This window comes from Rhodococcus sp. Leaf278, from assembly GCF_001426085.1.
Lineage (GTDB): Bacteria > Actinomycetota > Actinomycetes > Mycobacteriales > Mycobacteriaceae > Rhodococcoides.
The window spans coordinates 114798-172091 of the sequence record NZ_LMRR01000009.1 but is presented as its reverse complement, the minus strand read 5'-3'; the positions used below and the strand labels follow the sequence as shown (position 1 = coordinate 172091).

The 57294-nt window shown below is 63.3% G+C and carries 56 protein-coding genes (1 of these 56 cut by a window edge); 32 read left to right on the top strand and 24 right to left on the bottom strand.

The window, feature by feature from the left end; all coding sequences use genetic code 11:
• Positions 1-43: 43 nt before the first annotated feature.
• Positions 44-682, bottom strand: a complete 639-nt coding sequence (locus ASG84_RS10990; protein ID WP_057477058.1) for a hypothetical protein — start codon at positions 680-682, stop codon at positions 44-46.
• A complete protein-coding gene (locus ASG84_RS10985) occupies positions 676-1338 on the bottom strand; it encodes a hypothetical protein (protein ID WP_057477057.1) in 663 nt (220 codons plus the stop codon). The genes ASG84_RS10990 and ASG84_RS10985 overlap by 7 nt, the downstream gene beginning before the upstream one ends.
• 399 nt (positions 1339-1737) lie before the next feature.
• Between ASG84_RS10985 and ASG84_RS10980 the strand changes: the two genes are divergently transcribed.
• The gene (locus ASG84_RS10980) at positions 1738-2418 is read left to right on the top strand and encodes a hypothetical protein (protein ID WP_156399467.1); all 681 of its coding nucleotides are present in this window, start codon (positions 1738-1740) and stop codon (positions 2416-2418) included.
• A gap of 130 nt (positions 2419-2548) precedes the next feature.
• Here the strand turns inward: ASG84_RS10980 and ASG84_RS10975 are convergent, their stop codons facing one another.
• Together ASG84_RS10975 and ASG84_RS27405 are read right to left on the bottom strand one after the other, a co-directional pair.
• Complete coding sequence (locus ASG84_RS10975) at positions 2549-4108, bottom strand: hypothetical protein (protein ID WP_235581617.1); 1560 nt, start codon at positions 4106-4108, stop codon at positions 2549-2551.
• Positions 4109-4341: 233 nt separating this feature from the next.
• On the bottom strand, positions 4342-4518 hold the full coding sequence (locus tag ASG84_RS27405) for a hypothetical protein (RefSeq protein WP_156399466.1): 177 nt from the start codon (positions 4516-4518) through the stop codon (positions 4342-4344).
• A 77-nt stretch (positions 4519-4595) separates the two neighbouring features.
• On the opposite strand from ASG84_RS27405, the gene ASG84_RS10970 reads away from it, so the two are divergent.
• From ASG84_RS10970 to ASG84_RS27400, 3 genes are all read left to right on the top strand, one after another.
• On the top strand, positions 4596-6050 hold the full coding sequence (locus ASG84_RS10970) for a hypothetical protein (protein WP_156399465.1): 1455 nt from the start codon (positions 4596-4598) through the stop codon (positions 6048-6050).
• Between the two features lie 846 nt (positions 6051-6896).
• The gene (locus tag ASG84_RS10965; protein WP_057477054.1) at positions 6897-7784 is read left to right on the top strand and encodes a helix-turn-helix transcriptional regulator; all 888 of its coding nucleotides are present in this window, start codon (positions 6897-6899) and stop codon (positions 7782-7784) included.
• Positions 7781-7966, top strand: coding sequence for a hypothetical protein (locus tag ASG84_RS27400; RefSeq protein WP_073513598.1), 186 nt, complete (start codon positions 7781-7783; stop codon positions 7964-7966). The genes ASG84_RS10965 and ASG84_RS27400 overlap by 4 nt, the downstream gene beginning before the upstream one ends.
• 94 nt (positions 7967-8060) lie before the next feature.
• Here the strand turns inward: ASG84_RS27400 and ASG84_RS10960 are convergent, their stop codons facing one another.
• From ASG84_RS10960 to ASG84_RS10945, 4 genes are all read right to left on the bottom strand, one after another.
• Complete coding sequence (locus ASG84_RS10960; RefSeq protein ID WP_082520920.1) at positions 8061-9152, bottom strand: DUF4238 domain-containing protein; 1092 nt, start codon at positions 9150-9152, stop codon at positions 8061-8063.
• Between the two features lie 92 nt (positions 9153-9244).
• Positions 9245-9850 (bottom strand): hypothetical protein, encoded by a 606-nt coding sequence (locus ASG84_RS10955; protein WP_057477052.1) that lies wholly within the window; start codon positions 9848-9850, stop codon positions 9245-9247.
• Positions 9851-9901: 51 nt separating this feature from the next.
• Entirely contained in the window at positions 9902-11017 is a 1116-nt protein-coding gene (locus ASG84_RS10950) for a hypothetical protein (protein WP_057477051.1), read from the bottom strand.
• Positions 11018-11238: 221 nt separating this feature from the next.
• Positions 11239-11910: a hypothetical protein gene (locus tag ASG84_RS10945; protein WP_057477050.1), complete on the bottom strand. Its 672-nt coding sequence runs from the start codon at positions 11908-11910 to the stop codon at positions 11239-11241.
• Positions 11911-12208: 298 nt separating this feature from the next.
• On the opposite strand from ASG84_RS10945, the gene ASG84_RS28735 reads away from it, so the two are divergent.
• From ASG84_RS28735 to ASG84_RS10930, 3 genes are all read left to right on the top strand, one after another.
• The gene (locus ASG84_RS28735) at positions 12209-12862 is read left to right on the top strand and encodes a DUF6226 family protein (RefSeq protein WP_442970917.1); all 654 of its coding nucleotides are present in this window, start codon (positions 12209-12211) and stop codon (positions 12860-12862) included.
• A gap of 142 nt (positions 12863-13004) precedes the next feature.
• Complete coding sequence (locus ASG84_RS10935) at positions 13005-13541, top strand: hypothetical protein (RefSeq protein WP_156399464.1); 537 nt, start codon at positions 13005-13007, stop codon at positions 13539-13541.
• Positions 13542-13881: 340 nt separating this feature from the next.
• Entirely contained in the window at positions 13882-14454 is a 573-nt protein-coding gene (locus tag ASG84_RS10930) for a hypothetical protein (protein ID WP_057477047.1), read from the top strand.
• 424 nt (positions 14455-14878) lie between these two features.
• Here ASG84_RS10930 and ASG84_RS10925 read toward each other — a convergent pair whose 3' ends face one another.
• Positions 14879-15214, bottom strand: coding sequence for a hypothetical protein (locus tag ASG84_RS10925; protein WP_200936546.1), 336 nt, complete (start codon positions 15212-15214; stop codon positions 14879-14881).
• Between the two features lie 223 nt (positions 15215-15437).
• Between ASG84_RS10925 and ASG84_RS10920 the strand changes: the two genes are divergently transcribed.
• The 3 genes from ASG84_RS10920 (at position 15438) to ASG84_RS28535 (ending at position 16873) form a co-directional block, all read left to right on the top strand.
• Positions 15438-15797, top strand: coding sequence for a histone-like nucleoid-structuring protein Lsr2 (locus ASG84_RS10920; RefSeq protein ID WP_057477046.1), 360 nt, complete (start codon positions 15438-15440; stop codon positions 15795-15797).
• A gap of 408 nt (positions 15798-16205) precedes the next feature.
• Complete coding sequence (locus tag ASG84_RS10910; RefSeq protein ID WP_235581616.1) at positions 16206-16709, top strand: hypothetical protein; 504 nt, start codon at positions 16206-16208, stop codon at positions 16707-16709.
• 26 nt (positions 16710-16735) lie between these two features.
• Complete coding sequence (locus ASG84_RS28535; RefSeq protein WP_442970916.1) at positions 16736-16873, top strand: Lsr2 family DNA-binding protein; 138 nt, start codon at positions 16736-16738, stop codon at positions 16871-16873.
• Positions 16874-16922: 49 nt separating this feature from the next.
• Here ASG84_RS28535 and ASG84_RS10905 read toward each other — a convergent pair whose 3' ends face one another.
• Positions 16923-17483: a hypothetical protein gene (locus tag ASG84_RS10905; RefSeq protein ID WP_057477043.1), complete on the bottom strand. Its 561-nt coding sequence runs from the start codon at positions 17481-17483 to the stop codon at positions 16923-16925.
• Positions 17484-17937: 454 nt separating this feature from the next.
• Positions 17938-18369, bottom strand: a complete 432-nt coding sequence (locus ASG84_RS10900) for a hypothetical protein (RefSeq protein WP_156399463.1) — start codon at positions 18367-18369, stop codon at positions 17938-17940.
• Between the two features lie 135 nt (positions 18370-18504).
• On the opposite strand from ASG84_RS10900, the gene ASG84_RS10895 reads away from it, so the two are divergent.
• Complete coding sequence (locus ASG84_RS10895) at positions 18505-18978, top strand: hypothetical protein (RefSeq protein WP_057477041.1); 474 nt, start codon at positions 18505-18507, stop codon at positions 18976-18978.
• A gap of 572 nt (positions 18979-19550) precedes the next feature.
• On the opposite strand, the gene ASG84_RS10890 is transcribed toward ASG84_RS10895, so the two are convergent.
• Both ASG84_RS10890 and ASG84_RS10885 read right to left on the bottom strand, forming a co-directional pair.
• Positions 19551-20141 carry a tetratricopeptide repeat protein gene (locus tag ASG84_RS10890; RefSeq protein ID WP_057477040.1) on the bottom strand — a complete coding sequence of 197 codons (591 nt, stop codon included), beginning with the start codon at positions 20139-20141 and terminating at the stop codon, positions 19551-19553.
• A gap of 209 nt (positions 20142-20350) precedes the next feature.
• Complete coding sequence (locus tag ASG84_RS10885) at positions 20351-22396, bottom strand: tetratricopeptide repeat protein (RefSeq protein WP_156399462.1); 2046 nt, start codon at positions 22394-22396, stop codon at positions 20351-20353.
• 230 nt (positions 22397-22626) lie between these two features.
• Here ASG84_RS10885 and ASG84_RS10880 point away from each other — a divergent pair, with 230 nt between their 5' ends.
• Both ASG84_RS10880 and ASG84_RS10875 read left to right on the top strand, forming a co-directional pair.
• Positions 22627-23991: a hypothetical protein gene (locus tag ASG84_RS10880; protein WP_057477038.1), complete on the top strand. Its 1365-nt coding sequence runs from the start codon at positions 22627-22629 to the stop codon at positions 23989-23991.
• Positions 23992-23996: 5 nt separating this feature from the next.
• Complete coding sequence (locus ASG84_RS10875; protein WP_057477037.1) at positions 23997-24257, top strand: hypothetical protein; 261 nt, start codon at positions 23997-23999, stop codon at positions 24255-24257.
• A gap of 99 nt (positions 24258-24356) precedes the next feature.
• Here the strand turns inward: ASG84_RS10875 and ASG84_RS10870 are convergent, their stop codons facing one another.
• Positions 24357-27107, bottom strand: a complete 2751-nt coding sequence (locus ASG84_RS10870; RefSeq protein ID WP_057477036.1) for a tetratricopeptide repeat protein — start codon at positions 27105-27107, stop codon at positions 24357-24359.
• A gap of 226 nt (positions 27108-27333) precedes the next feature.
• Here ASG84_RS10870 and ASG84_RS10865 point away from each other — a divergent pair, with 226 nt between their 5' ends.
• Positions 27334-27528: a hypothetical protein gene (locus tag ASG84_RS10865; RefSeq protein ID WP_057477035.1), complete on the top strand. Its 195-nt coding sequence runs from the start codon at positions 27334-27336 to the stop codon at positions 27526-27528.
• Positions 27529-27563: 35 nt separating this feature from the next.
• Positions 27564-28730 (top strand): hypothetical protein, encoded by a 1167-nt coding sequence (locus tag ASG84_RS10860; RefSeq protein WP_057477034.1) that lies wholly within the window; start codon positions 27564-27566, stop codon positions 28728-28730.
• A gap of 413 nt (positions 28731-29143) precedes the next feature.
• Here ASG84_RS10860 and ASG84_RS10855 read toward each other — a convergent pair whose 3' ends face one another.
• Positions 29144-30445 (bottom strand): MFS transporter, encoded by a 1302-nt coding sequence (locus tag ASG84_RS10855; protein WP_057477033.1) that lies wholly within the window; start codon positions 30443-30445, stop codon positions 29144-29146.
• Between the two features lie 282 nt (positions 30446-30727).
• Between ASG84_RS10855 and ASG84_RS10850 the strand changes: the two genes are divergently transcribed.
• A complete protein-coding gene (locus ASG84_RS10850; protein WP_057477108.1) occupies positions 30728-32137 on the top strand; it encodes an FAD-binding oxidoreductase in 1410 nt (469 codons plus the stop codon).
• Here ASG84_RS10850 and ASG84_RS10845 read toward each other — a convergent pair.
• The 5 genes from ASG84_RS10845 to ASG84_RS10825 all read right to left on the bottom strand — a co-directional run bounded on the left by ASG84_RS10845 (position 32121) and on the right by ASG84_RS10825 (position 36681).
• Positions 32121-33230 (bottom strand): PucR family transcriptional regulator, encoded by a 1110-nt coding sequence (locus ASG84_RS10845; protein ID WP_057477032.1) that lies wholly within the window; start codon positions 33228-33230, stop codon positions 32121-32123. The two genes, ASG84_RS10850 and ASG84_RS10845, sit on opposite strands and share 17 nt — an antisense overlap.
• A 29-nt stretch (positions 33231-33259) precedes the next feature.
• Positions 33260-33628 carry a hydroxyphenylacetyl-CoA thioesterase PaaI gene (gene paaI, locus ASG84_RS10840; RefSeq protein ID WP_057477107.1) on the bottom strand — a complete coding sequence of 123 codons (369 nt, stop codon included), beginning with the start codon at positions 33626-33628 and terminating at the stop codon, positions 33260-33262.
• 23 nt (positions 33629-33651) lie between these two features.
• A complete protein-coding gene (locus tag ASG84_RS10835; protein ID WP_057477031.1) occupies positions 33652-33969 on the bottom strand; it encodes an EthD family reductase in 318 nt (105 codons plus the stop codon).
• Complete coding sequence (paaZ, locus tag ASG84_RS10830; RefSeq protein WP_057477030.1) at positions 33966-35993, bottom strand: phenylacetic acid degradation bifunctional protein PaaZ; 2028 nt, start codon at positions 35991-35993, stop codon at positions 33966-33968. Before paaZ ends, ASG84_RS10835 begins: the two co-directional genes overlap by 4 nt.
• Before the next feature lie 76 nt (positions 35994-36069).
• Entirely contained in the window at positions 36070-36681 is a 612-nt protein-coding gene (locus ASG84_RS10825) for a TetR/AcrR family transcriptional regulator (protein ID WP_032380646.1), read from the bottom strand.
• Positions 36682-36791: 110 nt separating this feature from the next.
• Here ASG84_RS10825 and ASG84_RS10820 point away from each other — a divergent pair, with 110 nt between their 5' ends.
• From ASG84_RS10820 to ASG84_RS10770, 11 genes are all read left to right on the top strand, one after another.
• Entirely contained in the window at positions 36792-37991 is a 1200-nt protein-coding gene (locus ASG84_RS10820) for a thiolase family protein (RefSeq protein ID WP_057477029.1), read from the top strand.
• Entirely contained in the window at positions 37988-38710 is a 723-nt protein-coding gene (locus tag ASG84_RS10815; protein ID WP_057477028.1) for an enoyl-CoA hydratase/isomerase family protein, read from the top strand. The genes ASG84_RS10820 and ASG84_RS10815 overlap by 4 nt, the downstream gene beginning before the upstream one ends.
• Positions 38707-39558, top strand: a complete 852-nt coding sequence (locus ASG84_RS10810; protein ID WP_057477027.1) for a 3-hydroxyacyl-CoA dehydrogenase family protein — start codon at positions 38707-38709, stop codon at positions 39556-39558. The genes ASG84_RS10815 and ASG84_RS10810 overlap by 4 nt, the downstream gene beginning before the upstream one ends.
• Entirely contained in the window at positions 39555-40325 is a 771-nt protein-coding gene (locus ASG84_RS10805; RefSeq protein WP_057477026.1) for an enoyl-CoA hydratase-related protein, read from the top strand. The genes ASG84_RS10810 and ASG84_RS10805 overlap by 4 nt, the downstream gene beginning before the upstream one ends.
• Positions 40326-40445: 120 nt before the next feature.
• Positions 40446-41393 (top strand): 1,2-phenylacetyl-CoA epoxidase subunit PaaA, encoded by a 948-nt coding sequence (gene paaA, locus ASG84_RS10800; RefSeq protein ID WP_057477025.1) that lies wholly within the window; start codon positions 40446-40448, stop codon positions 41391-41393.
• Positions 41390-41752, top strand: coding sequence for a 1,2-phenylacetyl-CoA epoxidase subunit PaaB (gene paaB, locus ASG84_RS10795; RefSeq protein WP_032379886.1), 363 nt, complete (start codon positions 41390-41392; stop codon positions 41750-41752). The genes paaA and paaB overlap by 4 nt, the downstream gene beginning before the upstream one ends.
• Before the next feature lie 28 nt (positions 41753-41780).
• Positions 41781-42698: a 1,2-phenylacetyl-CoA epoxidase subunit PaaC gene (gene paaC / locus ASG84_RS10790; RefSeq protein ID WP_057477024.1), complete on the top strand. Its 918-nt coding sequence runs from the start codon at positions 41781-41783 to the stop codon at positions 42696-42698.
• Positions 42699-42739: 41 nt separating this feature from the next.
• On the top strand, positions 42740-43201 hold the full coding sequence (gene paaD, locus ASG84_RS10785; RefSeq protein ID WP_423228199.1) for a 1,2-phenylacetyl-CoA epoxidase subunit PaaD: 462 nt from the start codon (positions 42740-42742) through the stop codon (positions 43199-43201).
• The gene (gene paaE / locus ASG84_RS10780; protein ID WP_057477022.1) at positions 43201-44295 is read left to right on the top strand and encodes a 1,2-phenylacetyl-CoA epoxidase subunit PaaE; all 1095 of its coding nucleotides are present in this window, start codon (positions 43201-43203) and stop codon (positions 44293-44295) included. Before paaD ends, paaE begins: the two co-directional genes overlap by 1 nt.
• A 15-nt stretch (positions 44296-44310) precedes the next feature.
• Positions 44311-45618, top strand: a complete 1308-nt coding sequence (gene paaK, locus ASG84_RS10775) for a phenylacetate--CoA ligase PaaK (RefSeq protein ID WP_057477021.1) — start codon at positions 44311-44313, stop codon at positions 45616-45618.
• Between the two features lies 1 nt (position 45619).
• The gene (locus ASG84_RS10770; protein WP_057477020.1) at positions 45620-46525 is read left to right on the top strand and encodes a helix-turn-helix domain-containing protein; all 906 of its coding nucleotides are present in this window, start codon (positions 45620-45622) and stop codon (positions 46523-46525) included.
• A gap of 29 nt (positions 46526-46554) precedes the next feature.
• On the opposite strand, the gene ASG84_RS10765 is transcribed toward ASG84_RS10770, so the two are convergent.
• Both ASG84_RS10765 and styD read right to left on the bottom strand, forming a co-directional pair.
• Positions 46555-48084 carry a GMC family oxidoreductase gene (locus tag ASG84_RS10765; protein WP_057477019.1) on the bottom strand — a complete coding sequence of 510 codons (1530 nt, stop codon included), beginning with the start codon at positions 48082-48084 and terminating at the stop codon, positions 46555-46557.
• 56 nt (positions 48085-48140) lie between these two features.
• Positions 48141-49625, bottom strand: a complete 1485-nt coding sequence (gene styD / locus ASG84_RS10760) for a phenylacetaldehyde dehydrogenase StyD (RefSeq protein WP_057477018.1) — start codon at positions 49623-49625, stop codon at positions 48141-48143.
• A 292-nt stretch (positions 49626-49917) separates the two neighbouring features.
• On the opposite strand from styD, the gene ASG84_RS10755 reads away from it, so the two are divergent.
• From ASG84_RS10755 to ASG84_RS10745, 3 genes are read left to right on the top strand one after another with little or no spacing between them, the layout of a single operon-like run.
• Complete coding sequence (locus tag ASG84_RS10755) at positions 49918-50976, top strand: carbon-nitrogen hydrolase family protein (RefSeq protein ID WP_057477017.1); 1059 nt, start codon at positions 49918-49920, stop codon at positions 50974-50976.
• Positions 50969-51970: a phenylacetaldoxime dehydratase family protein gene (locus ASG84_RS10750; protein ID WP_082520928.1), complete on the top strand. Its 1002-nt coding sequence runs from the start codon at positions 50969-50971 to the stop codon at positions 51968-51970. Before ASG84_RS10755 ends, ASG84_RS10750 begins: the two co-directional genes overlap by 8 nt.
• Positions 51971-51990: 20 nt before the next feature.
• Positions 51991-52941, top strand: coding sequence for a helix-turn-helix domain-containing protein (locus ASG84_RS10745; RefSeq protein ID WP_057477015.1), 951 nt, complete (start codon positions 51991-51993; stop codon positions 52939-52941).
• A 10-nt stretch (positions 52942-52951) separates the two neighbouring features.
• Here ASG84_RS10745 and ASG84_RS10740 read toward each other — a convergent pair whose 3' ends face one another.
• Complete coding sequence (locus tag ASG84_RS10740; protein WP_057477106.1) at positions 52952-53929, bottom strand: alpha/beta hydrolase; 978 nt, start codon at positions 53927-53929, stop codon at positions 52952-52954.
• 245 nt (positions 53930-54174) lie between these two features.
• Here ASG84_RS10740 and ASG84_RS10735 point away from each other — a divergent pair, with 245 nt between their 5' ends.
• Together ASG84_RS10735 and ASG84_RS10730 are read left to right on the top strand one after the other, a co-directional pair.
• Positions 54175-54627: a MarR family winged helix-turn-helix transcriptional regulator gene (locus ASG84_RS10735; protein WP_156399461.1), complete on the top strand. Its 453-nt coding sequence runs from the start codon at positions 54175-54177 to the stop codon at positions 54625-54627.
• Complete coding sequence (locus ASG84_RS10730; protein WP_057477013.1) at positions 54624-55004, top strand: DUF5313 family protein; 381 nt, start codon at positions 54624-54626, stop codon at positions 55002-55004. Before ASG84_RS10735 ends, ASG84_RS10730 begins: the two co-directional genes overlap by 4 nt.
• Here the strand turns inward: ASG84_RS10730 and ASG84_RS10725 are convergent.
• On the bottom strand, positions 54998-57294 hold the 3' portion of the coding sequence (locus tag ASG84_RS10725) for an ATP-binding protein (RefSeq protein ID WP_057477012.1). It continues 85 nt past the right edge of the window; only the last 2297 of its 2382 coding nucleotides appear in the window; its start codon lies beyond the right edge, outside the window — the gene reads right to left on this strand; its stop codon occupies positions 54998-55000. The two genes, ASG84_RS10730 and ASG84_RS10725, sit on opposite strands and share 7 nt — an antisense overlap.

Genomic DNA, 57294 nt, shown 5'->3' with positions numbered 1-57294 from the left:
TCCGCCGAGCAAGCCACGATCCAACCTCGCAGTCGGCGGCAATCTAATCAGCGATAACAAGTTTCGCCACCTGCGGTAATTGTCGGCCAATCACGCTGATCTCTTCAGGTCTGGAGTGTCCTCGGGCGTCGGTCGCCAGCGCCGCGGTCTTACCCATGCGAGGCTCGGCGAGCGAAAAGAGCATGTCCTCCCAGGACATGTACACCTTCTGGCTGCCTTGGACGGCGCGGCCGACGATGACCCCGATGTCGGCGTCGGTCAGGGTGTCCGCGCCTGCGAGATCCGGGCGCAGCATTCTCGCGCGGTCACGGGCCTGTTTGCCGGTCACTTCGCTCAGTTTCGAGGTCGACCTCATCAGACGGGCCTTGGCATCGACGTCGTTCTTGCCGCCGCGTGGTGCCGTGGCGGCCGCGCCGACGCCGGCGAGACCGGAGCCGATGATCACCGCGATCACGAAGATCACCGTCGAGACGGTCAGCCACGTCAGCGTGCCGCCGGCCACGGAGAACAATGCCTCGAACGGGTTTCCGGGGATCGACTCACCGGTGTCGCTGGACGCGTGCCCGAGCCACAATGACCCGTATCCGAGGGCAATCAACACGATCACCAGCAAGACCGCGATCAGTGGCACCATCGACGACGAGGACCCTGCACCCTTCGAGGTCGCCTTCTTCGTCACCATGCGTCCACACCACCCTCGACCGCCGCGTCGACGCCGCGGTCGAGCTCGATGACGCGGGCGACCCGGTCGGTGATGTCGACGACCGAGTCCGACGAGCGATCCTGGCGCGGTGTGTCGAGCATGAGATCGGCCAGACGGAGCGGTTCGACGTCGGCAGAGGTGGAGGACACGTCGAGGGTGTGCTCGGCGATGTCGTCGAAGTCGAGGCCGTCGAGCTCGGCAGGCAACTCCAGGACGTCCAGTGACAGACCCGGCCGGAGCACCGCATCGTCGATACCGTTGTCGACCAACCGTTCCCGCCACGCATCCTCATGCACAGCCGTGCGATCGACGGTGGCATCGGCCCACTCCTGCTGAACGGGATCGGTGAAGGTCTGCGCGGCGATCAGCTCATGCGCGACACCGGCTGTGGCGAGATATGCAGCCGCCCGCACCAACGACACGTCGGAATCGAACAGCCCGAATGCTCGACTGTCACTGCGCGGCTCGTAGGAGTGCGACCGAGTGCGGATCTCCTCGCGGCGGACGTGCGCGCGATCGGCCAGGCCGCGGCGGCGTGCGGCCGCCAGGGTGGCGCGGCGACCGCGTTCGTAGGCGGCGGCTGCGATCTGTGAGGGGCGCTGCAGCTCAGCGGTCGAGACGGTGTTTGTGGTCATCGACGGTCACCACCGTCGATGGTGAACGAGATGTGATGAGTGCTCGGCGAGAGCGAGAGAGGAATCGACATGGAGGGCCTTCACAGGGAGCGTCGGCCAGCCCACAGCACAATCGCACCGACACCCGAATAATGGTGTGGCGCAGCGCTGTTGCTGGATGGACGCTCGACCGTGACCCTCATCGACGGTCGAACGCCATCAGATTACCTCATAGTCGCGTGCTCTCGCATCCATCCGGTGAGCGAGAGCAGATGCCGCGAGCTGATAGCCACGGGGCAAGCACGGCAAGAATTGTGAGCCGCTGCTGAAACTTCACCACCCGCTGCGCCTGGCATCATCCACTCGATATCGAGGCAAGTCCATCTACCTCAATGGATGTCCGGTGCTAGCATCCGGCACGTGACCAGCCGCGAGCCGTACAGAACCTCCGTCGTTTCCGACAATGCAGCGACATCGGACTTGTTTGCGGATAAATCTGATCTGGGGAACGCGGTCCAGGTCACGGTGGACCTAGGAGCTAATCCAAGCCTTTGGTTGCTCAGTCGAACTCAAAATGATGTGAGACGAGTGTTTCTCTCGTCGGTCTACTACGAATTGGCGAAGCTTCCGGAAGGAGACCTAGGCTTGCAGAGCCCACTTGAATGGTCTCGGCGCGTGGTCTTCGTGACAACCAGTGTGACCTTCAATCCCTGGATGGAGATATACCAGGGCGTCGCGGCCACAGGAGGGTTGGCGGCTCTCGCTCGCGCGGGATGGGTTGGTATAAAGAACGCAAATGCTGTACTCGATTTTCTCATTCGGTTACCAAACATACCGCGCGAAATCCATGTTCGCAGAAAAGCTTTGGACCTTGAGGCAACAAGGTTGGGCAACGAAATCGTTCGCGAGATAATCGACAGCGCGAACGGAATGGCTACGTCAAGCCACCAGGCGGTCGCCTCCCGCCAGCTTGTCTACAACATGAGCACAATGGACCCCGAAATCCCCCTACGTCTACGAGTAGAGGAGCTCGACGTCGAGCGCGCTGCGAATGCACGGCAACGCATCGCTGACGCGGCTGCCGACCTCCGTACTGACTGAATCTTGTTGCCCCGTTTAACGCTAACGCCGCAGCTCCCCAGGGTCAGTCCTCAGATCTCGTCGTTGATTTGACCACGCAGTGTGTCCTCGATAAATCGTTCGTTTTCGACTCGGCGTCGGATCGATCAACTCAGACATCAGGCCAGGCGAACAGAGATCGGTAGAACAGCTCACGTGCATGAGGCTGCGGTTCGACGTCCTCGGGCTGGCCCTGCACGCAGCCGAGGATCGAATGCGGTGCGGATGCGGCCGCTGGCTTGTTCTGCAGGATCAGCTTAGTGAACGCTTCGATCAACCCGGTGCCCGCGCCCATCAGCGTGACTGCCGTTGTCGCTAGATCGGCAACTGTGGTGCGGTCGCCGAACACCTCGACTGGGTCCGAGCGCCACACGCCGAGACTGTCGTAGTGATCCTGCGCCAGCTTCGGGTTGACATCGGGGAGGAGCTCGGGCATTGCGTCGATGTTCAGCGCGATGTTTTTGGTGCTGCCGTAGCCGCGCCCCGGATGCTGGTCGACGGGAAGGATGCCGTCGTGGATGTGGTTGCGGAGCACCTTGCATACCCCGGCGTAGGCATGGAGCCGTTCCACCTCTACGAGCGCGGCGGCGGGGTACTCACGCGTCAAGTGATTGGCGATGTAACCGCCGGCATCGAGGGAGAGCCGGAACTTCTTCGGATCTCGAGTGGAGTCGATCAGGAGTAGATAGCGGCGGCCGTATATGTCGAACGCCGCGGCCAGGTACAACAGTTGTCGGTCGAATGCTTCTGCTGCCGCCTCCACGACGTCGGCGCTCTGTTTGCCACTGATCGGGTTCGATAGGACGGCGAGTAGTTGGTCGAGTGCTCGCGTGGCGCGGCAGAGTCGGACGCGGATCGAGTTGACCGCGGCGACAAGGTCGGGATCACCGCTCCGTGGAGCGATGATCAGATGCAGGCAGTCGAAGTACGGCATCCGTGCGCCGACGCCCCAGTCGTAGAAGTTTTCGATCGTCGCCGTGGACTCCGTCTGCTTCCACGACCCACCACCGACGAGTCCGCCGCGACGCACCTGCACGACGGGGTTGTTCGACGTCCGCAGGTGATGTCCGATCAGTGCGACCGCGTCATCAGGCGTCACACTCACGACGCTGTCGTTGTCCGCGACGTCGCAGCGTCCGACGGTCGGCATCGTGCTCACGATCGCATCGATGCCAACTGCGGCTGAGCCTGCGGCGTACGCCGCAGCCCGGTTCCGCTCCGTCAGAGTGAGGGGGACCGCGTCAGGAGACGCAAGCTGTTCGTCGAGCTGTTGATAGATCGGGAAGAAGTGGGCCGAATACCGGGAGCGCTCCCTCTTGCAGTCGGTCGTAACCCCGAACTGGACGGTGTCGAGCTCGCGGGAGGCCTCCTCGACAGTGGTGAACCCGATCTGTCGCACAAGTGGGTCTTTGAGAACCTGTGCCCAAGCTTGGGGGACCTCTGCTCCGCGGGGCACCAGCAATTGGATGTCCAGCTCTTCGCGGCCGAGGAAGGCAGAGAAGGTCCCAGTGGGTGGAGTGGGGATGGTGACGACGTCGATCCCGAGTCTCAGTGGTCGTGTGGCTGGCCGCAATGGGTAGAGCGGGCGATTACCGTCGTCATCCTTGATGGGAGGTCTGACGTACCGCATGAAGCGGCGGCTGGGCTGTCCCTCTGGGACGCTAATCGTCACGCTCGCAATCCTTCCACCACCCGACGCCGACGCCCAGACAAGCTGCTGGAGAACTAGCTGGGTTTCGGCCAGAATGACCTGCTGAGCGGACAATCGGTGTGTCCCATACCGGGGTTTATGGGTGGTTTCGAGCTGAAGCCGAAACTGGGGCGTTCGCGCTCGGGTGAGCACAGTCGCACCCCCAGGTGTATCCCGCCAGCCTCGCGTCACAGCCCGCGAGCACCGGCAAGGTTCTATCTGTCGACGACTTTGTCCAGCCACAACACGGCGGCGCCGAATGCGGCACCTCCCGCCAGCACAGCTGCGGCCGGGTGTTGACCTGAAAAAACGGTCAACGCCCCAGCGGCAAAGCCGACAATCAACGCGATGAAGAGCAACATTGCGGTACGAAGTTTGATCACCGTGATCACCTCCTCCTAATATGGAACCAGAGTTCAAATTGGCTGCATAGGCCAAAGTGGACTTTTGAACCAAGTTGGAGGATGCCGTGGACGCAGAAGAACGACGCAGACTCGCTCGCAAGCGATCGGGCGTCACGCGCCGAATGGCGTCTCGAGAGGCCATCCTTCGAGCAGCCGACGACATGGTCCGCGAGCTGCGCGCTACTGGCGGCAGTTCGACGTTCATGACGGTGAAGCAAATTTCAAGACGAGCAGGCGTTGCAGTGTCGACCGTATACAACCAGTTCCCCGGCGGAGTTGGATCTATTGCGTTGCAGCTGGTCGAACGCCGTCAAGCCGCCGGTGAACCTGCTGACCACGAGCTGACAACCCTGGCTCGAATGGAACAAGCTCGGGCCATGGCAGGAAGCGATGCCGAGGCCAAGATTCGCGCAGAACTTGCGTTCTTATACTTGCGGCGGCATGCGGACAGAGCACGCGAACTGATGCACGCAGCAGAGAGTGAGGGACTCAGCCCCGACATCCGGTTTCTCACTCGTTATGCGGTGGCCGAAACCATCGACGACATGCTGCCCGAGAGCCGAGAGGAGTTGCTTGCTCTGACCAAGGGTGCGGAGGACCTGGCGGAGGCCCACGGCGCACCCCATGTGGAGCGCCTGATCATGCGAGATCACCGCGTCAACGCACTGATGGCACCTGTCAACGGGATTATCATCGACGGAGATGATGATGTCGAAGCAATTCGATTGTTACGCAACAGTTCTGAGTATATCCGTCGCCACGAGATCCTATTGACGGCCTACGGATGGCGCTACGATGCCGCATGTAGAGATCTGATCGCCGGGGGCATCGAGATGCGCTCAGTCGACGACGAGCGCGAACTCCAACTGTTCTTCGCTGATCAGCTCGGCGGACTAGTCCAGGTCCTGCGTCAACCTCGAGAAGGCCATACTGGGCCCGACGGGATGGCGGTCTCAAAGGTTATGGAGGCCGTCCTCATACTCGAGGCTCTGAACCTCATCGAGCAGCCTCGTGGTTCCGAATTGTTTTCTCAACTTGATGAGCTTCACACCCAACGGGAAGCCGATGATGTTTATTCCGGCTACGGTTACGAATGTGTGACTGTGGCGGCCGCCGTATTGCGGGGTCATAAATCTGATCTGGACGATCTAACCGTCGACGACCTCAGCTCACTTACCCTAAGGAATACGACGACAATGCTCGCACGGTTGCGAGTTGCCGCAATGCCGCACGATTCTCGCTGGCCGGAGACAGCCCACCGCCATCCCCGCGCTGAGAATCGTGTCCGCTTCGAATACTTCGAGCCTGAGTTTGCGATATACGAGAACGCAGAGGCCCGTCGACGGATCGCTGCCATCATCGACATGCACCCAAGAGCGCCAGAAGGCTGTACAGAGATCCGGCCGGAGGTTCTGCACGAGTTAGAGGCGACTGCTCGGCGGGCAATTGCGTCTGGGCAACCAATCGCCCCGGAGTCGCGTCAGCTTCTCAAGCGCGTCTGGAACCTGATCGTGGTATGAGGCGATAGTTGGATCCGACTTTCGTCATGAGTCGGCCAGCCCAGGTGGACCGTAGTGTCGGCGCGCAGGCAGCCCCGTGTACGCACACGATATTCGTTGCCGATAATTTAGAGTATGTAAGTTGATGTTTGATTCGTCTGTCTCACAACAATTTACGGTTGGCCAGCGAGGCCGACGGCCATCAACGCATTCGATCCCGTCGGCACCAACCCGGCCGCCTAGCGAGCACTGTCATGTCTGATGTTTGGAGGTGGTAACCCTCGCGGTAGTAGCACTGTTGTTGCGAGGAGGCCGCTGCGCCCGTCCATGGCGGACAGGTCGCCTATTGCGGCACTGAAGTCATCGCGCCGCCCCTTCCCCTCCCACTAGGTCCAATCGGCAGGTGACGGGCTCGTCAGGGCTGCGGAAACGCCTCCTGAATTCGATCTGTTCGTCACGCCGCAACTACGCGACCGACCAGGATCACGTGGGGCTGCGGACGAACCACGACGGAGGACATTTTCAGGACGGATCCGCGATGCGCGCACCCCACAGCAACCCCCGCCATGGCTTTTCCCAATCGGGCGAATTCTGCAGAACCCGCACTCAGGCCAGGCAAGGCGGTTCTGGCGCGCGCCGGCATCGAAGAAGCAGTAGAAATTTGAGATTGCTGCAGAGACCACCGACCGCCACAATCAACCCCCCCGAAGGAAGAAATCGGGGTGCGGCGGTTCGCAGAGGTGTCGCATCGGAGTCGCAGAGGTATCGCATCAGGTATTGCATGCTTGTTACTGATGGAACCGCACAGCAATCGGGGCCTCGTACTTCTGAAATGACCGTTGCCGCGTTGGTGGCACCATTACCTGCATGAGTACGCAACCCGATGCACCGGATGTTGACCCCGATGCCGCCGTCGAGGTCTCCACGATGTCGGCGACCCAGACGCGCGAAACGATGCTCTCGTGGACACGTCGCGGGTACTCGGTCAACCGGTCCATCCTCGTCCAACAACCGGACCCGGACAAGCCCCGCGAGAGCACTGTTGGCCGTCTGACCCGAGACCGTCACCACCGCGCACTGGTGCTCTATTTGCTTGTTCTGGCGTGGTGGCCGTGGTTGCACGATCGCAAGACTCCTCTCGACTCCGAGGTGTGGATTCGGGCGCTGACCGCAGAAGGACCAGGAACCGCCAACGCCCTCACGTGGTCCGCCTCCACGCTTTCCCGCGCGTGGGGGGTCCTCAAGCAATACGGACTCGTCCAATCAGAGCGTGAGGGTCGACTGACGCGGGTCAAGCCTCGGCGCGAAGACGGCCTGCAGGACTACCAGTTCCCGGCCGGGGAACGGGACTGGTTCAACCGGTACTTCACACTTCCCGATGAGTTCTGGACCAGGCAATACTTCGCCACCCTCAGCCCCGCCGCCCTCGCGGTCCTGCTGATCGTGCTGAAGGAAACCATCAAGAAGCCCGACGTCGAACTCCTTCGAGAACGGATGTCGGAGTGGTACGGGATCTCGGGCAAAACGGTGACTAAGGGAATCCAAGAGCTCATCGACTGCGAACTGCTCGACCCCCGGATCGAACGAGTACCCGATGCGGCCGCGAAGTACGGGGTCACTGACCACTACTACTACGGACTCAAGGGTCCGTTCAGCACCGAGGAGCGGAAAGCCCGTCGAAAGACCGCCAACCGTAAGCGTCTGGCGGCCGAACGCAAAAAGGCCAAAGCGGCTGCGCCCAAGGAGAAATCATGAGTATCACTGATCGGCCGCCACGGCGCTACCTCTGGTCGAAGCATGCGTGGAAGACGGTGCGGAAGGCCATGCGGTCCACCTCGGATACCGTCCGCCTCGTGGTCATCCTCTCGACGATGATCCTGTTACCTTCCGGGGTCAGCGTGTTGACGGTGGTAGTGGTCCGGGCGGCGCTGTTCTAGGCAGGGTGCGGCAGCGTGCGTACCAGCTATTTCCGGCATTTGCTGATGGGCGATCTCCTAGGACACGGTCGCGGAGGGCAGGTGTGCCGAAAGGTCAGGAGTGCCACCGCGGTACGGCCCACTCCGGGGGATCATGTAGATCTGCCCACCTACTCTGCGGACTAGCACCCCGCAGCATCATCACCATCGCAGCATGATCGTCGAGTTGGGACAACAAGCCGGCGTCGTAACCAACCGGAGCGCGGGGCGGCACCTGGAACTGCTCAGCAAGTTCGTCACCGGGGCGCTCGAACACCACGGCATGTGAAGCGGCAGCAATCTCCAAGTTCACTGAGTACGTCTCGCGTTCGTCGAGGACGTACCCACCGCGTGAACCCCGCCCAGGCAGCATGAACATCACCAACAGCCGCGTCGGGTTGAGCGGATACATCACCACGGAGCTAAAAGTGACACCACCAAAGCCGCGAGGAAAGTTGCCACCACCGACGAGCACCACAGGGTCATCGCAAGTGAGCAGTGGCCCATTGGTCTCAACAACGGCCCATTCACGCCGAAACAGGGAGCCTGCAACGACGTTGCGCACATCGAGAAGCATCAGATTGAGCGCTTCGCGCTTAGGGTCTTTCTCGGTCCGGTCGATCATCGCCTGAAACTCCGTGTCCGACATGCCGGGGTAGAACGGCCTCTTCGCTCGATCCGGAGCTTCGACAAGAACGAGAGCGCGCTCACGGTTGCTCGGAGTGCGCGTCATCTGAATGCCGAGGAACACCGACAGATCTCGCTTGAGCTTGACGTCGGTCACAACACCGAGACCGTGTCGCTCAAGCTCCGCCAGGTGCCGTTCCGACTCCCCCTCGATTCGAGACAGGTGTTTCTCGATCCATCGCAACGGCGGGCCCATCGTGCTGTCGTCTGGTGGCAAGCTGTAGAGGTTTCTCCGCTTCCCGATCTCCTTGGAAGGCTGCGGCACCAGAGGTGGTTGCCGCCGGTCCACGACAGTCATTTGCACGAGGCCATCGACCGCCCACCGGCGTAGATACAGCTGCGGTACGTAGTGCTGGTTTTTCGTCTTCTCCAGCTCACCCAGTCGTCTGGACTCCTCGACGAAGTCCTGTGCCAACCAACGATGTTCGAACTCAAGCAAAAACACCTGCCGCTCCTCACCTTTTGGAATTGCAGGTCTCATCAATACGACCAGTCTTGATATGCAGGGTTACCATTAAACCTCTGTATATACTGTGCCGCAGCGTCTTTCGTTTTACAGTCGGCGCTGCAGGTCTAAGGGAAGTCCCAATAGAGTTCGCCGCCCTCGACGACAGGAACCCATCCTTTGCACGGGTTGCTGGTCTCGAGGGAGTCTGCGACGTCGTGGAGCATCGCTCCGATCGAGGGCCAGCGCATGGTGCCTTCGTCGACGACGTCATCGCTCGCGAACCCCACGACGCATCCTGCGGCGTCCCCGTCGCGGGTGTCGACGACGAGTCGGCAGCGGGTGTTGTCCGCAGCGATCGGAATGAAGCTGGGAAGATAGGTGAACGCAGTCGTTCCGGCAGGATCTGCCATCAGCTGTCGGCCCTCGATCTCCTCTAACGCTGTGGTGGTCTCCGCCCAAATCCCCACGAGACTACGCCAGTCGACGACGAGCTCGGCAACTGTCATCGGCCTGTGGCCGGGCAGAACCTGGGGGAAGACGTTGCCCTGGTCGCTACCGTTGTGCAGAGCGAACCACTCCCTCAACTCTGGCGTCCATGTCCGACCCGTCGCACTCTCGGCGTATCGAACAATTCTCAGATCGGCGGGTGCGTTGAGTCCAGCGGCAGTGACAGGGGCGTTCGCGTCGCACCACGAAAGAAGTCGCGCCCACTGGTCCGCAAGCTGCGTCATAAACCGATCGTAGCGGCGGAGCAGATCACTCCTGGAGTCATCCTGGGGGCGTTATTCATCCGAGATTTCGAAGCGTTCCCTCAATGTTGCGATGAACTCTTCATATCCGTCCATACCGAATGTGTCCAGGGCCCACATGTAGGTTTCCAGAGCGCGATGCAACGCATCGTAGGGGACGGGCTCGTAGAACCCGGCCAGCGTCTTCACGGCCTCGTATTGCTGTAGCGACTCGCGCCTGGCCGGTACGCCGGGAACGATCCGTTTCGGGATGGCCGGATCCCACTTCACACGTTCGGCCAGATCGAAGTAGTCCTCGTCGAGTCGGCGCTGCGCAATCGCCCGATCCGCCCACTCGTTGACCCAAGGGTAGTTGTCGAGCCCACTGACCGCGAAACATGTTCTGATGCAGAAGGTCTTGAACTCGTCGAGCGTCTCGTCGTCCTGCTGTGCGAGCCAGTCGACCAGTGGTCGGTCGAGGAAGGCCAACGCCTTCGCATACGTTTGGTCAGTGAGCTTGCCCTCGAGCGGTCGACCACCATAAGCCCGCGTCAGCGCACTGGCAGCGCGGCCGAGATCTGACTCAGGGTCGACCTTCCGAGTTACACCATTCTCGTCACGGGCATAGATCATCGACCTGTCCGGCCACAGTTCGGTGTCGTTCGACGGCTCGTCGGACCACGCCCTATCCGTCTTCTTCAGCGTTGCCACTACAGGTGGCTCGGCGAGGTCATCGAGCGGTGTGGGCCAGAATTGAAGCAGGTAGTCCTCGACCGGTTCTGTCACCTCCTGCGAGGTCGCCGTGTCGCGGCCACGTGCGTGTGCTCGAACACAGTAGGACCCAGCGGGGATCTGCCCCAAGCCTTCCGAAGGACGCCCCTCCAGTGAACGCACGTTGATTGCGGCCGACGCGGTGATGACTGATTCTTCGACTACTTCCCAGTTGTCGTACTCGTCGGCAGGCTCTGCCTGCCACACCTGCACCATCACGCGAGCAGGACCATAGGACACGCCCGTGTACGTGGCCAGAAATCCCGGACCAACCTCGATCAACGTGCCCTTCGCCTGCACGTCGAGAGTGTCTGTGTCGTCGTTCGAGACCACGAATTGATCGTGGTCGACCTCGACGATTCCCGAGGTGTGCAGAACAGGTTCAGTATCTCCGGCCACGGAGACGACCCTAGCGTCAGCTTCACACATCGGCTTGCGGGATGCGGAGCAATACGACCAGTTCTGATATGCAGGGATACCAGCAAAGTGCTGCATATTGTTGCAGCACTTTGCTTTTCGGATATACCAGGAGCTAGCGAGGGAGGATCGAGCCAGACAGATCGACCTGTACACGGCAGTGACCGTTCCGCGCATTTCGAGCCGTCCGCGGCAGAAGCTTGCTATCGGGTGCCGGGTCCTTCGACCTGTAGAAGGAGTTCGAGGTCGATCGACACGCTCGCGGCGGTGTTCAGTCCGAGTTCCTCGTAGGCGATGGAAAACGTGATCGGTCCGGATTCGGGGAGGGGGCTGAGAAAATACGTTGCACCGGTCTCCGTTGGACGGCTGTAGCTTCGTCCCCCGTACAGCCATGGGGTCGTTGCGTCGTCGTCCTCGGGGGCATCCCACGCGAAGCTCTTCTTGTTGGACACCACCTTGCCTGTGGAAAGCACGAGACCTAGATATATCCGGTGCCTCGCGGGAGGACGCACGCGATGCCTCAGATTGAGACGGTCACCCAACAAACCACCGCCATCGTGAACGGCTGTCGCAGAAAGGTCGAACTGGAGACCCGTTCGGAAGATGCGCAGCCGATCGATCTGCATCTGGACTCCGCCGAGAAGCGCGGCGTCGAGCGAGAACGGATACCTCTCAGAGGGTTCGACCAGTAGGCCCTCGTCTTCGAGGGGTGGCTTCCGTTGGGGATGAACATCCCGCCGGTTGGCCTTCCGCTCGCGGATGGCTTCCTTGCGAGCGATGTGAGCGCGCACCTCGGGGGGATTTTCACCCACGCTGCTCCAAGGGACGCGACGGACTCCGGGCTCGTCCGGATCGATGCCTTCTACGAACTCCATACCCGCCTCCACCGTCGGCCCGATTAGCGTGCAGCCGCAAACCAAGTTATCGCACGCGAGCTCCGCCAGCCTTGGAAGTACGGGACAGTAGAACTGCTTCTGACTGTGCGAGCGGGTGAGCTATACGACCAGTCTTGATATGCAGGGTTACCAGTAAAGTGCTGCATATTGTTCTGCTGCAATCATTTTCGTCAGAACTGCATGGCGGAGTCTCGGTGCAACATGAGTCGTTACGGTTGTCCGGCCGACGTCGAAGGGTCAGTTCGGACCATCGTGTGGAGGGAACGCCCTGGGCTCGGTGGGAACTGACTGTGAGCATCAGCCCGGTTTCGGCGACGTCAAAGCGAATATCGGAGAGAGCTGGTGGAACACGTCGAATAGGGTGACGACTGTGGACGACATACCGGAGGCGGCATACGGGCGGGTGACGAACCCGCAGAGATTCGAACCGCTCATCGCCGCTGGGCGCGCGCTGGTGGCCGACCTGGAACAAAGATTCGAGGTAACCGTCACCCACAGTGTCCCTCCCCAGGCGCGCGAGTCCACGGCGGTGATGGTCGTTGATATCGTGCACTTCACCCCTGCCCTAGCCGATCAGGCACCGCTGACCATTGCGTTCACGTCCTTTCCCGGCCTCTACCTCGATATCGGGGCATGGGAACACGTTGCCCTACCTAGTTGTGGCTGCGATGCATGCGACGAGGACGCGAGCTCGACACTGGAAAGCCTGTCTCGATACTGTGAGGCCACTGCGGCAGGCCAGCTGTGCGAACGAATCTCCGGCGGTACGTCACCGACACTCAAGCTCTCCTGGAAAGGTGACGACTGGGCGAGCAGTACTGCGAGGCAGCTGTCCACAGGAGTGACTGAGCTTCAAGCTCACTCAATACAACCGCCGACCGATGGACGCTGGCAACCATGGTCGCCGCGATCGCAGACAGCACCTCGCTAGCCGTCGCTGATTCTCTGCCTATCAACCGATCACGACGCCGGGCCTCGGAACTCCGAACTCCGGATAAGGCCTGCGCAGCGCCTTTCGATCGGAGGGTTTCACGGCTACAACACCCGCTGCCGAGGACTGACATGATGCGCAAATGACGACACTAGCCCGCATGATCGGACAGGGACGGCCGTGGTGGTACACGACCGGATTCTGGCTCGTTTTCCTAGCGTGCCTCTATCTGGCACTGCTAATGGCGGACTGGTGGTGGTTGATCCTTGTGGGATTGATCGGCGTCACTATCAACTATTGCTGGTGGTCGGTGGAGCGTGGGCAGCGTAGTTTCCGTGTGGTCTTCTCGGCGGTACTCGGTGGATCGACCCTGGTGGTCTTGGCGGTTGCCGGTTGGCTCGTCCTACACACGATCTCCGTGCCCCTCGACAGCGTCGGCGACAGACGAGCAGTCTGCGGCACGATGCTGAACCCTTTGCCTGCGGACCAGCTGCGCGCGACGGGGTCTCGATCAGGCGAGCCCACTCTCGAAGCAGATCAGGTGTCCACCAGCAGGTTGCAGCAGATCTGCGATCGTCGAATCCATTACTGGGCCGGTGATCTGCCCGGAGTTCTCATCGTCGCGCTTCTACTGAGTTCCCGAGCAGCGGGACATCTGACGGTGCGTCGACCGGCTTGAGATCAGTCGTGGGCCGCCTTATGGGGCTGCCTCGAAGACGTGAGGTCGTCTATCCGCACCGGGCGTCGACGCTGGGCAATACGACGAGTTTTGATATGCAGAGTTACCGGTAGCTGTTCAGATCCGCGGGACCATCGCGGCCGAATCGCTCCCCTCAGTAGCCGTGGTTGACACAGTCGTAGCCCCTGGATGGGTCAGCATCACTTTGGTTCATTTGATTTGCCAGCAGAACAAAATACATACGTGCAGATATTCCAGACATTTCTAGGAAAGTTGGGCGTAGGGTTCTGGGATCGCAGGCACGCCCGACGTGCCCGCCTGTAAGAGGATTAGGTCGCGAATGGGCAACGACAAAGAAGCCGCCGGAGCCGGTGATACGGAACTACCACGCTACTACGACCCAGAAACAGTCGAGCTGTTCTACAACGAGTCGAAGAGCGCAGCCGATGAAATCAAGGCGGTCATTCCATCGTTTCGCACCAACGCGACTGTGGTGTTGGCGATCGCGACAGGGGCGGCAGCATTCTTCGGATTCGACGACGCCAGCAAGCAACCAATTCTCGCGTACCTAGCCCTTGGTAGCTACGCCGCAGCGGCAGTTGCCGCAGCATGTATCTTTTTGCCAAAGACAGTGGCTTACAACGTTGGTCGTACATCATACGATTACGTGTACCCGTCGGACCGCAACAATGTGCCTGCCAAGGGTGACCTGCAGTTGGATTACGCACGCCAATGGCAGTCTGGGATAACGGCGACGGCCGCGTCTGTAAAGTCCGTCGCTTCCTACTTTACGTGGCTCGTCGTGCTCGTGGTGGCCGCAGTCATCTTCGCTGGACTATCCGTCACCTACGGGCCCGAGACGACACCACAACCGACCGAAATCACAATAAAGGATGAGCGCCAACAGTCATGACACAACTATCCCCGACCGGTGCTGGCGGCGACAACCGGCTCGATGGCCCAAAAGGCGAAGACCAGGTCATTCGCGAGGGTAAACCCCCACGAAGGCCAGGTAATCCCGACACCCGCCCGTTGGATGACCCGAACGAAAACAAGCTGTGAGGCACCGAATTGTCGCGGCAGGATAACTCCGTGCGCGGCCGCAGGCTCAGATAGCCGGGTTCTATGTCAAGCCACGGTGCCGTCAGGGAACCCTGACGGCGGTGCCCTTGTGCCAGCAGCGGAGCGCTAAGCAATACGACGAGTTTTGGTATGCGGGATTACCAGTAGCGGCTTGAAACCGCTGGTGGACAACGTATTTGAATCGTAGCAGATTGGACGAAATTGCTGATGCGATGCGTGCCTACCTCCCGGCATGCATCGGATGCTCGGACACGTTATGAATCGAACGAGCTATACATCGCGCGAGAGGTCATGGTGTCGGCCGCGTCGTTGAACGCGCTGAAAGCCGACTGGAGCAGCTCGTAGGCAGGGGCCAACCGGGTCTGCTCGATCTTTGCCACCGATGAGACGGTCCATCCGATGATCCCGTCGTGTCCTGGAATCGGTTTTCCGAAAAGATCGACCAGGGCCTCGCGGCGGTATCCACTCTCGACCAGGTCGTTCTCGGTGTACCAGTCGTCTCTAGGGTTGTGAACGCATTCGTCCTGGACCCTCTGTAGCTCCTTCACGAGCCAGTCGTTGTCCGCCGACGGCGTTGCAGGTTCGGACAATTTGATCCCCTCCGGCGAGTCGCACACATATGAGCTGCTTCGGACTGGGGCGATTCTATCGCCGCTCACATCGACCGCTCAACGTGTGTTTTGAAGAACGGAAACGGGACACTGCGGCGCGAATCTTCGCCGGTGAAAGGGCGGTTGCAGCTAGGCAACTCGTTTGTTGGCTACGCTGGCCGTTATCGAGTTCGTGAAATTGTGATCGAAAGGTTTTTCGGCTGTGGCCAAACAAGTGACAACCCAACTGGTGGACGATATCGACGGGTCCGTCATCGACGACGAATCCGGCGAGACGATCGAATTCGCAGTCAACGGTGTCGAGTACGTGATCGATCTGAAAGCGAAGAACGCCAAAGAGTTTCACAAGAAGCTCGATTTTTACATCGAGCACGCGGTACGTGTCGGTGGCCGTAAGCGTAAGCCATCCCCCGCCGGCGCGGCGACGCCCGCGATACCGGCCAAGCGTGATCCCGCGCAGACGCGAGCGATTCGACAGTGGGCGGCAGATGAGGGTTACGAGATCAGCGATCGCGGTCGTATTCCGTCCGCCATCGAAGAGGCTTCTAACGCCGCTCACTGACCTGTATTGGGAGTCAATCGTTGAGTTCTGTGTGCGGGATCAGGTTACGAGTATGACGCGGTCCGTCCGAATAGGCCCGTTCCCTGGGTCAGCCTCGGAAGGGTGCCTTCGACCGTCTCACGCGTGTGCCCGAGCATCCGATCTTGTCCAACAGCCTCTTTACGGCATCCACTCGCAAGCTCTGCTCCGGGCCGGGGCCGACGACGATCTCGGATATGGCTGGCCCCGCGTCATCGGACAGCTGAAAGAACAGCTTCACGAACGGGACCAGACCCAGCTTTCCTGCTCTGAAGTCTGGGTGTTCCATCCCGTGGTCTTTGGTTATGAGTCGCACGGAGGCGCATGCTGGAATGCCGCCGGCTAGACCCTGCCCTGGGTCGTTTGAGTCCTTTAAACCGCACAAATGGTATGAAGTACGTCAAACGGACGGGTACTCACGGGGCATCTAGCCAGACTAAGGAGTGCGCGATCGTCAACTTACGGATCAACAAGACCAGAGATCGGCGGCGGGGGCTTGTCGGCCTCATCGCAGTCGTCGTGTCCGTTGCCGGTTGCACGGTCGACGACACTGCAGTCCCGACGGTATCCGGCCCGGACGCCGCGATAGTTGCCACTGTCGAATGCGGTGACGACGGTGCAGCAACGGTCCGCACTACGTTCGGTTCTCGTGACGAACAGGAAGTATTGGTGACGAAAGCTGTCGAGTCTGAGTCAGAGGAAGCAGTCCCGGTCTACTCCGAGGACTTCGATGCTGAGGGCGTCACCAGCGAATCCGAACTGACGATCTTGACGTCGCCTACCCGCGGAGTGTGCACCACAGCGTTGACCGATCGAGCGACCGGACGGGTGATGGTCCAGGTGACCGGCCCGGCACCTGAGACAGTCGAAGGCCTTGTGAGGTCTTCCGAATAGGTGCAGCTGGCCAGGCCACGCGAACGGTGGAGCAGGGTCGGGCGATTCGCCAGTGGGCATCCGACCAAGGCTATGAAATCAGAGAGCGTGGCCGCATCCCGGCCGACAGGCGTCAAAAAGTGGTGCGTCCGCGTTCGTTGGCGACCAGCTGTAGCGGCAGTTGACGATCGAGGAAGGCTTGGAATCTCAAGTAGGCCTTCCAGCATTCTCCGGTCAGTCGAGGCGGCTGAACCAGCTGCCACCGCGCAGACCCGCTCCGCCCAACCCTTGAGACGGCGGCGGTGCCGTCCATAGGCGTTCGACCTGTTCGGACGTTTCGATGATCTGATTGCCGTCGATGGTGACTGTCGCTTCCGATACGCCGAGCCGGGGAATCGCGGTCACGATGCGCAGAGGTCCGGGAGGCGGAACGGGGCCGAGAAAAATGGTGCCGTGCAGCGACCCAAAGTTGCCGTTGGAGCTCCTGACTTCCAGAACGACTCCTCGCGGGGCGCGTCGATCGATCGTCAGCTTTGTTCCGTCTCCCAGCTCGACTCCGAACAGAATCGACGCATAGAGCGCGGAGTCCACGTGCTCTTCGGCACCGAGAATCAGCCCTAGATCCGACTGCTTGGTCAACGCGGACACCGAGAACATCACCCCGAACGAGTAGACCGCGACGCTGGACAGCCATATGACTGCGCTACCGGTCTTGTTCAGCTCCGGAGGGCTTGGTAGAGGGATCGGTCGTTCACTGCGAAACCCTTCCGTCATGGTCGAGTAGTCGAACCGCATTTCTACTCCTGCTCTCGTCGTAAACAGACATGGATATACGCCCCACCGGAGAGGGGGTCTGCTCACTCTCGAGGTTATCGGCAATGACTGCGCCAGTGTGGGATCGACGTAGACCGAGGGCAGGGGCCATCTCGACGAGATGACGATGTCCGAACAACGTGACGGTCAGTGGTCGGCGGCGGCACGTCTATCCTGGTGCCCCGACCAGGGCCGAGAACCAGTCCGCCCCAACAACCTACGTCGCCGTCACGGGATTCTGACTGCAGCTGTTCCCGCCTGCACGGAGCGCGTAGCAATACGACCACTCTTGATATGCAGGGTTACCAGTAACCCTTTGTATATGTTGTGCTGCAACATTTTTGAGTCAAGACTGGTAATAACTTCCCGTCGTAGTCGATGACGTCGACCTGCCCGCGTGTCTCGCGTCGCTCGTTCGATGCCGCGATGGGGATGGCTAACGGCGACTAGCCGCGTTCGCGTGATTTTCCACCTGTCGTTCGAAGACGCCCCGCACTGCCTGCAGACTCACGTTCGTGTCTATGTCGTGCGTCGAGTAGTGACCTTCCCAGTGTTCACGCAGGTCGGTTCGGGAGCGGCTCTGGTGAAGGTGCGAGCTCCAAAGATCCCACGATCCATCGGGCCGCACCAGGATGTCCACTTTGTAGTCGAACATCCACCCACGCTTCATGAAGCCGGCCTTTTCGGTTGGCTTGACCCCCAACTCGATCAAAGCCTGCGCTACCTCCGGTGCCAGCTGATCGAACACCCGCACGAGATTATCGAACAGCTCAAGGCCTTGCTTCCTGCGACGCTGCACTACAGCACGCTCGGCATCCTGCTTCTTGCGGATGTTGTCTGCCATTCCCATGTCCGGATCGAACCACACTGCACCACCTCTCGCAGCTTTCACCAGCTGATCAGCGGCCTGGCCTACCGGGCTGCATCGACGATGATGCGGTAACGCTCACCATCACCGTCAGCGATACGGAGGTGGACCGAACACGGAAGGCACTCTGACACTATGCGCACCAGCGGTAAGAATGTTCTCATCGTTTTGGGCGTGCTCGCCATGCTCGGGGTCGGGATCTGGCTGGGACGGGCCGTGTTTGAAGACAGGAGCGATACCGAAACGAGTCCCGATTCCAGCTATGGCGCCTGTGTCGAGGACGCCGCCTTGTACCTGCACTCGATGCTCGACATATCCATGGAGGAAGCTCGAAGCAAGGCACGAACCAGCCCCAACTGTGGACCACTGCGACCACGCTCGGCCGCTGCTGCGTCGCGCCGCTACGACGAGACCGCCGATACGGTCGAGGGCAGGCTCTTCCCAGCAGGAGCCACCCGAGCGGACTACGCAGGTTTGTACGAACAGATCTGCCAGTCGGTCTTCGCTCAAGGCCCCAAGTACAAGGAGATCGAGAGGATGCAGGTCACTGGCTACAGTGAAGCAGAAGCCGAATTCCTCTACGAGGACGCCTACTCGGACTGCGGGTGACGGGTCGACGCTTCTTGCGTGGCGTCCGCCCACTCCTGCTGAGCCGGATCTTGCGGGCCGAGCTGCCATCCCCTGCACTGGTCGGTCATCGTGCACGCTGTGAGTCAGTCGATCGGCGGTGTAACTCCATGCACGCTGAGGCCCGACTGATCCATGGTTATTGACGAATAACTCAAGGTCCGATAAGGGTCTTATCCAGTGAATTACTGCATGTTGCATCCGACGGATCAACAGGACGCCGCTGTCGACCCTGAGCTGTCTGCAAGGTAGCGCGAAATCTGCTTAGAGTGGTGAATTGGTCATTCGCATATCCTGCAAATAGCTCCTCTGTTTGTAATGGACACTCGTGCTTTCGGAAGCTGCTCCTGAGGCGTAACGGTTTCAACAGCAATTGTCAGCGCCCGCGTACTCCCACCACTTTGAGCCGACCACCACAAACTCCTCGTCGCCGGCCAGGCCACCACCGACCCCGCCAAAAGCGACGCCCCGGAATCTGTACTCCACTTCACCAGCACCCGACGCGGAAACCGTGTCGGGGCCCCGATCAGTCTGTGACGGCGATACATCCGGACTCAGGGGTTCGCCGTGGGGGCGTCGGTCTCACCACGAGCCAGACGCCGCCACTGCAAAGCAGTGCGTCCCCCGATAGTGGCATCTGGTCCGAACTCCTCGGCGACCGCTGCAAGATTGGAGGCGGCCTTCAACGCCGCGGGACCACCGCGTTCGTGGGCGAGCACCCACCAGTCGACGGCGATGCGCCCCTCGACGACGGTATTCGGACCCGCCCGATCCGCGACGTTTCCCAGTTTGTATGCGGCTCGGGGGTCGCCACGTTCTGCGGCGAGCAGCCACCATCCGGTGGCGGTGCGTCCTTCGACGACTGCGTCGGGACCGAGCTTGTTGGCGGCGACGCTCGCCCTGGCTGCAATGATGCCTAGATTGAACGCAGCGGATGCGTGGCCGTTCTCGGCCGCAAGAGCCCACCATTCGGTGGCGGTGTGGCTTTCGATGACGGCGTTCGGACCAGCTTTGTCAGCGGTGACTCCGAGATTATGGGCCGCACCGATGTTTCCGTTGTCGGCGGCGATTCTCCACCATTCGGTGGCGGTGTGACGCGTTCGGACCAGCTTTGTCAGCGGTGACTCCGAGATTATGGGCCGCACCGATGTTTCCGTTGTCGGCGGCGATTCTCCACCATTCGGTGGCGGTGTGACCTTCGATGACGGCGTCGGGGCCTAGTTGATTCGCGGCGTTTCCCAGATTGAAGGCGGCGGCGGCAATGCCGTTGTCGGCCGCAAGAGCCCACCATTCGGTGGCGGTGTGGTCTTCGATGACGGCGTTCGGACCAGCTTTGTCAGCGGTGACTCCGAGATTATGGGCCGCACCGATGTTTCCGTTGTCGGCGGCGATTCTCCACCATTCGGTTTTCGATGACGGCGTTCGGACCAGCTTTGTCAGCGGTGACTCCGAGATTATGGGCCGCACCGATGTTTCCGTTGTCGGCGGCGATTCTCCACCATTCGGTGGCGGTGTGGCCTTCGATGGCGGCGTCGGGGCCTAGTTGATTCGCGGCGTTTCCCAGGTTGAAGGCGGTGGCGGCAATGCCGTTGTCGGCGGCGATGAGCCTCCACTCGGTGGCGGTGTGGCCTTCGATGACGGCGTCGAAACCGATGGCTTGGGCAGTTACTCCGAGGTTGTGTGCAGCAGCGGGGTCACCGCGGTTGGCGGCGAGGGCCCACCACCCTGTGGCGGCACGGCCGTCGACGAGGGCTTCAGGGCCGATCTCGTGGGTGACTGATCCGAGTTTGAGGAGGGAGTCGGGGTCTCCTCGGTGGGCGGCGGGGAGTAGCCAGGTTGCGGCGGTGTCGTAGCGGCGGTGGGCGATCAGGAAGTCCGAGGTGCGAAGGATGCGGGCGGTGTGGAGGGTGGTGGGGTCGAGGTGGGTGAGGTCGCGGTCGGGGGCGCGGAGGCGTGGGGTGAGGGCGTCGAGGAGTCGATACCGTTCTCCCCCATGACTGTCGGGTGTGTGGGTGTCGGTGCGGATGAGGACGGCGTGGGGGGATCCGGGTGAGAACCCGACCGTGGCCCAGTCGTCGAACTCGATATCGAACTGGGCGGGTTGCCAACGTGCGTTCCGTGCGAGACGTCGGTAGTGAATCTGAGTGAGGGTCTGGAGCCAGTCGACGTCGACTCCTGCGGGGTCGGTGATGGTGGCATCGATCGCGGCGTCGACCAGCGCGGCCCTCATTCCGCCGTGTTCGGAGGCGGCCTGGACAGCGGCGTGCAGTTTGCCGACCGTGGCCATCGCTTCGGCGAGACGGGTCAGGTCCAGGCCTTGGAGGTCGCTGCTGTCGTTGTCGGTGAGCATCTGAGACGCCGCGGCGAGTTCGGTGTCGTCGAGTTCGGCAGAGTAGTCGACGGTGTTGGCGTCGAGCAGGTTCACCAGTGTCGGGCTGGCTCCGATACCCATCATCGTCTCGAGGCCGCCGGCCGAACGACCGCCGGTGGCGTGATCCTTCCAGGATGCGAGGTCGGCGGAGTGCACGATCAGCACCACCGACGTCGTCAGGGACGCGATCTTGCGGATCCGGGGTGCGGTCAGTCCCGTATCGGGGGTGACACCGTTGTATCCGGCGTCGTCGAGGATCACCACGTCGGGCCTGGCGGGGTCGTTCTTGACGGCGTCGAGGCGGGTGATGAGGGTGTCGAGGGCTCCCGGTGCCGGGTTGTGCCACCAGGTCACCGGTTGCGGTGTGGCTGCTGACAGGAGATGGAACAGGCTGCGGGTCTTCCCGGATTTCGGGGGTCCGACGATCACGGTGATCGGGTGATTCCTTGGGTCGCCCAGGCGGGCGGCGACGAGGGTGTCGGCGGTGCGCGCGACGTACGGCGGCAGAGCGTCGTCGAACAGCGACGACCCGATTTCGAGATCTCTGGCGGCGTCGATGTCGTCGGGCCGGCCGGCGGCACGGACCACGTTCGCGGTCTTCTCCGCGTGGTCTTGCTGGGCTTTGTGTTTCGCTGCGGCACCGCCGCGTTTCTGCCCTGACCTGTTGGAGGTGTCGGCAGCGTCGAGAACGTCGGCGAACCCACCCCACTGTCCCAGTTGCCGGACCGAGTCGGGGGCCTCGGGGACCGCTCTGTCGACGACCGATATCAACGCCATTTTCAAGATGTTCGGGCCAGGTACCGATCCACCGATCCATCGGCCGACGTTGTTGGCCAACACATCCAGCTGGGCTGCCGATGATCCTTTCATCCACTTGTCGCGGGTGGTCGGGCGGTCGTCGAGTGCCCACAAGTGTTGGTGGGCGCGCACGTACTCGCGCATCGCGGTCGCGACGTCGCGGCGGGTCATGACGCGGTCGAGTTCAGCGAGCCAGGCCTTGTAGGGGGCCTTGTCGGTTTCCGAGACCATCCGCATTCCCCCGCTTTCTCTCCAAGCATTACCCCGCTTCCGACCGACCGGCGGTGGGGTGTTGCACGGCTGTCGGTCGCCGAGCCGAGGCCGGTGTTGGTCGTGTCCAGAAGTTAGCGCACACCCACACCACACACACCCCTGACCGCACACCGGTGTGGCTCGAACGTAGGAGCCAGAGCCCCACACCACCCGAGGTCGAAGGCCACCACCACCAAGGACACACCGACATGACCGAACTGCACAACCGCGGCCCGTCCAACGACGACTTCGCCCGCGAATTCGCCCAGCTTCAGAACGGAACCGTCCCCGCGCCGGCTCCTGCGAAGATCCCTACCTCCGAGAAGGTCACTTCCTGCCTCGGGATGGGTCCCATCCCGCTGCGTCAGCTCGTCGGAACCGGAGCGGTGGTCCGCGAATACGGTCGCCTGCCCAAGCTCCCCACCGGTAAAGAGTTGACGTTGATGGAGCGCAAGATCCTCAGCGTCCCGATCACCGCGGCTGAGGACAGCCTGGAGAAGGCCGCACGCGGGCCCATTGCCGGCAGCATCTCGCTGATCAAGAAGATCTTCGCCCGGATCAACCAGATCGACCGGTACATCGAGCTCCGCGGCGAACGGGTACTCGTCGGCCCCAACCACGAGCGCCTCACCCCCGATCAGGCTCAGACCAAGCACGATGAGCTCCGCGGGGTTATCGACGGTGCCCACCGTAACGGTGCCACCGGCCACTACCGCGATCGTCACCGCAACACCAAGACCGAGAAGGTGTTCGTCGCTCTCGACTTCCCGATCTTTCTGTTCCTGACGATGGGTCTGCTCAACGCCAACCTCGTTCTCGCGTTCACCGGCGATGTCGGCCAGATCATCAAGATGGCCATCGCTGCGGTGTTCGCGGTTCTGGGCACTCTCGCGTTCACCTGGATCACGCGCCACACCGGCCGCAGGCACCGCCGCTTCAAGACCACCGACGCCACCGTCGACCGCACCGGCGCGACCTTCAAGCGGATCCTCGCCGAGCGTGTCGGGCTCGGCGCGCTCGTCTCCATCGCCGCGATCGTGATGATGCTGCGGATCATTCACGACGGCAACGCCGCCGGAGCCCCGGTCTACGTGATGATTCCCCTGGCGATCTTCTTCGCCCTCATCATCGGCGGATCCGGCTACGTCAACTACATGTCCGAATACGAGAACGGCTCCGAGACCACCGAGCAGCTCGACGCCGTCACCGCCCAGCTCACCCACCGCGCTAACGACATCGAGAACCACCAGGCCGAACGCGCCGAACTCGTCGAACAGGCTGGCCTCAAGCTCGCCGACCTCGGCCGCCAGATCACTGACGCCACCGAGCACGCCCGCCTCGTCGTGACCCGCAGCACCGCTGACAAGGCCATCACGATCGCCCGCTCCTACGTCGGGCGCCAGGACCCGCTGCCCGCGCCGAGCTTCCAGGTCGACAGTTTCGACCTCGCTGTCGCCCAGGGCAGACAGCTCGCCGACCACCACCAGCTCCTCGTCGCCGGCCAGGACACTACCGACCACGCCGACAGCGACGCCCCGAAAGCTGTAGCCCACTTCACTAGCAAGGAGAACTGACCACTATGAGCTTCAAGGATCGCCTCAACCGCGCACAGGCCGTCATCGGCATCGTCGGGGCACTCGCCGGCTCCGGCGGCGACCCCACGGTCAAGAACACCGGCCCCAGCCTGGCCAAACGCCACGCCGACTACACCAAGGAAGTCCGCCTCCCGCGGACCCGCCGCGACACCGACCGCATCCTCCGCGAAGCGACCCGCACCAAGAACGACGCCCTCAAGAACACCCATCTCCTCGACAAGAAGGACCGCAAGAAGCTGGACTAGCAATCTGAGCCCATTCCCCAAGTGACATCAACGAATCCGCGCATCCGGGCCCCGACGCGAAAAGTGTCGGGGCCCGACCCGTCTGCGGCAGGCGGGTATCTACGGACCCTGCTGCTGTTCGCGTGGTCCGTCATCTTCGCCGGCTAGACGCCGCCACTCAAGAGCGGTACGTCCTCCGATTGTTCCTTCGCTACCGAGCTCTTCAGCGACCTCTGCGAGGTTCGATGCTGCCATGGTGTTTCCGCGCTCCACAGCGATCATCCACCAAGCGATGGCAGTGTGTCCGTCTAGGACGGCGTCGGGGCCGAGCTTGTAGGCGGCCACCCCGAGGTTGTATGTGGCGTCAGGGTGGCCGTGTTCGTACGCGATCAGCCACCACTGAGTGGCGGTGCGTTCTTCCACGATCGCGTCGGAGCCGAGCTTATGGGCGGTGACTCCGAGGCTGTAGGCGGCGTCGGCGTGACCGTGTCGGGCAGCGAGTGCCCACCACCCTGTGGCGGTGTGTCCTTCGACGATCGCCTCGGGGCCGAGCTTATGGGCGGTGATTCCGAGGTTGAATGCGGCGTCGGCGTGACCGTGGTCGGCAGCGAGTGCCCACCACCCTGTGGCGGTGTGTCCTTCGACGATCGCCTCGGGGCCGAGCTTATGGGCGGTGATTCCGAGGTTGTACGCGGCGTTGGCGTGACCGTGGTGGGCAGCGAGTGCCCACCACCCTGTGGCGGTGTGTCCTTCGAGGATCGCGTCGGGGCCGAGCCTTTGGGCGGTGATTCCGAGGTTGAATGTGGCATCGGTTTCACCGTGTTCGTGTGCGATCAGCCACCACTGAGTGGCGGTGTGGCCTTCGACGATCGCGTCGGGGCCGAGGTTATGGGCGTTGTGTCCGAGGTTGTACGCGGCGTCGGCGTGACCGTGTCGGGCAGCGAGTGCCAACCATTGAGTGGCTGTGTGTCCTTCGACGGTTGCGTCGCCGGTGCCGATTTCGTCAGCGACGAGTCCGAGCGTGAATGCGGCATTGGTGACACCGTGTCGGGCAGCGATTGCCCACCACTGGGTGGCTGTGTGTCCTTCGACGGTTGCGTCGCCGGTGCCGATTTCGTGAGCGACGAGTCCGAGCATGAATGCGGCGTCGGCGTGTCCGCGTTCGGCGGCGATTGCCCACCATCCGGTGGCGGTGTGTCCTCCGACGATCGTCTCGGGGCCGAGCTGGTAAATGATGTTTCCGAGTTTGTATGCGACGACTCCGGAATTCCCCCGATTCGCGACCGGGAGGAGCCAGGTTGCGGCGGTGTGGTGGCGGTTGTGGGCGGACAAAAAATTGGTGGTGTGGAGGATGCGTAGGGTGGGCAGGCTCGCTGGGTCGAGGTGGGTGAGGTCGCGGTCGGGGGCACGTAGTCGGGGTACGAGGGCGTCGAGGAGTCGGTACCGTTCTCCCGCAACGCCGTCGGGTGTGTGGGTGTCGGTGCGGGTGAGGATGGTGTGGGGGGATCCGGGTGAGAATCCGGTGGTGGCCCATTCGTCGAATTCGGTGTCGAATTGGGCGGGTTTCCAGCGTGCGTTGCGTGCGAGCCGGCGGTAGTGAATCTGTGTGAGGGTCTGGAGCCAGTCGATGTCGGATCCGGCGGGGTCGGTGATGGTGGCATCGATCGCTGCGTCGACCAGCGCGGCTCTCATTCCGCCGTGTTCGTAGGCGGCCTGGACGGCGGCGTGCAGTTTGTCGACCGTGGCCATCGCTTCGGCGAGGCGGGTCAGGTCCAGGCCTTCGAAGTCGCCGGTGTCGTTGTCGGTGAGCATCTGTGATGCGGCAGCGAGTTCGGTGTCGTCGAGTTCGGCAGAGTAGTCGACGGTGTTGGCATCGAGCAGGTTCACCAGTGCCGGGCTGGCTCCGATGCCCGTCATCGTCTCGAGGGCGCTTGCCGGGCGGCCGCCGGTGGCGTGATCTTTCCAGGACGCGAGGTCGGCGGAGTGCACGATCAGCACCACCGAGGTTGTCAGGTCCGCGATCTTGCGTATTCGGGGTGCGGTCAGTCCGGTGTCGGGGGTGACACCGTTGTATCCGGCGTCGTCGAGGATCACCACGTCGGGTCTGGCGGGGTCGTTCTTGACCGCGTCGAGGCGGGTGATGAGGGTGTCGAGTGCCCCCGGTGCCGGGTTGTGCCACCAGGTGACCGGTTGCGGTGTCATCGTCGACAGGAGGTGGAACAGGCTGCGTGTCTTCCCTGATTTCGGGGGTCCGACGATCACGGTGATCGGCGTCGAAGCGGGATCGGCGAGACGTGCGGCGACGAGGGCGTCGGCGGTGCGCGCGACGTACGGCGGCAGGGCATCGTCGAACAGTGACGACCCGAGTAGGAGGTCCTCGGCGGGGTCGATGTCGTCGGGCCGGCCGGCGGCGCGAACCACGTTCGCGGTCTTCTCCGCTTGGTCTTGCTGCGCTTTGCGTTTCGCTGCGGCACCTCCGCGTTTCTGCCCTGACCGGTTCGAGGTGTCGGCGGCCTTGAGGGCATCGGCGAATTCCTCCCACTGCCCTGGCCACCGGCGCCGGACCGAGTCGGGGACCTCGGGGACCACTTCCTCGACGACCGATATCAACGCCCGCTTCAGGATGGTCTGAAACGGGACAGAACCGTCGACGATCCATCGGCGGACGTTGTTGGCCAACACATCCGCTTTGACTGCCGATGATCCTTTCATCCACCTGCCCCGGGTGTCCGGGTCGTCGTCGGGTTCCCACAAGTGCGGGTGAGCGCGCACGTACTCGCGCATCGCGGTCGCGATGTCGCGGCGGGTCATGACCTGACCGAGTTCGGCGAGCCAGGCCTTGTAGGGGGCCTTGTCGGTGTCCGATGCCATCCACGTCCCCCTTTCTTCCGGCGCTCCCCCGGTTTGCCGTCGACCGGGGTGGGGTGCTGCACGGCGGTCGATCGCCGAGCCGGTGGCCGGTGTTGGTCGTGTCCAGAAGTTAGCGCACACCAACACCACACACACCCCTGACCGCACACCGGTGTGGCTCGAACGTAGGTGCCAGAGCCCGACACCACCCGAGGTCGAAGGCCACAACCACCAAGGACACACCGACATGCAGAGCAAGGAAATCCGTCGCCTTGTCCGTCGATTGAATGATGCCGGTTACGACACTCGTGTCACCTCGCGCCAGCATCTCCTGGTCTCTCACAACAACCTGGTCATCACCTGCTTCGCCGGGACACCCAGCGATCACCGCAGCTGGCGTAACTCGATGGCCCCGCTCAAGCGTCTCGGCTTCACCGCATGACCAGGTTGTCCCCGTCCCCTGTCGAAAGGCACACCATGTCCCTCCACACCTTTGTCGCCCGGTTTCGTTTGACCCCGCTTGTCGTAGCTGTCGCGGTCATCGCAGCGATCGTTGCTGGCGGACTGACGGGATGCAGCCTGCCCGCTCGGCCTGGACTGACTCTGGCGTACACCGCCTCCATCAACGAGCCGGCTCCGAGCACCGGACCGATCACCGAACTGATTACCGAGCATGCCGACAGCGCCCGCTACCCCGAAGACGGCATGGTCACCATCGTTGCCCCGGGCACCAGGACGACGATCGATCTGACCCCTATGCGCGGAAGCGAGGTCGAAGCCAATCCCGGCGTTCGCCGCGATGCGATGATCGCCGACAAGAGCGCCGTGCTGGCCGACACCGTAGGTGACCTCGCTGCCACTATGCCCGGACTCGACCCCGTAGGTGTCCTCGACCAGGCTCTTCAGAGCACCGAGCCCGGCGGCACCGTCATCGTCACCACCAGCGGATTCGCCACCGTCGCTCCGCTCGACCTCACCGCGGCCGGTGCGTGGATGTCCGCGCCCACCGCCCTCGCCGACGCCGTCGACGAGGCGGACTTGCCCGATGCGACCGACAAGAACATCACCTTCGCCGGTCTCGGCTATCCCGCCGTCACCAGTTCTCAGCAGGCCGCCGGACCGGCGGCAAGGGACGCCTTGACCACGCTCTACACGCGCCTGTGCGAGCGTATGCACGCCGCGAGCTGCACTATCGTGGATGGCCCTGTCGGCACCTTCGAACCCACCACGACGGTGGCGTCGCCGACCGTCACTCTCGACCGGATCGCGACGCATTGCGTCGGTCAGATCGACATCGACAGCAATCTTGCTTTCTCGCCGAACAGTGCGGATCTGCTTCCCGCCATCGGCCCTCAGCTCAACCAGGTAGTGGATAGTCTCCGTGCTTGCCCCGCCACCGCAGTCATCACCGCCACCGGATATAGCGCCACCGTTCCTGGCCAGGACGAACCGGGGACCAACCTCGAGATCGCTCGCGCCGCAGCTGTACTGACCCGACTGCGCGACCTCGGAGCCCCCAGCCACTTTCTGGGCGCAGCCACCGCCGGAGGACAGATCATCGACAACTCCCCCGGTGGCACGTATCGCGAGGATCTCGCGACTCGCAACCGGGTTGTCACCCTCACCGTCAGGCCCGGAATCTGATCAGACAGTGTCTCCGATCCCCTGCCACCGTCTTGGCAGGGGGTTCGTTGCATGGACCGGCAACGAATATCGCTCACCCATGCTCACCATGGCATGGAGAAGGATTCGATCGATGCACTCGTCCATCTCGCTCTCAGGGGATCGCTGCACCCTGCGAACCTATCGGCACTCTTTCCTACAGTGTTGCGTGTGAGTGGGAAGGAGGACATCGGTGTGGTCACCGTTCTCTCACGTGTGCTGGACGACCTCGCTGAGGTTCTGATCGACAGGCTCAATCAACTTCTCGATCAGTTGACCCCGTCTATGCGATTTTCGATGTCTTCTCACACTCCGAGCCCGCCGCGGTCGATCTTGCATACATGTGACGAAAGCCCCGAAACCGCAGTGGTTTCGGGGCTTTCGTCGTACGTGTGTCAGACGTTCAGATCCTCGTCTTTACGGTTCTTGATTCGCGAGGTTGCCACGAAAGAGATCGCTGCCAAGATCATCAGGTAGATCGAGATCGACATCGAGGTACCAGTTCCCTTGAACAGGGCCTCGGAGATGGTGGGAACGAATGCTCCACCGAGCACCGTGCCGATGGCGTAGCCGATGGATGCTCCACTAAACCTGACTGCAGCAGGGAACATCTCGGCGTACAGAGCCGGCTGCGGACCGTAAGAGAGTCCGAGTCCGACGGCGAACAACCCGAGGGCCACGTAGATCCAGTGCAGTTCACCGGTGTCGACGAGGAGGAAGAACGGGATGGCGCACAACACCATTGCCGCGTTTCCGACGTTCATGATCGTGGTTCGGGCGTAGCGATCGGACAGATACGCGCCGAGGAGGGTGAACACTCCCCAGACGATGGCCGCGAACAGGCTAGCCACCAAGACGTCCACCCGGGCGAGTCCGTGTTCACGGGTCGAGTACGCGACAATGAATCCGCCGACGATGATGTAGCCGTTGCCGTTGGTGCCGATGAACGACAGTGCGGCCAGCATGACCTGCTTCTTGTTGGTGCGCCACAGGGCCCGAACCGGAGTGTGGTTGCGCTCCTTACGTTCTGCGAGCTCCTTGAAAACCGGAGTCTCCTCGACGCGGCGGCGGATGTAGAAGCCGACGAGGATCAGCACGAAGCTGATGAGGAACGGAATACGCCAGCCCCAGGCCTCGAACTGCTCTTCGCTGAGCAGACCGGTGCACAGCGCCAGAGTTCCCACCGCGATGAGCATGCCGAGCGGAACGCCCATCTGGGTTGCGGCACCGTAGATTCCGCGCTTGCCCTTGGGTGCGTGCTCGACGGCCATCAGTGCTGCGCCGCCCCATTCGCCGCCGGTGGAGAAACCCTGCAGGATGCGCAGCACGACCAGGATGATCGGGGCCCAGATGCCGATGGTCGCGTACGTGGGCAGCAGTCCCATTCCGACGGTGGCCGCACCCATCAGGGTGAGGGTGGCGATGAGGACCTTCTTGCGGCCGATCTTGTCGCCGAAGTAGCCGGCGACGATGGCCCCGAGAGGACGGAAGACGAAGCTGATACCGATGGTCACGTAGGCAACCAGCTGTCCGGACGAGCCCATGGGCGCGAAGAACAGCTGAGCAAAGATCAGCGACGCGGCCTGCGCGTAGATGAAGAAGTCGTACCACTCGACCGTGGTTCCGACCATGCTGGCCATCGCGGCGCGGCGATGCTCACGCGACACCCCGGTGGGCGTCTCGACCTGTGTTGTCATCGACGATCTCGTTTCGTTCGGGCTCCGGCGCTCGTTGGAGCGAGCGACAGTTCGGAGTGACGTGGGGATGAACAGCGGCGAATTTCGGTAACCGACGAACCGGATAAAACTCACCGTCCATTCGGTCGGTAATTACTGTGACCGGCGCCACCGTAGTTTGTCAAGGTGGTCGCGTACATAACAAGGCGCTGGACGCACTTCGTCGGAAACTACCGACCGGGGCCTCTCGCTTCGTCCGAAACGACGCAGACGTCGACAGTGACGCCGGTCATACTCGAACTCATGGCCGCACCTACGTCGACTCTCGTTCACCCCTCGCCGGTCATCGACGAACTGACGCGCGCCCTCGGTGCCGACGCGGTGGTGACCGACCCCGACATTCTCGCCAGTTACCGGCACGACGCCGCAGCTCTGTGCGAATCCACCCTGCCACTGGTGGCGGTACTGCCGACCACGGAATCGGACGTGCAGGCCATCATGGAGATCGCGTCGGCACACCGCATTCCTGTTGTGCCACAGGGAGCACTGACCGGCCTGGCCGGAGCAGCGAACGCCAGCGTCGGGGTCATCGCCCTCAACACCCGGCGCATGAACACGATCGTCGAATTGGACGTCGTCAACCGCACTGCCGTCGTCCAGCCCGGCGTCACCAACAAACAGTTGAAAGATGCCGCCCTGCAACAAGGACTGACGTACCTCCCCGATCCATCCAGTTGGGAGGCGTCGACGATCGGGGGCAACATCGCCACCAACGCCGGCGGCCTGTGCTGCGTGAAATACGGCGTCACAGCACGATTCGTCCGTGGCCTGCGAGTCGTACTCGCCGACGGCCGGGCGACATTCGTCGGTCGACGCACCGTCAAAGGCGTGGCCGGTCTCTCTCTGGCGGAGCTGTTCGTCGGATCCGAGGGCACACTCGGCATCATCACCGAGGCGACTGTCGGCCTCGACTTTCCCGCTGCGACCCCTTTGACCATGGCAGCGACCTTCCCGTCCACCGTCGCGGCGGGAGAGGCGGTGTCACGTATCCGTGCCGCTGGTATCACTCCGAGCCTGTTCGAGTTGTTGGACCGCACCACCATCGCCGCCATCGACGCCTACGCGCGGATGGACTTCGGCACCGACGCAGCGGCAGTGTTGATCGCCCAATCCGACATCGGTGCAGGCGCTGTGGAGGAGCTCGAGGCGATTGCCGCACTGTGCACCGAATCCGGTGCGACCGACGTGGCCGTCGCCGAGGACGAGATCGAGTCGGAGCAACTCGTGCAGGCCCGACGACTGGCTTACCCCGCACTCGAGCGTCTCGGTTCGCCGTTGGTCGACGATGTGTCCGTTCCCATTTCACAACTGGCCACGATGATCGACGAGGTGGGCCGGGTGTCAGACCGGTTGGATATCGTCATCGGAGTCGTCGGCCACGCAGGGGACGGCAACATCCATCCGACTGTCATCGTCGACCCCCTCGACCCGTCATTGTTGGCCACGGCACACCGCGCGTTCGACGAGATTGCGGCATTCGCCCTCTCACTCGGTGGAACCATCACCGGCGAGCACGGGGTGGGACTGCTCAAGCGGGACCTTCTCGAGACCGAACTCGATCCGGTCGCAGCGGAACTGCAGCGCGGCATCAAGGAGTTGCTGGACCCGCACTACCTGCTCAACCCCGGAAAGGTTCTCACGGCTCGGCCCTGAGCCGGAGCGACATCCACACCAGCAACCGCGTGTCCGCGTCGTCGAGATCGAGACCGAACAACTCCTTGGTACGCCGCAGCCGATAGCGGAAGGTGTTGGGGTGCAGATACAGCGATGCAGATGCGGCAGCGACATTGGATTCGTGTGCCAACAGTGCCAGCACCGTCGCGGCGTAGTCGGTGCCTTCCGCGGCATCGCAGGCGAGCATGCGTTCGACGGCCGGCAATGACAACGGCACCTGCGACAGCGCTGCCCCCGCCCTGCGCAGGGTGGCACCGACTCGGACGTCGTCGAACACAATGGTCGAAGAACCGTCCTCGCACGCGTCGAGCGCCCACTGCGCATGCACTCGAGCAGTCGACGGGCGCTCGTCCGGTCCACCGATCGCGAACGTCACCGGAATACCGAGGGCCGATACGGCCCTGCGTCGAACGTGCTCGAATTCATCTATGCTGAAATGGGTTTCGGAACGCATCACGAGGAACGCAGCGCCGTCGATCACGACAGCGCCCGAGTCGAGCTGCTGCCCGAAGGTCAGCTCGAGCATCCCCCGTAGTCGCCACGCGGCGGCGTCCGGCCGGTCCGACTGCACCCGGGTCGCCAGCACCGTGTACAGCTGCCCATCGGGTGTGACGGCAGTTGGATCGGTCAGTAGTTCACGTGCCCTGGGCTTTTCGACACCCACAGCCTGTGGTCGCTGACTCAGCAACGGTACTGCTTCCGCTGCCGCCCGTTGCAATGCCGCCACCACGGCCGGCTCGGGCGGCGACACTGCCACGGTGGGGACGATGCACCAGATCGAACCGAGATATTCACCGCCACTGGTTACCGGCACGGCCAGGCGAGGCAGCACCCCGGCTACGGCGACGACCCGCACCGTGCAGCTGCGCCGGAAGTTCTCGTCGGTATGGTGCGCCATGTACTCGGCCGGAACCTGCTTGCCGAGAATACCGTCGCGCCGCACGTCGTCGATCGGTTGCCCGGGCAGCGACGAGTAGGCCACGACGTAGCCGGCCGGGTCCATCACCGATACCGCGCCCCCCACAGCAGCCGCCGTGGCGTCGGCCAAGGCAGACAGATCGGCAGTGGTCATCGACTCACCGTACTTCCGAGGAGATCCGACTACCTGGCCACGGTGCGACTGTCACCTCGGAATTCGGCGATCAGCTCGCCTCGACACGTCACCGACACGTCGTAGAGGCCGTTCCGTCCGAACCTCGCACGCTCGACGGCATCGGCAACCAGCACGTCACCAGCCTTCGTCGGACGGAGGTATCGGATGTCGCAACGTGCCGCGACGGCCGAGTCCTCGTGCGAGTTGCAGGCCATCGCGAAGGTGGTATCCGCAAGCAGGAACACGTAGCCGCCGTGGGTGATGGCGTAGCCGTTGACCATGTCCTCGGTGACGACCATCGACATTCTGGCGTGGCCGGGTGACAGTTCGATCAGTTCGATGCCGAGCTTTTGGGACGCTGCGTCGACCTCGAACATCTCGCGGGCGATAGGCGAATCGGTCACGGCTGCAACACCGACTGCTCGTTCTGGGTGAACATCGTGACGCCTCCGGTCGCGAAATTGCGCAGATCCTTGCCTGCCGCTTTCATCTCGGGCGAGCCCAATCCTGCCTTCAGTGATGCCTCGTCCGCGAAATACAGGCTGGCGATGGCGTAGTACGGCGGCGGTGAATCGTCGAGCGAGTCGAGTGTGCCCCAGGTGAAGTCGACCAGCCCTGGAACAGCACGCGCGAGGGGCACGTGCACGTCGGCGTAGTGACGATCGAATGCGGCTGGGTCCTCGGGCATCCCGTAACAGACGGCCACTCGCACGCTCATGACGCGGCCTCGGGCTTCGCGACGAGAGTAAGAACGTCGTAGGTGGCGACGGGATCGCCGTCCTGGTTGACGACCACTGCGTCCCATCGCACCTCGCCGTAGTCGGCACTCTGACGTGGGGTGATGAGCTTGGCCGTCAACGTCACCGTCAGCGAATCCTCGGCCTTGACCGGCGTCAGGAAGCGCAGACTGTCGACGCCGAAGTTCGCCAGGACGGGGCCCGGGGCCGGGTCGACGAACAGCCCTGCGGCGAGCGAGACCACCAGGTAGCCGTGGGCCACGATGCCGCCGAACAACGGATTAGCCGCTGCCGCTTCGGGATCGGTGTGCGCGTAGAAGGTATCGCCGGTGAATTCCGCGAAGTGATCGATGTCGGCGCGGGTGACCTGTCGTGGGCCGCCGATGATGGTGTCACCCAGCTTCAGCTCGCCCAGGTTCTTGCGGAACGGGTGGACGTCGCCCGTCGTCTGCTTCGCGCCGGTGACCCATTTATTGCCGATGGCCGTCAGGACGTCCGGGGTTCCCTGAATTGCTGTGCGCTGCATGTGGTGCAGCACGCCGCGGATGCCGCCGAGTTCTTCACCACCGCCTGCGCGGCCGGGTCCGCCGTGCACCAGAACTGGCAGCGGCGAGCCGTGGCCGGTCGATTCATTGGCGTCCTCGGAGTTCAGAACCAAGATGCGGCCATGATAAGGAGCGCTGCCCAGGACGATCTCTCGCGCGATCACGGAATCCTTGGTCACCAGAGATGCGACCAAAGAACCCTTTCCGCGAGCTACGAGATCGAGCAGGTCTGCAGTGCTGTCGTAACCGATGACGGTGGAGACGGGCCCGAATGCCTCGATCTCGTGCGGTTCGGATGCGGTCTTGTCGCCTGCCTTCAGCAGGACCGGTGCCATGAACGCGCCCGGTCGCGAATCCACGGCGTCCGGATCACCGAAGACGACCGATGCGGACTTGGTCAGTCCGCGAATGGATTTGAGGACTTCGTCACGCTGGTCGATGCTGGCGAGTGCACCCATGGTGACACCGTCGTCTGCCGGATCACCGACGACGACCTTCTCCAGCTTGGCCTTCAGCGCCTCGATGACGGGCTCGACCGAGGCTTGCGGCACCAGCACACGCCGGATCGCCGTGCACTTCTGACCGGCCTTCGACGTCATCTCGGTGAAGACACCCTTGATGAAGAGGTCGAACTCTGGATCGTCCTGTGCCACATCGGATGCCAATATCGAAGCATTGAGAGAATCCGCCTCGGCCGTGAAGTGCAGTCCCTCGCCCACGACGTTGGGGTGTGAGCGCAGGGTCGCAGCAGTGTCGGCGGATCCGGTGAAGGCCACCGAGTCCTGGCCACCGAGGTGGTCGAGCACACCGCGGGCGCTGCCACACAGCAGCTGCACCGAACCCTCGGGCAGCAGGCCCGACTCGATGATCCGTCGGAACACCAGCTCGGTGAGGTACGCAGTTTGGCTGGCGGGCTTGACGATCGACGGCACGCCGGCGATGAACGCGGGGGCCAGCTTCTCGAGGAAGCCCCAGACGGGGAAGTTGAAGGCGTTGATCTGCACGGCGACACCGCGTCGGGAGGTGTAGATGTGCTGACCGAGGAAGGTGCCCTTCTTACCGAGCTGCTCGATCGCGCCGTCGAGATAGACCGTCTCGTTGGGGAGTTCGCGTCGGGCCTTGCTCGCGTAGCTCAGCACGGTGCCGAATCCGCCGTCGATGTCGACACCGGAATCGCGGGTGGTGGCTCCGGTGTGGCGAGAGAGTCGGTAGAACTCTTCCTTGCCGGCCATCAGCGTCAGGCCCAACTGCTTGAGCAGGGCTGCACGCTCGTGGAACGTCAGTGCTGCGAGCGCTGGGCCGCCGACGGTCCGGGCGTAGTCCACCATGCCTGCGACGTCCAGACCGCTGGACGACACCCGAGCGATCTCGCTGCCGTCGACGGCGCTCAGCAGCGGCGCTCCCTCATCGGTCGCGGAATACCACTTACCCTGGGCATAGCTTTCCAGAAGTCTGCTCACAACGCCTCCATCTCACCGTACGTTCGGTCGGTAATTACCATCGCCGTCGAACGCCGAGATGTCAAGACTCGAACTGCTACGTGCGGCGCAGGCCGTCGAACGTCAGGGCGACGACAGCGTCGGCCAATTCCTCGACCGATCCGCCGGTGCGCGGGCGATACCACTCGATGAGCGAGTTGACCGTGCCGAACACGAGCTTGGACGCCAGTGCCGGATCCACCCCTGGACGCAGGTCGCCCTCCTCCGCGGCGGCGACCACGAGCCCGGTGACGAAGGAATCGAATTCGCGTCGACGGGCGAGGGCCCGGCGCTCGACATCGGTGTTGCCGCGGACTCGCAGCAGCAGCGTCACGTAGGGCAGTTCCGCACACAGGATGTCCACACTGCGTCGCACCAGGTATTCGAGGCGGTCGATGTATCGCCCGGTCGTCGCCCGATCCTCGGTCGTGACGGCGAACAGTGCATTGAGAGCCCGCGACAGCGCGAGTTCGAGCAACTCGGATTTGCCCGACACGTGGTGGTAGATCGAGGACTTGGTGATGCCGAGCCGCTTCGCCAGAACCTCCATGCTGGTGCCGTCGTATCCACGGTCGTTGAAGACCTTGACCGCCACTGCCAAGAGCGAGTCCAGGTCGTATCCCGGCCGCCCTGGCTGTCCGGTCTTGCGCGGCGCGCGTGCGGTTGTCATTGCCACATCTTCTCAGTCGGCGCCCGATTCCACAGCACCGTGGGCAGCAAACCTTGCCAAACGACCGAATGTTCGGTTATTAATGACGCAACCGTACGGAGGAGATTTCAGTGGGCGAAGTATTTCTCGTGGCCGGCGCACGCACGCCGCACGGACGCTACGGCGGAGCACTGGCATCGGTGCGCCCCGACGATCTGGCCGGGCTGGTCGTCGCCGAGGCGGTCCGGCGGGCGGGTGTGCCCGTCGACCGGATCGACGAGGTGATTCTGGGTGCCGCGAACCAGGCAGGCGAGGACAATCGTGATGTGGCTCGAATGGCGGTTCTGCTCGCGGGTCTTCCGCACACGGTGCCGGGTTACACCGTCAACCGCCTGTGCGCGAGCGGACTGACGGCAGTGGCCAACGCCGCGAGCACCATTCGTAGCGGCGAGGCCGACATCATCGTCGCCGGTGGCGTCGAGTCGATGACCCGCGCGCCCTGGGTCATGGCCAAGCCGGGAACCGCGTGGGCCAAGCCCGGAGAGATCTTCGATACCTCCCTCGGCTGGCGTTTCACCAATCCGACCTTCGCCTCGCATGACGCGGGGACCGATCCCAAGATCACCCTGTCGATGGGCGAAACCGCCGAGGAGGTCGCGCTCAGCGAGGGCATCACCCGCGAGGAGTCCGATGCCTTCGCGTTCCGCAGTCAGCAGCGTGCCATCGCCGCCCAGGATGCCGGACGCTTCGCCGACGAGATAGTGCCCGTCACGACCAAGAACGGCGAGGTCACCGAGGACGAGACGCCGCGACGCGCAACCACACTCGAGAAGCTCGGCACGCTGAAGACCGTGTTCCGCAAGGACGGCATCGTCACCGCCGGAACGTCCTCACCGTTCACCGACGGTGCGTCGGCGCTGGTCGTGGCATCCGAGGAGGCCGTGAACAAATACAGCCTCGAGGTACGGGGCCGCATCGTCACCAGTGCGAGCGCAGGCGTCGCACCGCACATCATGGGACTCGGGCCGGTGCCCTCCACGCAAAAAGCACTCGCACGCGCAGGATGGTCGGCTGATGACCTCGGAGCCGTCGAGCTCAACGAGGCCTTCGCGGCACAGTCGCTCGGCGTCATCCGTCAGTTGAAACTGAACGAGGACATCGTCAACGCCGACGGCGGTGCCATCGCCCTCGGCCACCCCCTCGGCTCTTCGGGTGCGCGAATCCTGTTGACGCTGTTGGGCCGGATGGAACGCGAGAAGGCCGCCCGCGGACTCGCGACCCTGTGCGTCGGCGTCGGGCAAGGCGTGTCGATGTTGATCGAGGCACCGTGAACACGCTCGTCGTCGAGGAGCTGACGGACCGCGTTGTCGTCACTCTGAATCGCGAGAAGCAGCGCAACGCAATCGATTCCGAGATGATCGGTGAGCTGCACGAGGTGTGTGCGCTCGTGGAACAGGATCCGAGAATCGTCATCCTGACCGGAGCGGGCGAGCACTTCGCCGGCGGTGCCGACATCAATCAGCTGCGGGCGCGCACCCGCGACGACGCATTGCGCGGCATCAACCGAAACCTGTTCGACCGCATCGCCGCACTCCCGTTGCCGACGATCGCTGCCGTCCGCGGCTACGCCCTCGGCGGTGGAGCCGAACTGTCCTACGCCTGCGACATCCGGATCGCGTCGTCGACTGCCGTATTCGGTAATCCCGAACCGGGCCTGGGCATCATGGCTGCCGCCGGGGCCAGCTACCGGTTACCGACGCTGGTGGGAGTGTCCGTCGCGAAGCAGGTACTCCTCGGTGGCCGGACGCTCGACGCAGAGGTGGCACTCCGCTCCGGCCTGGTGCTGGACGTCGTCGACGAGCCCTTGGCCGCAGCGCATTCCCTCGCGGATCGCATTGCCAAGCAAGCACCCCTGGCGCTGAAGCTGACCAAGAAGATTCTCGATGCACCCGGTTCACACCCGTGGGCCGACGACATCGCGCAGGCTGTTCTGTTCGAGACCGAAGACAAACAACGCCGAATGACGGCATTTCTGGAGAAGAAGAAATGACAGTTCCCTCTAACGTGGCCGTCGTGGGTGGCGGCCGCATGGGTGCAGGTATTGCCCAGGTGTTCGCAGCCCTCGGCTCGAGCGTCGTCATTGCCGAAGCAGCCGACCAGACTGCAGCCCTCGGTCGAGTCTCGACCGGACTCGACCGGGCGCACGAGCGCGGCAAACTCAGCGAGGATCCCGCTGCGATACTCGCGCGAGTCTCCACTGTCGCCGGGCCCGCGGATCTTCCGGCCGATCTCGACCTGATTGTCGAAGCGGTGCCCGAGATCCCGTCGCTCAAGGTCGAGGTACTTGCTCTCGTCGACAAGATCGCCGGGTCCCAGACCGTCATCGCGTCGAACACGAGCTCTATTTCCATCGCCGAACTCGGTACAGCACTCAGTGATCCGAGTCGCTTCATCGGGATGCACTTCTTCAACCCGGTTCCGGCGTCGACTCTCGTCGAGATCGTGCGCGCCCCCGCTACCTCCGCCGACGTGGTGCAGCGAGTACAGCAGTGGGTGTCGCTCCTGGGCAAGACCGAGGTGCTCGTCAACGACTCCCCCGGCTTCGCTACCTCGCGGCTCGGCGTCTGCCTCGGGCTCGAAGCCATTCGGATGCTGGAGGAGGGCGTCGCCGACGCCGAATCCATCGATCGCGCCATGGAACTCGGGTACAAGCACCCGATGGGTCCGCTGCGTTCGACCGACCTCGTGGGGTTGGACGTTCGGCTCGCGATCGCAGAACACCTGGCGTCGACCCTCGGCGACAGGTTCACTCCCCCGCAGTTGTTGCGAGACATGGTTGCTCGCGGCGACATCGGACGCAAGTCCGGTCGCGGCTTTCACGATTGGACGAACGCATGACGGTACGGTTCGACATCACCGACGGCCTGGCGACCATCACCCTCGCTCGGCCCGAGGCTCACAACGCACTCGACGTCGCGACGAAGCTCGCGTTGGCGGAGGCCGTCCAGAGCGCCGCAGCACCCGAGGTGCGTGCTGTGCTCATCACCGCCGAGGGCAAGAACTTCTGCGTCGGCCAGGATCTCGGCGAGCACGTCTCCGCGCTCGAAGCCGACCCGGCCACGGCGATGGATACCGTCGGTGAGCACTACAACCCTGTCATCCGCGGGCTCGCAGCGCTCGAGGTGCCGATCGTCGTCGCCATTCTCGGTGCGTGCGTCGGCGCAGGTCTGGGGATCGCACTCTCCGGAGACATCCGAGTGGCCGGTACCAAGTCGTCGTTCGCGACGGCGTTCACCGGCATCGCCCTGGCCAGTGACTCGGGACTGAGTTACTCGCTCGTCGAGGCACTCGGATCGAGCCGGGCCGCGGGTCTGATGCTGCTCGGTGACAAGGTCACCGCCGCGCAGGCACTGGACTGGGGCCTGGTGCATCGCGTCGTCGACGATGCGGATGTACTCGAGACAGCACACACGCTGGCCGCGTCACTCGCTGCTGGGCCCACTCAGGCGTACAAGCAGGTCAAGTCGTTGATCGCGCAGTCCGGACTGTCCGACGCACTGGATCGCGAGGCGCAGGCCCAGACGGCTCTGGGACAGACGCAGGACCACAAAGCCGCCGTCGACGCGTTCCTGGCGAAAAAGAGAGCCTCCTTCGTCGGCATGTGACCGGAAACTCGACCCCTGCTACGAACTTCCACGCACGTGCGGCGAAGCCGCTCTTGTGCCCGGAGCCACTTCGATGCATACTGGTTACCAACCGATCATTCGGTAATGAGAGAAGGACTTATGACCACGTCAAACGCCCTGTCCGCCGAGACGCTGCAGGATGGGTTCGACGACACCGTCGCCCGTGAACAGCGCGTCGAGCCCCGCGACTGGATGCCTGACGGCTACCGCAAGTCGCTCATCCGCCAGATCGCCCAGCACGCGCACTCCGAGATCATCGGCATGCAGCCGGAGGGCAACTGGCTCACCCGCGCGCCGTCGCTGCGCCGCAAAGCGATCCTGATGGCCAAGGTGCAGGACGAGGCCGGCCACGGCCTCTACCTCTACTCCGCCGCCGAAACTCTGGGAGCGGACCGCGCCGACCTGACGGTCAAACTCATCGAGGGCAAGCAGAAGTACTCCTCGATCTTCAACTACCCCACGCTGACATACGCCGACGTCGGCACCATCGGCTGGCTCGTCGACGGTGCAGCGATCTGCAACCAGGTTCCCCTGTGCCGCAGCAGCTTCGGGCCGTATGCGCGCGCCATGATCCGCGTCTGCAAGGAAGAGTCGTTCCATCAGCGCCAGGGCTACGAGCTGCTGGCCACGATGATGCGCGGCACCGACGAACAGCGCGCGATGGTTCAGGAGTCGGTGAACCGGTGGTGGTGGCCGGCACTGATGATGTTCGGCCCGCCGGACGACGAGTCCCCCAACACCGAGCAGTCCATGAAGTGGGGCATCAAGCGCCACACCAACGACGAACTGCGCCAACGCTTCGTCGACATGTCCATCCCGCAGGCGAAGGCCCTCGGAGTCACGTTCCCCGACCCGGACCTGAAGTGGAACGAGGAGCGCAAGTCGCACGATTTCGGTGAGCCCGACTGGTCCGAGTTCATGCAGGTGATCAAGGGCAACGGTGCCTCCAACGTCGAGCGCATCGCGAACCGTCGAGCAGCCCACGACGGCGGAGCCTGGGTCCGCGAGGCCGCGACCGCATTTGCCGAAAGGAACGCAGCATCATGAGCGAGTTCACCGCCGAGGGCGGCCACGGAGCAGTGCCTACCGAGGGTGTTCCGGTCGAGCCGAAAAGAGAAGCGGTCAAAGCCGATTGGCCATTGTACGAGGTGTTCCTACGCGGCAAGCGCGGCCTGAACCACGTACATGTCGGATCACTGCACGCTGCCGACGACCACATGGCCCTCCGTCACGCTCGCGACGTTTACACCCGCCGCAACGAGGGCGTCAGCATCTGGGTCGTTCCGTCCAACTCGATCGTCGCATCCTCGCCGTCGGAGAAGGATCCGTTCTTCGCACCGAGTGGCGACAAGGTCTACCGCCACCCGACGTTCTACGAGATCCCCGACAACGTCCCCCACATGTGAGACCCATACTTCAAGAGGACAAGCACTCATGACCGATCACGACAGCGCCTACGAGGGCCTCGTCGACGAGGACTCGCACGGGCAGTGGGCATTCGGGACGAGTTTCGACGACCCGCTCGCCGGAGTCGATACCACCGTTCCCGACGACGTCGACCTGAAAGCCCTTGCCGCATACTGCCTCATGCTCGGTGACGATGCGCTGATCAGTTCCCAGCGCCTCGCCGAGTGGAGCACCCGCGCACCGGAGCTCGAAGAAGAAGTGGCTCTCGCCAACGTCGGCCTCGACTTGCTCGGTCAGGCACGTCTACTGCTGGCCCGCGCCGCAAAAGCCGATCCGACGGTGGTGCCGGTCATCTCGGACACCTCCCCCGCACCGTCGGAAGATGCTCTCGCGTTCTTCCGCGACGACGCCGACTTCCGCAACGTACGTCTCACCGAGCTCGACAACGGTGATTTCGCCAAGTCTCAGGTGCGCCTGCTGGTGTTCTCGACGTGGCGGCTCGCCGTCTTCACTCGCCTGCAGGATTCCCGCGATCCCGTTCTCGCCGCGGTTGCGAACAAGGGCGTCAAAGAGTTGACCTATCACCGTGATTACGCTGCCCGCTGGGTCGTCACTCTGGGCTGCGGAACCGACGAATCGAAACGACGCGTCCGTGACGCCGTGACTCGGATCTGGCCGTACGTCTCGGAACTGTTCATCCCGACGGACGAGGAGATCGCTCTGACGAAGGTCGGAGTCGCCGTCGACCCACGCGACGTTCGCGAGGAGTTCGATTCCGTTCTGGCGCAGGTACTTCACGCCGCAGAGCTCGACACCCCCGAAGGCAAGTCCGTGGGCACCATCGGCGGCCGCGGTGGTCGTCGCGGCATTCACACCGAGGCGTTCGGGCCGCTGATCGCCGAGATGCAGGTTGTGGCGAGAGCGCATCCGGAGGGAGTCTGGTGACCGCACTCGAGACAACCGCACGCGAGATCGCCGCGACCGTCATGGACCCCGAGATGCCACTGCTCACTCTCGACGATCTCGGCGTCCTACGCGACGTCGAGGTACGCGAGAACGGCAGTGTGCTCGTCACGATCACTCCGACGTACTCCGGATGCCCCGCGATGGCGACGATGCGCGACGACATCGCACACAAGCTCCAGGATCACGGTTACGCGGATGTCGAGATCGTCACCAGCCTCTCCCCCGCGTGGAGCACCGACTGGATCTCCGAAGAGGGCCTGCGGAAGCTACGAGAATCCGGTTACTCAGTGCCCGGCCCGGCCCCGGCACGGACGAGTGGTCCGGTCCCGTTGACCCTCACCGTGAAACCACGGCAGATCGCCTGTCCGCAATGCAGTTCCACCAATACCCGGCTCACTTCCGAGTTCGGTGCCACCCTGTGCAAAGCCCAGTACCGGTGCGACGACTGCCTCGAACCCTTCGACCACGTCAAGGAAATCTGATGACCGTCACCGCTGAGCCCGTTCAGAAGAATGTGCGCAACAAACCTTTTCACACACTGACCGTCGCCGACGTGGAATCCCTCTGCGACGACGCAGTAGCCGTCACCTTCGATGTACCGAAAGAGCTGCGTGAGGAGTTCGACTTCCGGCCGGGCCAGTCGCTGATGCTCAGCCGCACGATAGACGGCGTCGAACACCGCCGCTCCTACTCCATCTGCGCCCCGGCCGGTGCTCGTCCCCGCGTCGGTGTCCGCGAGGTCTCCGACGGGTTGTTCTCCTCGTGGCTCGTCCGCGACGTCAAGGCAGGCGACCGAATCGACGTCCAGGGCCCGACCGGCACCTTCCATGCCGATCCCGCCGAAGCAGGCAGGCACGTTCTCATCGCCGCCGGATCCGGCATCACCCCGATGCTGTCCATCGCCGCCTCCGTTCTGGCCAACCCCGACGCCGAAGTTGTTCTGCTGTACGGAAATCGGCGGACGCGAACGGTGATGTTCGCCGAGGAGATAGCCGACCTGAAGGATCAGTACGGCAGCCGATTCGATGTCATTCATGTGCTGTCCCGTGAGCCTCGCGAGGTCGAACTGTTCAGCGGCAGGCTCGACGCCGAGCGGTTGAAAGACATCCTCGATTCCGTAGTCCCGACGCCGGACATCGACCACTTCTGGCTGTGTGGTCCGTTCGGGATGGTGAACGACGCGCAGGACGTTCTGAAAGAACTCGGTGTCGCGAAGAGCAGCATCCACGCCGAGCTGTTCTATGTCGACGACGTGCCCCCGCCGCAGGAGAAGCACCGCGAGCCCGGCATCAGCGGGCCCAGCAGCGAGGTCACGATCATCCTTGACGGCCGCGAAGTGAAAGGTGCTCTTCCGCAGGACGAGTCGATCCTCGATTCGGCCGAGCAGCTGCGCTCCGATCTCCCCTTCGCGTGCAAGGGCGGCGTGTGTGGCACCTGCCGCGCGAAGGTGACCGTCGGCGACGTGGACATGCGCCGCAACTACGCACTCGAGGACAACGAGGTCGACGCCGGCTTCGTGCTCACCTGCCAGACCTTCCCCGTCAGCGACACCGTGACCGTCGACTTCGACGCCTGAGACCGGAGAACCCTCATGACCAGTGTGCTGTCTGCCCCCACCGACACCCCCGACATCGAGTTTGCCTCGCGGGACCGGATATCCACCCTTCAGCTCGAGCGCCTGCAGTGGTCACTGCAGCATGCCTACGACAATGTCCCGCACTACACGAAGGCCTTCGACGATGCAGGCGTGCATGCCAGTGATCTGAAGGACCTGTCGGATCTCGCAAAGTTCCCCTTCACCGCGAAGAAGGATCTACGCGACAACTACCCGTTCGGCATGTTCGCGGTTCCGCAGAACCAGGTCTCGCGCATTCACGCCTCGTCGGGAACGACCGGCAAAGCGACGGTCGTCGGATACACCGCGAACGACATCAGCAACTGGGCCGATCTCATCGCTCGTAGCCTCCGAGCCGGTGGCGTAAAACCGTCGGACAAGGTGCACGTCGCGTACGGCTACGGTCTCTTCACCGGCGGTCTCGGCGCACATTACGGTGCAGAACGATTGGGCTGCACGGTGATTCCGATGTCCGGTGGTATGACCGATCGTCAGATCCAGCTCATCGAAGATTTCGAGCCCGACGCCATCATGGTCACGCCGTCCTACATGCTCACGATCGTGGACGCAATGGTGAAGAAGGGCATCGACCCGGCCAAGACCTCGCTGAAGACCGGCGTCTTCGGCGCGGAACCCTGGACCGAGGAGATGCGCAAGGAGATCGAGAAGACTCTCGACATGGACGCCGTCGACATCTACGGCCTGTCCGAGGTGATGGGGCCGGGCGTCGCGATGGAATGCGTCGAAACCAAGGACGGACTCCACATCTGGGAGGATCATTTCTACCCGGAGGTCATCGACCCGGTGACCGGCGAAGTGCTGCCCGATGGCGAGGAGGGCGAATTGGTGTTCACGTCCCTGTCCAAGGAAGCGATGCCGATCATCCGTTACCGCACCCGCGATCTGACGCGACTGCTGCCCGGCACGGCCCGCACGATGCGTCGGATGCAGAAGGTCACCGGACGCACCGACGACATGATCATTCTGCGCGGGGTCAATCTCTTCCCGACACAGATCGAAGAGCTGATCCTCTCCGTTCCCGCACTGGCACCGCAGTTCCAGTGTGTGCTCGAGCGTGCCGGACGCATGGACACCCTGACCGTCCTCGTCGAAGCCCGTCCCGACGCCGCACTCGACACGCATCCGATCGCCGCGGCGACACTCAAGAAGCTCGTCAAGGATCGCATCGGCGTCAGCGTTGCGGTCGACGTCGTCGCACCGGCCGCCCTCGAGCGTTCCATCGGTAAAGCCCGCCGTCTGATCGACAACCGTCCGACTGTATGACATGAGCCCGGTGGCACAGGATTTCGAGCAATGGCGCGAGAACGTCTCGACGGCGTTCGTGCCGCTCGACGCTGTGTCCACCGGGCAGTCTCCGTTCCAGGGCACCTTGGTGTCGTCGACTTTGGGTTCGCTGCAATTGAGCGAGGTCGCGGGGCGCGAGGTGGATGTCCGCCGCACACGCGCCACCATCAAGCGTGCCGATCCCGGGCTGATCAAGGTCGGCCTGCAGTTGACCGGCCGCGGCACGCTGGTACAGAACGACCGAGAGGCCGTGCTGGAGCCGGGAGACTTCGCGGTGTACGACACCAGCGCACCGTACGATCTGCATTTCGTCGGGGACTTCGAGATGTTCGTGGTGATGTTTCCACGCGATGCGCTGCGCATCGATTCCCGTGAGTTGACGACCGTTGCGGCGCGGCGCATCGAGGGCGATCACGGCGTCGGCGCGCTTGTTTCGCCGTTTCTGTTCAACTTGCGCCGCAACGCCGCCGACGGAACTCTGCCGACGACGCCGATGCTCGAGAACGCCGTCCTCGATTTGCTCTGCGCGGCTCTCGACGACGCGGCTCCCCACGATGCGCCGGGATCCACACTCCTGCTCGAGGCCAAGAGTCTCGTGGAATCGCATCTGTCCGATCCCACACTCTCCACGGCGTCTCTCGCTGCGCGCCTGCATATTTCGACGCGCTACTTGCAGAAGCTCTTCGAGGCCGACGGTCGCACGGTGGCGGGTTGGATCAGATCCAGGCGACTCGATCGGTGCCACCGCGATCTCCGCGACCCCCGTTTCGCCGCAGACAGCATCGGAACCATCTGCGCGCGTCACGGTTTGATCGATTCCTCCAACTTCTCGAAACTGTTCAAGGAGACCTACGGCATGTCGCCGCGCGCGTACCGCGCCGGGTGAGAGCGCACGCCGCCTCACCCGACTACGAGCTACTTTCCTAGGATCAGATCCGAGGCCCGCTCCCCCACCATGATCGACGGCGCGTTGGTGTTGCCCGACGGCACCGTGGGCATGATCGACGCGTCCGCGACCCGCAGTCCTTCGACGCCGCGGACCCGAAGATCGGCTCCGACAACGGCATCGACGTCCGACTCGGCTCCCATCTTGCAGGTGCCCACCTGGTGGTGGTACGTGCCCGCGGTTTGGCGAACGTAAGCCCGAAGGTCGTCACGAGTACGCGCGCTCGGTCCCGGAACCACCTCGGCCTTACGCCACGGTGCGAACGCGTCGGATGCACCGATCTCGCGGCAGATCTCCACCGCGTCGACCATGGCCTCGAGGTCGTACGGATCGGCCAGAATGTTGGGATCCGCCAGCGGCAGCTCACTCGGGTCCGAGGACGCCAGTCGCAGCGTGCCACGCGAGCGCGGAGCCACGATTCCCGGAGCGATCGTGTAGCCGTTCTCGGGCACCGGGTATCCGTCGGCGGGGTAGGGAATGTGCATGAACAGCGGCTGCAGATCGGGTGCGGCACCGGCCCATCCGTTACTGCGGGCGTACAGCTGCGCCTCGAGTAGGTTGTTCGTGCCGGCTGCGAGCGGCTCGAGGGACTCGTAGATGTTGCTGAGCAGCAGGTGGTCGTGCAGATTCTCGCCGACCCCCGGCAAGTCGACCACGGTGTCGATCCCGTGTGCACCCAGGTGATCGGACGGCCCGATTCCGCTGAGCATCAACGTCTTCGGTGAACCGATGGCTCCGCCGCACAGGATCACCTCGTGATCGGCGAACGATCGCTCCAGCTCGGCACCGCCGCGGCTGAATTCGATTCCCACCGCGCGGCCGTTCTCGAGCACCACTCGGTGCACGAGAGCACCGGTGGTCACCGTCAGGTCGGGATTGTCCAACACCGGGCCGACGAAGCTCTTCCAGGCGCTCATCCGCTCACCGTCGCGAGTGGTGGTGTGGTTGTACCCGGCACCCACCATCTCGTCGGCGTTGAAGTCGTCGATCAGTTTGTGACCATGTTCGACGGCCGCGTCGATGAAGGCCGCCGCCAAGGGGTGCGGGGTACCCATGATCGACACCGGCAGCGGGCCGTCACCGCCGTGGAACTCGTTGGCACCGAGTTCGTGCGACTCCGAACGCTTGAACAGCGGTAGCACGTTCTCCCACGACCATCCGGCGTCACCGGTGGCCGATGCCCACTCGTCGTAGTCGCTGGAATGCCCACGCACGTAGATCATTCCGTTGAGGGACGAGCTACCACCGAGGACGCGTCCGCGCGGCCAGAAGATTCGCCGATCGTTGGCGTGCTTCTGTGGGGTGGTGAACAGTCCCCAGTCCTGCGAGCCACCCAACAACGTCGGCCAGCCCTGCGGGGAGTGAATCGCCGGGTCGGTATCGACGGGACCGGCCTCGATCACGTGCACGGTGTGTCCCGCGTCGAGAAGCCTCCTGGCGATGACGCTTCCTGCTGATCCTGCTCCGACGACGATGTAGTCGGTCGACTTTTCTGTCATGACGTCTATCCTTTTGTGCTGGTGTGATTATGGGGTGTCGATGGCGGGCCGGTCGACTACAGAACGATCGTGACGACCTTCTCCTCGGTGTTGGCCTCGATTCCGGCCCATCCGAGTTCACGGCCGGTACCACTGGACTTCATGCCGCCCCAGGGGAGGGCGGGATCGATTGCCGCCCAACCGTTCACCCATACCGCGCCGGAACGAACCTGCGACGCCAGGGTGTGGGCCCGCGAGACGTCACGCGTCCAGATGCTCGCAGCCAACCCGTACACCGTGTTGTTGGCGATGGCGATGGCCTCGTCGGCGGTGTCGAAGGGAATCACCGTTCCGACGGGTCCGAAAATCTCCTCCTGGGCGATCTTCATGTCGTTGTCGGCGTCGGCGAAGATCGTCGGCTCGACGAAGTAGCCGGCACTGTCGGGACGTCCGCCGCCGGCCGCCACTCGCGCTCCGCCGTCGCGTCCGGCCTGGATGTACCCGAGAACGCTGTCGCGCTGCTTGGCGTTGACCAGTGCGCCCATCGTCGTCGACGGATCGAAGGGATCGCCCAGCACCTGAGCCGATGCCGCAGCGGACAGTCCGTCCACCACCTGCGAGTACAGCGAGCGATGCACCAGAACTCGGGTTCCGGCCGCACACACCTGACCCTGGTTGAAGAACAATCCCATCGCGGTTCCGTTGATCGCCGCCTCGAGATCCGCGTCCTCGAGAATGATCTGCGGGGATTTGCCGCCGAGCTCGAGCGTGGTCCGCTTGAACGTATCGGCAGCTTTCTTCGCGATGAGCTTGCCGACGCGGGGGCTGCCGGTGAAGCTGATCTTGTCGACGTCCGGATGGCCGACCAACGCGTCGCCGGTCACTTCCCCCAGTCCTGGAACAACATTGACCACTCCGGCAGGTACGCCCGCCTCGCCGATCAGACGAGCCAGATGCAGGATCGACAGCGGGGCGTCCTCCGGCGGTTTGATCACCACGGTGTTTCCCGCCGCCAGCGCAGGCGCGAGCTTCCACCCGGCGATCATCAACGGGGTGTTCCACGGGACGATCATGCCGATCACGCCGACGGGCTCGCGAACGGTGTAGGAGTGCGTCGGCTGCCCGAAGTAACCCGCAGTGGGGATGGAGCTTCCGGTGATCTTGTCGGCCCACCCGGCGAAGTGTCGGAAAGTGGCTGCGGCATTGGGGATGTCGAGCATCGCCGGCTGACCCACCGGCTTGCCGACATCGAGAGCCTCCAGCCGCGCCAGCAGATCCCCGTCCCGCTCGATGAGGTCGGCGATCCGGTTGAGCAGCTTCCCGCGGACTGCTCCAGGAGTCGCGCCCCACTCACCACCGAGCTGGGCACGGGCCGCGCGGACCGCTGCATCGACGTCCGACGCGGTGGCCGCAGCAACCTCCGCCAGGGGCTGTTCGGTGGTCGGGTTGATATCGGTGAAGGTGCCTCCGTCGGATGCGCCATGCCACTGCCCTGCGATGTAGAGCTCGGTGGCGGTTCCGGTCGGCAACGACGGTGCGGCCGATTCCTGTACTGCAGTCATGTTTCTTGGCTCCTTCTCGGGTGCCGATCGCGGCACCTGTGGCGTGTCTTTTCCAGATTGCGCCCGGTCCTACCAGAAGGTCTTGTGTGATCGCGCACACATTGTGCGACAGACGCGCACCGCCGATCGACCTCCACGCGTGACGATCGTGTGTCGAGACACCGAGACCCGATTACGACCGTGTTTCGCCGCCCCGGCATGCGACGCAGAGTCAATTTTTCCGACACTTCGAGGCCATCGAACGGCCTTTCAGCAGGCAAAACTGGGGCACTCCCCAACGAAAGGCCCTTGCATGAACCACCATCAGTTCCGCGCCGCAGCAGTTCAGGCCGCGCCGATCTTCCTCGATCTCGACGCCTCGATCGACAAGGCGATCGGCCTGATCGAGGACGCAGCTCGCGCCGGAGCCGAGCTCGTCGCGTTCCCCGAGACCTACCTGCCCGGCTACCCCTGGTACATCTGGCTCGACGCACCGGCATGGGGATTCCAGTTCACTCAGCGCTATTTCGACAACTCACTCGAGTACGGAACTCCGCAGGCAGCTCGAATTGCACAGGCCGCCAAGGACAACCACATCATGGTCGTGATGGGTCTGAGCGAGCGATACAAGGCCAGCCTCTACATCGCCCAGTGGATCATCGACGCGGAAGGCAAGACCGTCGCTATGCGCCGCAAGCTCAAGCCGACTCACGTCGAACGCACCGTGTACGGCGAGGGAGACGGATCCGATCTGTCGGTGTACGAGACCGACCTCGGACGCGTCGGCGCACTGTGCTGCTGGGAGCACTTGCAGCCGCTCTCGAAGTACGCGATGTACGCCCAGAACGAGCAGGTTCACATCGGAGCGTGGCCCAGCTTCTCGCTGTACACCGGGGCGGCCTATGCCCTCGGGCCTGAGGTCAACACGGCTGCCAGCCGCATTTACGCCGTCGAAGGCGGCTGTTTCGTCATCAGCCCGTGCGCGACCGTCTCGCCCGAGATGATCGACATCATGTGCACCGACGACGCCAAGCGCGCGATGCTCGCCGCGGGCGGCGGTCATGCCCGCATCTTCGCGCCCGACGGCCAACTGATGCACGAGCCGCTTGCACCCGACGAGGAGGGCATCGTCTACGCCGATATCGACACCAGTCTGATCTCGATCGCGAAGGCCGCCGCCGACCCCGCGGGCCACTATTCGCGTCCGGATGTGACGAGACTATGGCTCGACAAGACTCCCGGCGACCGCGTCGTGTCGGGAGCGCAGCCCGTCGCGAACGCGCGCTACGACTTCACCGAGGACGTCGCCGCCGAGGTGCGTCTCGAGATCACCGAGCAGCTCGCTCACGATGAGGACGCTGCCCGTGTCTGAACTCGAATCCGCGATACCCGACCATCTCGTGGTTCCACGGTCGTGTCCGCGCAGAACACCCGACAGCTACCAACCACCCTTTCCGTCCTACGTTGCCCGCTTTCCGGTATCCACCGAACGAGTCGTCATGGGCTACTTCGGAATACAGGGCATGCCCGACGCCTCCCCGTGGGGTGACGGAGGCCCATCCCGGTCGGACCGGGCGCGCTACACCGACGAGGAAGGTATCGACACGACAGTGTTCATCGGCTACTGGGACGATGTCGCAGCGTTCGACCGGTGGTTCGATACCGTCGGTCACCGATGGACGAGCGTCCGAGGTCGCTTCGTCGAAATCATCAGACCGACCGTCGACCGGTACGAGACGCTGTTCTCCTCGACCGGACGAATGGAAGGTGTTGCCACTCTCACTGATTCACTCAGTGGAACCATCGAGGAGCATGCCTACTGGGGCGGGGTTCGCGATCGAATCCCGTTGTCGCAGAGTGACTCACTCGCTCCCATCGGGGAGCCTCAGGTCGTACGCGACGGCGACAGAGTCAGGATCGTGCCGCAGGAGAACCTCTGCCTCATCCGATCCGGGCAGGATTGGGCCGACACCGCTGGGTCCGAGCGGGAGATGTACCTGCGAGACGTCGAACCGGTGTTGCGTGCCGGCATGGACTTTCTCCGCGACGACGGACTGGCCATCGGCTGCTTCGCCAACCGGTACATGACCGTCGTGACCGACGACGGCACCGATACCGACAAGTCGTTCGGCATGAGTTGGTGGCGCAGCCTGAGCGACCTCGAAACATGGGCCGAGTCGCATCCGACGCACGTCGCGATCTTCGGTGCCGCGCTGAAGTATCTGTCGACGATGGGGCCCGCGGCGGCGCTGAGGCTCTATCACGAGGTCACTGTGGCAGCGGCAGACGAGCAGTACTTCGAGTACTTCGGCTGCCGCGACCGCACAGGTCTGCTGCGTACCGCTGCGGAGCGTTCTACCCTGTGACGAGACGGGAGGTACCTGACATGGCCGAACCACTGCGCACCGACTCGGTCGACCAGGCAGACAGCGTCGATTTTTGGACGGCTGCGGTGAGTAGGACGTACGTCGATCTCGAGTGCACCATTCCGGAGGACGCGTCGGCGATCACCGGACACATCGAGTCCACCGGACTGGCAACGCTCGGATTGTCCCGAGTGTCGGCGACTGCTCAGACCGTGCTGCGGACGCCTGCAGGTATCTCCCGAACCAGTGACGACTACTTTCTGGTCAGCGTGCAGACATCGGGAACCGGGCTGATCGCCCAGGACGAACGGACGGCAATACTGGAGCCCGGAGATTTCGCGCTCTACGACTCGACACGTCCGTACACCCTCCGCTTCGACGACCCCTTCTCCCAATACGTGCTGATGCTCCCCGGAGCGACGCTGAGAACGCTCGTCCGGGACACCGGTTCACTGACCGCGCGGGCGGTGTCCGGGCGACACGGGGCAGGAAAGCTACTTGTCAGCATGATCTCGTCGATCATGGACGATGCCGACATGAGCGCGGCCTCTACCGAGGCCGTCTCGCAAAGCGTCGAGTACATCCTGGTCGCAGGCCTGGTCGGGCTGACCGGTGTCGAGAAACCTGCACCGTATGCGGCGTCCGAGAGACTCGGTGAGATCAAACGCGCGATGACCGCGCGACTGCGGGATCCTGATCTGACCGTGACGGAAGTGGCTGCTTCCCTGCACTTGTCGCTGAGCACGGTGCACCGTGCCTTTGCCGGTGAGCCGTGTACCGCCAGCGAGTGGATCTGGATGCAGCGACTCGATGGCGTCAAACGTTCTCTGTGCGAACCTCAGAATTCCCGCACGACCATCGGAGCCCTGGCGGCATACTGGGGGTTCACCGACCCGGCACACTTCAGCCGCGCGTTCCGGGCCCGCTTCGGCTGCACCCCCAAGGACTTTCGCGACAGCAACCGCGATTGAACCGGCGAACTCAGATCCCGAGCGAGCCTGCCAGCGTCGGCCAACTCTTGGGCAGCTGGTCCACCCAGTAGGGCCATGAATGGGTTCCGGTCTCGGTGAAGTCGAAGGTCGCCGGGATGTTCAATTGACCCAGTCGGTCGGCGAGCCGGTGGGTGCAGTAGTTCGCGCCCACCTCGATGAGTCCGCCGACCACTACAACATCCAATGCCGACGCGCTGTCGAAACTTTCGTGCGGTCCGGGAGCGCCGGTTCCCACCGACACGTACACGTCGGTGCCGCGCAGGCTCTCGGCGTTGACGACCGAATCATGTTCCGCCCAAGCGGGATCGAGAGGCCCACCCCACATGTTGTCGGCATTCCCACCGAAGGCTCCGACGATCGCTCGAATACTCGCCTGGCCCAACGGTTCCGAGGATGCAAAGCACCCACTGTAGGACGCCACCCCGGAATAGACATCCGGGTTACGTGCGGCCAGCATCATGGCCGATTGAGCACCCATCGACAGGCCTGCGATAGCGTTGCGCCCATTGCCGTCCACGGCTGCGTCGATCAACGGCGGGAGTTCCTCCGTCAGGAACGTCTCCCATTGGTAGCGGCCGAGTTTCGGATCGTCGCGTTGCCAGTCGGTGTAGAAGCTGCCGGGGCCGGCCAGCGGCAGTACGACGTTGACGTTCTTGTCGGCGAAGAACTCGGCTGCACCACCTTTGCGCAGCCACATGCTGTTGTTCGGATCCTCTTCACCGATACCGCTGAGCATGTACAGCGTCGGACGAGATCCCGCCTTCACGGCCGGGGTCAACACCTGTACCTCGACGACGCCGCCCATGGCAGGCGAGTCCACGCTCAGCGTGCGCAGGGTGTCGGACGCGATCGCAGTGTCGACGATGCGAGCCGCAGACTCGACTGGATCGGCGGCAGCCACACCGAGGGAGGTCAACGACAGCGCCGCGGCGACGACGAACGGGGTGAAGATGCGTCGACGACGCATGGCGATCCTCTCGGGATGTGTCCGTGGGAAACAGCGAATCGACACGGAGCATCGCACACGTTCGGACGGGATGAAACGTCGAATGCGATGTTCACCGAATCGGACCGACCGGAACTCTGCCTGCACGCCACCTTCGAAGCCAATCCCCTGTTTCGCAACACCTTTCGGACGCAACCCTGGAACTGGGCGAGATTGTTAGTGCACGAATCATTAGGGCACTAACCAAATCTGCTAGCCTGGTCCAGGTGGCCACCACCGAGGACCCGCTCGCACTCGATCGGCAGGTCTGCTTCGCACTCGCCGTCGCCAACCGTGCTGTGCTGTCGGTGTATCGGCCGCTACTCGAGCCGATGGGGCTGACGCATCCGCAGTATCTGGTGATGCTGGCACTGTGGGGCGAGTCGCCGATGTCGGTCAAAGCCATCGGATCGACGTTGCAACTCGACTCCCCTACGCTCTCACCGCTGCTCAAGCGTCTGGAATCGATGGGATTGCTCACTCGCACTCGCAGCGCCGAGGACGAACGCGTCTTACTCGTCGCGCTCACCCCGGCCGGGGCGGCACTGAGAAGCAAGGCCGAAAAAATCCCGCCCGCCGTCGTGGACAAGCTCGGCGCGTCTCTGTCCGAGCTGGACGAGCTGCGCCGCGTCCTCACCCGTGTCAACGACGCAGCCATCGCAGCAGGAGCACTGTCATGAAAAAGGACCGCAACCGTCCGTCCTTCGGCCAATGGCTGGCCTACGCCGTCCTCGGCCGCAAGCTGCCGGATTCACAACAGGACTGGGTTCGACGCGATCTCGTCGGGCCGGGAGCGACGCCGCGTCACATCCTGCGGTCGATGATTCCCTTCCTACCGATCTTCATCGGATTCTTCGTCCTGTTTCCCGGAGCGATCTGGCTACGCGCCTCGATGGTGCTGCTGAGTCTGCTGCTTGCGCTGTTCTACACCGCCGCCTACATGGACCAGAACCGCGCCCGACGCCTCGAGATCCACGGGTTACCGGCCGATCTGAAGAGTGCCAAGAAGACGGCCGAGATGGAACGCGAGCGCGAGAACTACCGCCGCAATCACTGACCGTCGCTGCTGAGCCCGGCGGTGAAGTCGTCGGCGATCATCGTCGCCAGGTCTCGGGCTTTGCGGTTGGTGTTCTGCGACAGCTCGGTCAGCTGCGCGAAGGCCGCGTCGGCGTCGATGCGGTACACCGACATCAGGATTCCGACGGCTCGGCCGATGGCGGCGCGGGTATCGAGAGCGTTGCGCAGCGTCGCCGTTTGGTTGTCACTCTCCTCGATGAGTTCTTCGCGCATGCGGGAGAGCTCGAGGTGTACTCGAACGCGGGCCACCAACTCACGATCGTGGAACGGTTTGACGATGTAGTCGTCGGCACCGCGGCTCAAGCCGTCGAGCACGAAGTCGGTGCCCGCTCGCGCGGTCAGCAGGATTACCGGAACTCGCTGCAGTGCGGCGTCGCGTCGAATGTCGTCCACCAGGTCCAGGCCGCTACGGCCGGGTAGCAAGACGTCGGTGAGCACCAGCCCCGGTGCCGTCGAGCGCGCGTGCTCGAGTGCAGACTCCACGTCACCCGCCGTCGTGACGGTCCAGCCCTCGTCCGTCATGAGCCGGACGAGATAGTTGCGCATGTCGATGTTGTCTTCGACGAGCAAGATGTCCGCGCGATCGACGGTGACCGGTGCCGTGTCGTGCGGGGCAAAGATCGCCGACACCGAGTCGGCCGCGGCGACCGGTAAGTCCACGGCCGCGGCCGATTCGACGGGCTGTCGAGGTACGACCACAGTGAAGGTACTGCCGACACCGACCTCACTGTCGACGTCGATCCGTCCCCCCAGGGCCGTGATCAGATCGGATACGAGCGCAAGGCCGATTCCGGACCCCTCGATGCTGTGCGCACCGGACCGCTCGACTCGGTGGAACCGATCGAATATCCGAGCCAGATCGTCTTCGGGGATGCCCAGACCGGTGTCCGCGACGACCAACCGAATCGCGTCCGCGTCTGTGACGAGCCGCACGGAGACGCGACCTGCCGGGGTGTACTTGACGGCGTTCGCGACCAGATTGAAGACGACCTTCGCCCACATCTCGCCGTCGGTGAGAACCACGCCGTTCTCGGCCGCGTCGATGACGAGCTCCAACCCCTGATCCGACGCGACGGCCGCGAACATCGACGCGCAGTCCCGTGTCACCGCGGCCAGGTCGGTGGGCTCGAGCCGAGCCCGCAGCTGACCGGCATCGGCACTGACGACGTCGAGCAGATCGTCCACGAGACGCCGAAGCCGAGCCGACGCGCGATGCACGACGTCGAGGGAGTCCCTGTCCGAGTCGGTCAGGTTCGACGTGGTGCTCTCGCGCACGGACTCCAACGGGCCGGCCAGCAGGGTGAGGGGAGTTCGAAACTCGTGCCCTACGTTCTCCAGCAGTCGAGTCTTGGCCTCGTCTGCCTCGGCCAGCGCCGCGACCCGACGTCGTTCCATCTCGAAAGCGTGCGAGGCAGTCAGCGCCGTGGACATTCGCTCGGCCACGGCAATGAAGAACGAGATGGCAGAGTCGTCGCCGGCCCGAAGTGCGTCGACTCCGACCAACAAGGCTCCGATGGGTCGAACGCGTCCGGCCAGCGTCAGTGGAACGATCACCGCATTCGCGACAATTCCGTCCACCTCGACGCAGGCGCGGGGCACGCGTCCGTCCGAGACCTCGACGACGGCCGCAGAATCCCAGGTAGCTTCCTCGAAGCCGACTGCACCGGCTGTCGCGATGTGGTCGATTTCTCCGTCGTCGGCGAGATCGCGTCGCAGATAGGCCGCCACCAGCGGGAACTCGCTCGGCTCCAAGCCGAGCGCCTCGACCGCCGCGCGGCAGATACCGACCGGACCACCGGTGTCGTCGCCGGTCAGCGAGCCCAGGGCGAGGAGCGCACGCATACGGCGCTCACCGAACACCTGCATCGTCACCTCGGTCGTGGCAACGAATACACCCAGCACCGTGCGACCAGGCCCGAAGATCGGGCTGTACGAGAAGGTCCAGTACGTCTCCTCCGGGTATCCGTAGCGCTCCATGACGAACAGCTGCCGAACACCGTGCACTGCCTCGCGGCCGTCCATCACCTGGGCGCACAGTCCGCCGACGTAGTCCCACATTTCGGACCAACATTCGCGGGCCGGCTGACCTGCAGCATCGGGAAACTTGTCGCCGAGAAAATCCGTGTAGGTGTGGTTGAAAATCTGCACCAGGTCGGGTCCCCACCAGATCAACATCGGGATCGTCGACGGCATGACCGTGCGAATGGCCGTCACCAACTCCTGCGGCCACTGCTCCACCGGGCCGAGCGGGGTCGCGGTCCACTCGATCT

Coding starts and splice junctions, on each gene's coding strand:
- ASG84_RS10990 (WP_057477058.1), bottom strand. CDS start 682: ATGGTGACGAAGAAGGCGACCTCGAAGGGTGCAGGGTCCTCGTCGTCG.
- ASG84_RS10985 (WP_057477057.1), bottom strand. CDS start 1,338: ATGACCACAAACACCGTCTCGACCGCTGAGCTGCAGCGCCCCTCACAG.
- ASG84_RS10965 (WP_057477054.1), top strand. CDS start 6,897: ATGAGTACGCAACCCGATGCACCGGATGTTGACCCCGATGCCGCCGTC.
- ASG84_RS27400 (WP_073513598.1), top strand. CDS start 7,781: ATGAGTATCACTGATCGGCCGCCACGGCGCTACCTCTGGTCGAAGCAT.
- ASG84_RS10960 (WP_082520920.1), bottom strand. CDS start 9,152: ATGAGACCTGCAATTCCAAAAGGTGAGGAGCGGCAGGTGTTTTTGCTT.
- ASG84_RS10955 (WP_057477052.1), bottom strand. CDS start 9,850: ATGACGCAGCTTGCGGACCAGTGGGCGCGACTTCTTTCGTGGTGCGAC.
- ASG84_RS10945 (WP_057477050.1), bottom strand. CDS start 11,910: ATGGAGTTCGTAGAAGGCATCGATCCGGACGAGCCCGGAGTCCGTCGC.
- ASG84_RS10935 (WP_156399464.1), top strand. CDS start 13,005: ATGACGACACTAGCCCGCATGATCGGACAGGGACGGCCGTGGTGGTAC.
- ASG84_RS10930 (WP_057477047.1), top strand. CDS start 13,882: ATGGGCAACGACAAAGAAGCCGCCGGAGCCGGTGATACGGAACTACCA.
- ASG84_RS10910 (WP_235581616.1), top strand. CDS start 16,206: ATGAAGTACGTCAAACGGACGGGTACTCACGGGGCATCTAGCCAGACT.
- ASG84_RS10905 (WP_057477043.1), bottom strand. CDS start 17,483: ATGCGGTTCGACTACTCGACCATGACGGAAGGGTTTCGCAGTGAACGA.
- ASG84_RS10895 (WP_057477041.1), top strand. CDS start 18,505: ATGCGCACCAGCGGTAAGAATGTTCTCATCGTTTTGGGCGTGCTCGCC.
- ASG84_RS10885 (WP_156399462.1), bottom strand. CDS start 22,396: ATGGTCTCGGAAACCGACAAGGCCCCCTACAAGGCCTGGCTCGCTGAA.
- ASG84_RS10880 (WP_057477038.1), top strand. CDS start 22,627: ATGACCGAACTGCACAACCGCGGCCCGTCCAACGACGACTTCGCCCGC.
- ASG84_RS10875 (WP_057477037.1), top strand. CDS start 23,997: ATGAGCTTCAAGGATCGCCTCAACCGCGCACAGGCCGTCATCGGCATC.
- ASG84_RS10870 (WP_057477036.1), bottom strand. CDS start 27,107: ATGGCATCGGACACCGACAAGGCCCCCTACAAGGCCTGGCTCGCCGAA.
- ASG84_RS10865 (WP_057477035.1), top strand. CDS start 27,334: ATGCAGAGCAAGGAAATCCGTCGCCTTGTCCGTCGATTGAATGATGCC.
- ASG84_RS10860 (WP_057477034.1), top strand. CDS start 27,564: ATGTCCCTCCACACCTTTGTCGCCCGGTTTCGTTTGACCCCGCTTGTC.
- ASG84_RS10855 (WP_057477033.1), bottom strand. CDS start 30,445: ATGACAACACAGGTCGAGACGCCCACCGGGGTGTCGCGTGAGCATCGC.
- ASG84_RS10850 (WP_057477108.1), top strand. CDS start 30,728: ATGGCCGCACCTACGTCGACTCTCGTTCACCCCTCGCCGGTCATCGAC.
- ASG84_RS10845 (WP_057477032.1), bottom strand. CDS start 33,230: ATGACCACTGCCGATCTGTCTGCCTTGGCCGACGCCACGGCGGCTGCT.
- paaI (WP_057477107.1), bottom strand. CDS start 33,628: ATGTTCGAGGTCGACGCAGCGTCCCAAAAGCTCGGCATCGAACTGATC.
- ASG84_RS10835 (WP_057477031.1), bottom strand. CDS start 33,969: ATGAGCGTGCGAGTGGCCGTCTGTTACGGGATGCCCGAGGACCCAGCC.
- ASG84_RS10825 (WP_032380646.1), bottom strand. CDS start 36,681: ATGACAACCGCACGCGCGCCGCGCAAGACCGGACAGCCAGGGCGGCCG.
- ASG84_RS10810 (WP_057477027.1), top strand. CDS start 38,707: ATGACAGTTCCCTCTAACGTGGCCGTCGTGGGTGGCGGCCGCATGGGT.
- ASG84_RS10805 (WP_057477026.1), top strand. CDS start 39,555: ATGACGGTACGGTTCGACATCACCGACGGCCTGGCGACCATCACCCTC.
- paaA (WP_057477025.1), top strand. CDS start 40,446: ATGACCACGTCAAACGCCCTGTCCGCCGAGACGCTGCAGGATGGGTTC.
- paaB (WP_032379886.1), top strand. CDS start 41,390: ATGAGCGAGTTCACCGCCGAGGGCGGCCACGGAGCAGTGCCTACCGAG.
- paaC (WP_057477024.1), top strand. CDS start 41,781: ATGACCGATCACGACAGCGCCTACGAGGGCCTCGTCGACGAGGACTCG.
- paaD (WP_423228199.1), top strand. CDS start 42,740: ATGGACCCCGAGATGCCACTGCTCACTCTCGACGATCTCGGCGTCCTA.
- paaE (WP_057477022.1), top strand. CDS start 43,201: ATGACCGTCACCGCTGAGCCCGTTCAGAAGAATGTGCGCAACAAACCT.
- paaK (WP_057477021.1), top strand. CDS start 44,311: ATGACCAGTGTGCTGTCTGCCCCCACCGACACCCCCGACATCGAGTTT.
- ASG84_RS10770 (WP_057477020.1), top strand. CDS start 45,620: ATGAGCCCGGTGGCACAGGATTTCGAGCAATGGCGCGAGAACGTCTCG.
- ASG84_RS10765 (WP_057477019.1), bottom strand. CDS start 48,084: ATGACAGAAAAGTCGACCGACTACATCGTCGTCGGAGCAGGATCAGCA.
- styD (WP_057477018.1), bottom strand. CDS start 49,625: ATGACTGCAGTACAGGAATCGGCCGCACCGTCGTTGCCGACCGGAACC.
- ASG84_RS10755 (WP_057477017.1), top strand. CDS start 49,918: ATGAACCACCATCAGTTCCGCGCCGCAGCAGTTCAGGCCGCGCCGATC.
- ASG84_RS10745 (WP_057477015.1), top strand. CDS start 51,991: ATGGCCGAACCACTGCGCACCGACTCGGTCGACCAGGCAGACAGCGTC.
- ASG84_RS10740 (WP_057477106.1), bottom strand. CDS start 53,929: ATGCGTCGTCGACGCATCTTCACCCCGTTCGTCGTCGCCGCGGCGCTG.
- ASG84_RS10730 (WP_057477013.1), top strand. CDS start 54,624: ATGAAAAAGGACCGCAACCGTCCGTCCTTCGGCCAATGGCTGGCCTAC.